This window comes from Bacillus sp. FJAT-49736, from assembly GCF_018343615.1.
Classification (GTDB): domain Bacteria; phylum Bacillota; class Bacilli; order Bacillales; family Bacillaceae_C; genus Margalitia.
The window spans coordinates 1,072,960-1,129,858 of record NZ_JAGYPI010000001.1; the positions used below are offsets into that span (position 1 = coordinate 1,072,960).

Genomic DNA, 56,899 nt, shown 5'->3' on the forward strand with positions numbered 1-56,899 from the left:
TTTATGAAAGCTGGCTTATTGGCTGGAAAGTCATACCCGCAGAGGCTCCATGTCAAACTAGCACGATACAAACAGCTTACATCTTAATAATCACAAAGACTTAACTTTTTTGTGTCCAAGATATTGACTCAAATCCAATTGAAAATTAAAGGATCTAATGAAGTAAGTTAGGAAGGATAGTTAACCTAATAGAAACCTATTTTTGTACTAAAGGTGGCCTTAATCGTTAAATGATAAAAATGAGGTGAAATATATCCTTGATTCAAGAGTTAACCACCTTAATATTGTTCTATAGGGGTAATAAAGTTCGAGAAAAAATATTCATACAATATTAAAAGTTATGATATATTCTGAAGAAGTAAAATCCTTTATGGAGGTATTAAATATGTGCGGACATTCAAAAACTCCTCTACCACCACCACCCTATTACGCAGTGGTATTTACTTCGCAACGAACGGAGGGCGATAGAGGTTATAGCAAAATGGCAGAAAGATTGGAGGAAATGGCTTCACAACAACAAGGATTTTTAGGCATAGAAAGTGCAAGAGATAGTGGATTGGGTATTACTGTTTCATATTGGGAGTCCTTAGATGCAATAAGGAATTGGAAAGAAAATTCATCCCATAAATTTGCACAAGAAAAAGGGAAAGAAGAATGGTATAAAAACTACACTGTTAGGGTCTGTAAGGTTGAGAAGGCATACTCATTTGAAATGTGAATCATATTATGATAACGGGTGTATAACCGAAACAACGGTAATGTTTTTTCTTATTGAAGTAATGGCTGATTTAGTTGAAGAAAAATAAAATGCCCCTCTTGAAGGGGCTTTCTTCATATTTAACTAAGGGTCAGGATTGTTAAAGAAGGAACTTAATGTATTTTGTCAACAATAGTGTACAAGGCTTTTTTGAAAAGAAGTAAAATGGAAGGAGTGAAAAAGTTATGATAAAAAATCATATACCAGTTGATCAATCGGCCAAAAAGTCAAAGAAATCGTCCGTGGAACAACAAGTAGCAGAATTTATGGACAATCTTGAACACCCCCTGAAAGAAGAAATAGGGGAAGTTAGAAAAATCATTTTAAGTGCTAATAAACAAATTAATGAACACATAAAATGGAATGCTCCCAGTTTTCAAGTTGGAAACGAAGACAGGATAACATTTAATCTACATGGAAAAGGATTTTTTCGGCTTATCTTTCATTGTGGAGCAAAGAAAAAAGATGCTATTGGGCAGGGATATCTATTTGATGATACTACAGGTATATTGGAATGGGTTGCTGGTGACAGAGCTATAGTTAAATTTACGGATATGAATGATGTGAAAGCTAAGGAAAAAAAACTTACAGAAGTAATAACTAAGTGGATAGAAGTGACAATTTCCTAGAAAGTAATGCCAACCATTGCCTACGGGGGAGATTAATTCAAAAGTATAATTTTTCTTCCCTACATATTTTCTGGAGTAATGCCCGACACCCTGCTGAAATAAGACTATATGTTTCTTCAAAGTCGCCGGTGTAAAATGGATCGGGTATATCTTTCCTGTCATTGGTCAGGTCTAGCAACCTAATGATCTTTGGATGATTAGGTTTGCCAGTTATACTATAAATATTTTTGATGTTACTCTTGTCCATACCTATAATGTAGTCGAACTTCTCAAAGTCTTCTTTGATTAGTGGGCGTCCCACAAGCCCCTTTGAAGAGATATTGTATTTCTTTAGAATATCGAGTGTTCCTTTGTGAGGAGGTAAGCCGATTTGCCAAGAACTAGTTGCAGCGGAATCGACTAAGATTATGTCATTTAAATTTTCTTGCATGACCATGTCACGAAACAAAGCTTCAGCCATCGGTGAACGGCAAATATTCCCCAGGCATACAAACAAAACGCTAATCATGTTATTTACTCCTTTTTTTATCTTATTTTCACAAACACTATTCCATGTACAGAACACCTTATTCGTCATTACAAAATATGTACTACATAGAAATTTGGAACCGCGTACGTATTTTATCCATGTTTTATTAGATAATATGGACAAACTAGTAGCCGGTTTTGAGAAAGAGCCAATATCTTGGAGAATTAATTGGTGATTGAATTATGAGGTGGTATTGCTTCTATATGAATAAGACATTTTTCTTGTTGAAACTAAACAAGCAGTATATTTGTAGGAAGGTTACGATTCCACAGCTATTATTAATGGTATAATTCTCTATATAAAAAAAGCTGAATTGCAATGATTGTTGTTTTTCGAACTTTTTTTGGCTCAAGAGCATACAGAGCGCCACAAAGTTTATGAAGAGATCCTAAAAATATAAACAAAAATCATTTTAATTTACAATTGAGGTAATCCATGAAGTTATATACACTTAAAAGGAAATTTAATGGATATAAAAAAGGAACCCAATTTTACTTGATTGCTGAATCAGAATTTATAGGGGTAAAAGAGTTTGTTTTGAGAACGAAAGATTTAAAGAATAGTATATCGGTCAATGAAACGGAACTTCTTAAGAATTTTTTTCAAAAGGGAAATCTTTTTAACGAATAAATGGTGAAGTACATAGGAGGGATATCAAAGGAGTAGAAGTGGACTTAACGTACATAGTACGAACATTTTTTAAAATAAGGAAATAGATTTTTTTAAACTATAAGGAGCGATTGTTAGTCTGATTGTCTTGTTGTGTGATAAAGGGGTAGGTTTCCTCAATAGGAATACAGATACTTTCAAATTTATTTTTGAATAGTGAATGAAAGCTCTGTAAATTGTTAATCAATATGTTATACTAAGATGAACCTTTAAAGCTAGAATCATTTTACAGTACCTGTTTTTAGATTCCTACTCGATCGTTGGGTAGGTTTTTTTATTTGAGAATAATCAAGAAATAGATAAAAAAACAGGCTCTATAAATAGGGCCTGTTTTCATAAGCAATATCCAGATTAAGCTTTTTGAACGTTAGCTGCTTGCTCTCCACGAGGTCCTTGCTCAACATCAAATGTTACTTTTTGACCTTCGTCTAAAGATTTGAAACCTTCACTTTGGATAGCTGAGAAGTGTACGAATACGTCGCCTCCATTAGCACGCTCGATAAAACCAAAACCTTTTTCTGAATTAAACCATTTAACTGTACCTTGTTCCATTATTGTTTCCTCCTAGTGTGTTACCACACAATGTATTACTATCCTTGCCCAAAGTGATCATCAAGACGAAAAGTCGACACTTATACTATCCTTTACACCGAACAAAAATAATTCACTTCCTATCATAACAGAAAATCGAAAAACATGCAAACTCTTGGGGCTTGAATTGTATTTTTTTATTAATATGTACTTGTACTTAAGGGATATTTGGATAGGTTAGCGAAAATTGCGGTTGGAATTATAACATCGTAGAAGCTTGTAGGAATAGAAAAAATGGTTTACCCCTTTTAGGGAGTGTAAATAATGTTTGAAAGTATTTGAGATATTATTTACAAGGAAGTAGTCGAGTTATTTGTGCCATTGATTGTTCTTTCACAAATGAAAATAATTTAAATCAATGGAGCAGCCGGAAAATTGTTTTAGAGCTTTTAGGAGAAAAAGTAATTGGACCCTTTAAATATATTTCAGGATACTCCTTAATCATAGAAAAAATAGCGGGCATATAATCATCCAGCATTCTATAGGAGAAATTGTTAATTCAGAATTTAAGTGACAATAACCATTATTGGACTTTTTTTCACATTCGTATGGGGAGGTGTGGTAGGATATTGTTTATTGCAAGATAATTGGTTAATAACCGAGTGAAATGACTAAAACAAACTCGTTAGGTAAATCAACTTAGAATAATAATGGAGTGATTTTATGAGTAAAGCTAAAGGAAAAGGCGGTACAGGGAGAGGAACAGACAAGAAGGGGTGGAATCGTTGGCAAGCGAGTACAAACAAAAAAAAGAGTGCAAAACCATATAAAAGTAAAGGTACAAAAAAAGTTTCTACAAATGACACCACGAGCAATAGTTAAGGTCTCTTATCCAATATTTAGATGATTGTGGAATAAATACAGCATACGAGCTACCTATGAGCAGATTAACGGCTGCCTGTTTAGGGAGCTTTTTTCTTTTTGAGTTTACGGGACAGGATAGTTTAATAAGAAATCATGCCTTATTGTGATTGACCTATTTATTAAAACCATGAATTATCTCAACAGTTTTTTTTAAAACTTCAAAAGAAGAATATTCCTTTTTCATGAGTGACAGAATAAAAACAAAAAATTGGAATGAGCATTGAATATATGTTCTTATTTTTAGTGGTAACAATTCAGGCTATTGTTGCATGGTGGTGGGGGGATTGGAAAAACTGGAATAAATATCAGTCCACCATATTATATTTTATTACTTTTGACTTACTTTATAATTTTCTTTGCTATAACTTCATAATGTGGGAATACGAACCATCTTTCATCTTCCCAAACCACACTTTATTCAATATTTTTGTAATGTTTATTTCTTATCCATCTATTGTTTTAATTTATTTGGGGAATTTCCCCATGAAACGAAAATTTCAATTTTTGTGGATTTCCTTCTGGTCGTTATTTCTTTTATTGCTGGAAATTTTGAGTTTAAAAATATTTAGAGAAGTAACTAACCATCATGGTTGGAATCTTATAGTGAATTATATTTTTTATATACTAATATTTTATATGTTACGACTTCACTACAAGAAACCATTGTTGACATATGGATTGTCTAAATTAGCAACCACCGTACTGTTATTAATTTTAAGGTACCAATTTCGGTAATGAAGTGACTATGTTTTCTTATTCAACTTTAGGGGGCAAGAGTTGAAGATCCAGCTGCCAATTTGGTGGCTTTTTTTATTCGACTAAAAGGGAAGTTTAGTACAACAAGAAAATAACATTCTTTTGTCACATATGATTTCATGAACTTAAAAAAGGGGGAGTTAATATGCGTACCATAAAACAGAAATACAAATCCAACCATCAAACGTATAAGTAGTAATCCTAAGTCTGCATCATCTCACACCAAAAATAAGACTCTATTCCTTTTAATTCTCTAAAAATCTGAATTCAAGCTTATGTAGTCTAAAATTGTATTATTAAGTACGAATAGGAATTTTTATTGACTAATCAGTCCAAAAAGGTTAATATATTTTTCAGAAAGGGGGTGGGGAAGCATTTGGCAAGAAATAAAGAATTTGATCCATCTATTGTGCTACGTAAATCCATGGAAATTTTCGGACATTATGGCTATGAAGGTACTTCACTGCAAAATTTACTAGATGGTTTAGGAATAGCACGCCAAAGTTTATACGACACATATGGGACGAAAAGGGATTTGTTTATTTCTGCAGTAACACATTATATAAATGAAAAAAGTGCTACTGTTATATCGAAATTGGGGAGCTCTGGATCAGTAAAAGTAGCTATTAGTGAAATTTTTTATGAGGGAATAAACGTCTTAAAGGATGATGTAAAACGTAAAGAGTGCTTTATTATGGATAGTGCTATTGCTCAAATACCTCATGATCCGGAAATCGCAGAGTTTTTCAATAAAGATCTAAAACGTTTAGATGAAGCTTTCTATAAAGCATTGGTACGGGCTCAAGAACAAGGTGAAATTGAGATGCAAAAAGATATAGTTGCTTTGGCTAATTATCTAAATTACTCAAGATATTCATTGACTCAGATAGCTAAGTTATCATCGGATCCTAGTGAATTAGATGTTTTTGTTTCTGTTATTCTCTCGGCATTAGAATAAAGTGGAGCTTATGAAAAGGCTTCATTCTCTTTTGAATATTTTTGACTATTTAGTCCAAAAACTATTTTAGGTAGATTGTTTTTAATACTTTTTTTATTTAAATTATAGACCGTTTGGTCTAAAAAGGATGTTTTTTATTATATATTGTAGACTGTTTGGTCTGAAAAGAAGGGAAGATATATTGAATGAAAGTAAATAAATCTAAGGGGTTAGCTCTAACTCTATTAGCTGTATCTCAGTTGATATTAGCACTCGATTACACGATTGTTTTTGTTGGTTTACCATCTATTGCTGAAGGATTAGGCTTTTCTGCAAATTCGTTGCAATGGGTAGTAAGTGCATTTTCTCTAGTTTATGGGGGATTATTACTTATTGGAGGAAGATTGTCGGATTTAGTGGGAAGAAGAAAAATGTTTATAATAGCAACCGCATTATTCGGTTTAGGATCTTTACTTGGTGGTTTAGCAAATTCTGATACGATGCTTATTATAGCAAGAGGAATTCAAGGACTAGGTGGGGCATTACTATCTCCGGCAACCTTATCATTGATTATGTCAAATTTTGAGGAAGGAAAAGAACGAAACCGTGCAATGGCGGTATGGTCAGCAATGGGAGGAGTAGGTTTATCACTTGGTTTATTGCTAGGTGGAGTGTTAACAAATTATTTGGGATGGGAAGCAATTTTCTTAGTAAATGTACCCATTGCAGTTCTAGTTCTTATATTGGCTCCATTTGCTCTTCAAGAAAGTAAAGTAACGTTAACTACGCGTCATTATGATGTATCTGGAACGATTTCAGTGACAGCAGGAATGATTTTAGTAGTTTATTATCTAATTCAATCCCCAGTTCAGGGCTGGACAAATCAATCAACAATCATTCCTGGGATTATAGGATTTTGTTTACTAGTATTGTTTGTCATTATTGAAAAACGTTCGAGCAACCCATTAATTCCATCTAGTTTGATTCGCAAACGTACTTTAGTCAGCGCTACTATCAGTGCAGCATTGTTTGCTGCATCTTTTGGAACACTTTACTACTTTTTGACTCTGTACACGCAACAAGTAATGCATTTCTCTGCCGTTCAATCAGGAGTAAGCTTCCTTCCTTTAACACTTAGTGTTTTATTGGGTTCGAAGTTTATTAACAAAATGATTAATTCAATAGGGATTCCTGGTACAATGGGCACTGGAATGGGACTTGGAGCTCTAGGATTTATAATTCTTACCCAATTAACTGTGCATGGGTCTATTTGGGCAATGATAATAGGTACTATTGTTGTAGGCTTCGGTCAATCATTTGTATTTACTACAATGTATATTGCTGCTAGTTTAGGTATTGAAATGAAAGAACAAGGGGTTGCATCTGCTATTATAAATACAGGTCAACAAATTGGTTCTGCAGTAGGGTTGGCTGTTGTTATGGCAATAGTCTCAGCTGTCTTTAATACCAGTGGATCATTAGAAGAAATGGGAAGCGTTTTATTGACCGATGCTGTCAATCTGGCACTGATTATGGAAGCTGTAATTGCCTTGATGGGACTATTAGTAGCATTTACTTTAAGACAAAGGAAAGCTTCTTCAACGGTTACATATAAATCATTAGATAAATAGGCTATTAATTCTAGCTTATACACCTAACCTTAATATTAAAACCAGTTAATAGTTTGTCAACATTATCCCATAAAAACTTAAAAAAGTTCATGATGGCAGGTTAGCTTAAGAAGAAACCTTTTGTATATATGGAAATGATTTTTGCCCCAAAAGAAGCTAAATAATTCTTATTCTGCTATAATAGTTGGAAGAGTCAGAAAAGAGTTGAAATCTTATAAAGTAATAAAACAGGAGTTGTTGGAATGAGTAATATCAGGTTTTTAATGATTAAGCATAATCAAATGGAAGGGGAGCGTATCAAATTACGTCCGGTTTCACTTGATGATGTTGATGATATGTATGAGTATACATCTGATGAAGAAACTACACGTTACATTTATGACCAACATACAGATGTAAACCAAACGAAGAAAATGATAGCAAACTATTATATGAAAGAACCAATCGGTATGTATGCAATCGTGTTAAAAGAGAGCAACAAAATGATTGGGACATTTGAGTTTAGAATACATGAATGGAATAATAGTGGAGAACTAGGCTTTACATTGAATAGTCATTTTTGGGGTAAGGGCTACATGACAGAAGCAGGGAAATTAATACTCGAATTAGCCTTTCATACACTAGGTTTAGACCGAGTGTATGCGGGACATGATGTAAGGAATGGTGCTTCAGGAAAAGTATTGAGCCGTTTAGGTATGACATATGAAGGCACTCATCGTAAAGACCAAATGGTAAAAGGTGCCCTAACAGATACTGCACATTACTCTATATTAAAAGAGGAATATTTAAATTCTGAAAAAAGAAAGAATAATAGGGTCATTAATTAGCTTATTGGACGTGGAATTTAAGTGAGAGCCTATCATTATGACCAATATAAAAAAGGAAGAACATTCTTTTGCTGAATCATATATTAATGATTTCAAAGACTTCGGATTAAAATTAATGGTGTAAAAATCTGATTTCTTAGAGGCGAGTTAAAAATAAGGTTTTTTTATTTTGAAATATTATACTTAACTATCAAGGGCATTCCTTTAACATAAAGGAATGCCCTCTTCCTATTGAAGAAACGAGGCAGCATTCCTGTAATGAAAGAAAATGGAGTTTGAACATAAAAATAACCTCTTGGTAGAATGAGAGAGTCCTGACGCTGGCCAGCAAATAGGACAAATCTCTCAAAAACCAGGAGGCTTTAAAATGAATTATAACCAGAATAAGAAGATAGCTCAAATAACTTCTCAAACTCTTATTATAGGAGTTGATATTGCGAAATTCAAGCATGTGGCACGTGCCCAGGACTATAGGGGATTAGAGTTTGGTTCACCTTGTTATTTTGAAAATGCACATGAAGGATTTGAGCATTTTCTTCAGTGGATTTCCGCTATTAAAAAAGAACAAAGTATGGATAAAGTGATAGTTGGCATGGAGCCAACAGGCCACTATTGGTTCAACCTAGCACATATTTTAAAAGAAAACGGGATTAAGTTTGTCGCAGTAAACCCCTTGCACGTCAAGAAAAGTAAGGAGCTGGATGATAACTCACCTACCAAGAATGATGTGAAAGATGCCAAAGTCATAGCTCAGTTGGTCAAGGACGGAAGATACGCCGAACCTACGATACCGCAAGGTGTTTATGCGGAACTCCGTGTGGCAAAGAAAATACGCGATCTTTTAACTGAAGACCTTCAAACAGTTCAAGGTCAAGTGCACAACTGGATTGACCGGTACTTTCCTGAATTCCTAAAAGTGTTTAAAAAGTGGGAAGGCAAGGCAGCATTACAATTCTTAAAGCTTTATGCCTTTCCCCACGAGATAGCTGAATTCACCGAAGAAGAATTGCTCGTCCATTTAAGACTCTCGGTAACTCGGAGTGTAGGACTAAACAAGATCAGGGAGTTAAAACAGGCAGCAAGTAAGTCCATCGGACTTCGACAAGGTGCTGAAATGGCCAGGCTAGAGCTGAAAACCATTCTGGCTAAGTATGAATTAATCCAGTTACAATTCGAAGAATTAGATACAAAAATAGACGGCCTACTTGATGAAATACCAGGTGTTCAACAAATGTTAGCGATAAAAGGTGTGGGCAGGGATACAATTGCCGGCTTCTTCGCGGAAGTGGGGGATTTAGGCGAATACAATCATCCCCGGCAAATTATCAAGCTGGCCGGCTTAAGCTTAAAAGAAAATACATCCGGTAAGCACAAAGGAAAAACGACCATCACAAAAAGAGGGCGGAAGAAACTTAGGGCCTTGTTATTCAGGGTTTGTATGATTCTCGTCGCCAAGAATTCCGCATTTAAGGCATTGCATGCGTACTATACTCAACGTCAGGAAAATCCATTAAAGAAGATGCAGTCCTTGATCGCTTTGTGTAATAAACTGATTCGTATCTTCTTTAGCATTGGTAAAAAGCAATTTGAATTTAGTGAAGAAAAGATGTTAATAGACATCCCTCATATGGCAGTAATAGAGAAGACGGAAATAGCAGCCTAACTTTGGTTTAGTTTAGATAAGTAGTAGTTCTGTTTTTATAGATTTGGAGACATATGAAGCACGGATTAGTCGGCAAAGCAACTAAATTACGGGCTTGGACCCTGTGGGGCAGCATGGCTGACATCCACCTCATGGAAAGGTTGGACGAAGGAATTTGAGAGCGAAGACTCTGTGAGGCATGGGAGGGTTGACCTCCATGAGTAAATGTGGACATCCACCAGTGCGGCTATATTTTTACTCATCTACCATTTTCTGCTAGGAACTGGTTAGTGGGTTATAGCTCTTTTTTCTTACTCAGTCCAAAAATATCCTTTCAAGTGAAGATTCTCCAGCTATAAAGGCATTTACCGATAGGTAAACAACTATGAAATTCTAAGAAAACATGAGTAAATCGGTGTTTTCGCTTCTTTTATTGAGGGAGGTTAGTTGAATAACTAACGCGAAAAATCATACGCTACACATTCTAAAAATGAATATTAAAACAAAACTGCGAACAGATGTTAATACTGTTTGCAGTGCTTGTATAATTTCAATATTTAAGTGAGAAGCTTAATAACTCCCAGTCAAAGCATGCTGTTAATAACAGTATAGTGTCAATATTTTTTCCTTATACTCAACAAAAAAATATTATGCTAATGATTACACTAAACTAAAGGATGCATATATACAGTTTCTTATTATTTTGTACATGATAACCAAACTCGTTAAAATTAGACTGTTCGTTTTTTTGTAGTTCTTTCTCAATAAGAGTATGATAATAAAGCGTAGAAAATATATTATAGGTCAACAAAGGAGCCGGCACACATCATGAGCTATATAAAACGTGGAACCACAAGCTTTAAAAAGGCAAATTTAGCCTTGTTTGCGGGTGGTTTTAACACATTTGCTATTCTCTGGAGCACACAGCCATTGCTGCCCGAAATTGCAAAGCAATATCATATTTCTCCCGCAGTCTCCAGTTTGACCTTATCCTCAACCACTATTGCATTAGCAGTAAGTATGCTGCTAACCGGTTCATTATCGGAAGTTTATGGACGTAAGCCGGTTATGACCATCTCGCTAGTTGCATCATCCATTTTAGCAGTATTGACCGCACTTAGTCCGAGTTTCCATCTATTACTTTTATTAAGAATCCTACAGGGAATTGTATTAGGGGGGCTTCCTGCCATTGCCATGGCGTACTTAGGAGAGGAAATAGAGCCAAAAAGCTTGGGCATGGCTATGGGATTATATATTAGCGGGAATTCAATTGGTGGAATGGGTGGAAGAATTATCAGCGGGATTATGACAGATTTTTATAGCTGGCGTATTGCCCTTGTTGTGATAGGAATTATTAGTCTTTTGGCAAGTCTGTTATTCTGGTTTACTTTACCAAGATCTACCCATTTTCAACCGCGAAAATTTGAAATAGGGAAGCTTGGAAAATCACTGTTAAGCCAATTTACAGAACCCGGCTTGATTTATTTATTTGGTATTGGTTTTCTTTTAATGGGAAGCTTTGTTTCGCTTTATAATTATATAGGCTTTCAATTAATTACCCCTCCATATTCATTGAGTCAAACGTTAGTAGGCTTTATTTTTGTTGTATATTTGGTCGGAACCTTTAGCTCGACTTGGATGGGAATGCTCGCTGATAAACATGGGAGAAGGAAAATTCTTCAGGTTTCACTTGCGATTTTGCTACTGGGAGCTTGTATTACGCTTAACAATAATTTATGGTTCAAAATATTAGGTATCTCCATCTTTACATTTGGCTTTTTTGCTGGCCATTCGATTGCAAGCGGCTGGGTGGGGAAGCTAGCAACTCATGACAAAGCCCAAGCATCTGCACTTTATTTATTTTTTTACTATACTGGTTCAAGTATAGGTGGTACAGCTGGAGGAACGTTTTACAGTAGTTACGGCTGGGTTGGTGTAGTAGGAATGATTGTTATTTTTTCCTTACTGGCTGTTGTTTTATCTATACGTTTGGCAATAATTGCGAAAAAGAAGCTTGGAGTTTCTTCCTACCGAGTGTAATTATAATTGGTAAATTTTATATTTGATTTTTTCTTTTGATTTGGGTAATATAATTCTACAAGCTGCGTTGTTCGTAATCATAATAAAGTTTTAACCTTTGAGCTGTAATAGGGAGTTTTTATTGAAACCGGAATGGCAAGCCTCTGTCTATAGGACTTGGAGGACAGACAGAAACGTTTCTGCGAACACCCACTTTGAGGAGTGGTGGTTTAAAACTTTCTTATATTTACATTACGGCAAAGGCGGCTCTACATACTAAACATCTGAAACAGTCCTTTTGAAGGGCTGTTTTTTTATGTATAAATAAATATTTTAGCAACAAGAACATAAGTAAGCATTTTGTATAATATATATTAAAAAAGTTGCATTAAGCCAAAAAACTTTACCTGATATAAAAAGGGGAAAGGGGTGGTTTCCGTATGAGAGATGTACAGGTAAAGAAGATAAGTGAACAATTACCAACTGAATTTTTAAAGCAACGTTCAAAAAGATTCCTTATTACCTTATCACCGATGGTTATTTTGCTCATATAAAAAATTTCTTCTTTCTTTTATTAAAACATGTGTTAATATGTGTATATAAATGAATAATTTCACTAGGGGAGTCCGAATGGACTGAGACGGAATTGCATCCGGACCCTTTGAACTTGATCCAGTTGATGCTGGCGTAAGGAAGTGGCTGTTATGATGAAGATAATGATTCTTTGGAATGTAATAGTAACCCGTCCTTATGATAAGTGACGGGTTTTTTATTTAGGAATTTAATACTATGTTATCTGCTGGGGGAGCCAATTATGGCTGAGAGAAATCGTAAGGATAGAAACCCTTTGGACCTGATCCAGGTTGTACTGGCGTAGGGAAGCGGTGATTTGTCCATGGATTGGTTATGGATTCTTCAACCGTTTTCTATTATGAAGGCGGTTTTTTTATACAATCAAAAAGGAGGAATGAACAGATGAGTAAAGTGAAAAAAATGACATTAACCAGCGTGATTATTGCGATCACTACACTTACAAGTAATATGGTGTATATTCCCGTAGAGTTTGCGAGGATATTTCCAATCCAGCATCTTGCAAACGTACTAACAGCGGTACTATTAGGACCAATATATTCCGTTGCCCAGGCATTTATTGTTTCCCTTATTCGAAACATGGCAGGGACTGGTTCTATTTTCGCCTTTCCCGGTAGCATAATTGGAGCATTCTTATCAGCCGTATTATTTATGAAAACAAAGAAACTTTTCTGGGCATTTACTGGGGAGGTAGTAGGTACAGGGATCATTGGTGCAATTTGCTGTTATCCTATTGCAACATTATTACTTGGGCAAAAGGCGGCGGTTTTTGGGTTTATTCCGATGTTTATCATTAGTTCATGCGGGGGAGCACTTATTGGATTGCTTGTATTGAAGCTTTTGCTTAAAAATCAGGCGATGCAAGCAATGATTAGTAAGAACAGTATCTATAAAGGGTAGGTGGAAAAATGACTTTTAGCAAACGTTTATTTAATAATGTGGAGCCAATTTGGAAAAGAAATCACGAGCACCCGTTTGTACAGGGAATTGGAATTGGAACCCTTCCGAAAAGCTTGTTTAAAGAATATATGAAACAAGATTATATCTATTTAATAGAATACGCAAAGCTATATGCCATTGGCGTTCATAAAGCGAACACCCTGGAAGCAATGACCCATTTCTCCAAGCTGTTACATAATATTCTTCATTTTGAAATGAATGTTCATCGTGAATATGCCAGTCAATTCGGCGTGAACGAAAGTGACTTAGAACAAACAGAACCAACACCAAATAATCTTGCTTATACAAGCTATATGCTTCATGTAGCTCAAAATGGAACGCTTGCAGAGATTATCACTTGCATACTTCCATGTGCTTGGGACTACTGGGAAATTGGTAAGCTCCTTAAAAATCAGTATGGACATATGCTAGAGGGGAATCCATATAAAATTTGGATAGAGACGTATTCTTCAGATGAATTTGGTTCTATCGCACAATCGCTTATTAAAATGTTGGATGAGCTGACAGAGGGGAAGCCAGAAGCGGAATTAGCCAATTTAGAAAAGCATTTTCAAATTACTTCAAAATTTGAATACTTATTCTGGGAAATGCTATATAAAGGTCTGGATTGGCCGTTGTAGAAAGGGTAAATTGACAATAATGGCCAAGATGTATTTCATTTGGGGTATGAAGGACAAAATAAGGTAGTGTTATGGTGGTAAAGATGTCCTTCATCAAGTGTATGAAGGACAAAATAAGGTAGAATTATAGCCAAAATGTCTTTCATAAGGGGTATGAAAGACAAAATAAGGTAGGAATATAGTCAAAATGTCTTTCATAAGGGTATGAAGGACAAAAAAAGGTAGAATTATATTCAAAATGTCCTTCATAAGGGGTATGGAGGACAAAATAAGGTGGAATTTTAGTCAAAATGTCTTTCATAAGGGGAATGAAGGACAAAATAAGGTAGAATAATAGTCAAAATGTCTTTCATAAGGGGAATGAAGGACAAAATAAAGTAGATCTATAGCCAAAATGTCTTTCATAAAGGGTATGAAGGACAAAATAAGGTAGAATAATAGTCAAAATGTCTTTCATAAGGGGTATGAAGGACAAAAAAAGGTAGAATTCTAGCCAAAATGTCCTTCATTAGTGGGATGAAAGACAAAATAAGTCACGTTTATAGTCAAAATGTCTTTCATAAGGGGAATGAAGGACAAAATAAGGTAGAATAATAGTCAAAATGTCTTTCATAAGGGGTATGAAGGACAAAAAAAGGTAGAATTATAGCCAAAATGTCTTTCATAAGGGGTATGAAGGACAAAAAAGGTAGAATTATAGCCAAAATGTCTTTCATAAGGGGAATGAAGGACACAATAAGGTAGGAATATAGTCAAAATGTCTTTCATAAGGGGTATGAAGGACAAAAAAAGGTGGAATTATAGCCAAAATGTCTTTCATTAGTGAAATGAAAGACAAAATATAATAAAAATGTATTCAACATGTCTGTCATCGATTTATGAACCAGGTTATTTCCCTCATAATAAAGCTACTTTTATTCACGGACCTTCAACCAATATAAAATAAAGCTTCCTTTAATTCCGGCCTTGCCTTGAGCACACCGAACACTTTAACGGAATTAATTGTTTTTTCAACGAGTTCAACATTTATATCGTCTTCAAAAACTAGCATCCCAATGACTTTAATATTTAATTTTTTGTTCTCATTTAGTAATTTGGTGAGAGATCTTTTGTCGTAGCGGGTTATTCCCAGTACATATGATTTGCTTGTAATAACTGTTTCAACTTCTTTTGCATGGGTTGATAATTGGTTTCGGATCGATGTCTTTATAAAATCGGTGCGGTTCGAATAGAATCCCTGCTCTACCAAAAAGTCAACCTTTCCTAAATCCACTACATTCATATTAATGGTTATTTTTTCTGTATCAGCCATCTTCATACCATCTTCATACCATCCTCCTACCATCCAAAATGATTTTATTCTAGTCTAACATAGATTCAAAGACAGGAAATATAATATTTAAAATTGCTTGAATATTTGATAAAATACTAGAATACATGAAAAGTGGATGCCGGAGGATGTCTAATGAAATTTATAGGAATAGGTGACAATTGCATTGATTGTTATATACAAACGGGAGAAAAATATGCGGGTGGCAATGCTGTAAACTTTACTGTTTATATAAGTGAACTGGGAGGAGAAGCAGCTTATTTAGGTGTTGTTGGAAATGATGAAAACGGGATGCTCATTATTAATGGTTTGAATAATAAAGGGATCGATACTTCCCATATTGAAATTGCTTCTGGTAAAACCGCTAAAACAGAAATCACTTTAACAAACGGTGATCGTTCCATGGCCAATTATCAAGAAGGTGTATTTGAGTTCTTTACCATTGATAGGAAAGGGCTTGAGTACATAAAGGGACATCAATTTGTACATACAGCTACATGGGGCAGATGTGACACCTATTTAAAGGATCTTCACGGAAATACTGTTATCTCTTATGATTTTGCAGATCAACATGAGTTGGAAAAAATGAAATCTATTGCAATGTATATTGATTATGCATTTATTTCTTATAAAGAAGATGACGAGTATGTACGCAACATTTTGGTGAAGCTTCATCAATATGGTTCAAAAGTTGCCGTTGCTACCTTAGGTCAAAATGGCTCGCTGGCATATGATGGATGTCAATTTTATAAGTATGGTATTGAGGATGTGAATGTAGTAGACACATTGGGGGCAGGGGACTCCTATATTGCGGGGTTTATGTTTGGCATAGCTAATAGAGCTACCATATCCGATGCTATGAAGCTTGGAGCTGTTCGAGCAAGTAAAACGATTCAATATTTTGGAGCATGGCACGCATGAATGAGGTACAAGGAGGAGCAATCATGTTGAAATTTGATGAAAATGTATATAGAGAAAATGCTAGGTTAACGTATGAAACAAGAGCGGAAATTGAAACTATTGCAAATGAAATACATACACAAGGATTTCGAAATCTTTTTTTTATTTCTGTCGGAGGTTCCATTTCGATCATGTGGCCTATTCAGGAAATGTTAAAGCAGCTATCTGATATTCCTGTTTACGCTGAACAGGCAGCGGAGATTGTATTGACAGGACACCGTCAATTAACAAAAGAATCCATTGTGATAATGGCTTCTAAATCTGGGGATACTAAGGAAACAGTTGCAGCAGCAAAGTGGTGCCAGGAGCAAGGAATCCGGGTTGTTTCCTTAATCGGAACCGCTAACAGCTCCTTGGAAAAGTATAGTAACTGGGCTATACCTAACAAGGCCAAAAATGGTGTGGAATTTGAGTACATTCAATTATTTATGCTGATTTTCAAACTTCTTCATTTAAGGGAAGAATTTACGGACTATCCACGTTTTGCGGAACAATTAGAGCTTCTGCCTGAAAATCTGTTGGGGGCAAAGCGAAAATTTGAACCCATAGCAGATGAGATTGCACAAAACTACTACAATGAACCATATAATATTTGGGTCGGCAATGGAGAAATGTGGGGAGAAGTTTACTTGTTTTCCATGTGTATATTAGAGGAGATGCAGTGGGTCCGTACAAAATCTGTAACATCCTCTGAATTCTTCCACGGGACGTTAGAGCTGGTTCAAGAGAATGTTCCTGTATTCCTTGTAAAAGGAGAAGGAAAAGGTCGGGAATTGGATGAACGAGTAGAGAAGTTTTGCCGGAAGTTTACGAACAAATTGGTGGTAATCGATACGAAAGATTATCCATTAGTAGGAATTGATGATGATTTTCGCTGGATTTTGGCACCGACTATTTCTTCAACACTCTTAGTGGATAGACTAGCTCGCTACTACGAAAAATACACTGGCCACGATTTAGATATACGTCGATATTATCGGAAATTTGAGTATTAACGAATAAGTAAGGTACAATATAGGAAAGGAAAGGAAGTGGAGAAATGGCTGCAACCCATACATTTTCTAGAGGAGAGGAAATCGCAAACTCGATTACTCACGGAATAGGTGCTGTATTGAGTATTGCCGGACTTGTTCTTCTTGTCTGGTTTTCGGCGATTTATGGGAGTGCATCGCATATCATAAGCTTTACTGTTTTCGGCATTACGATGCTTTTTCTTTATTTATCCTCTACATTAGTCCATTCTTTAAGAGATGGAAAGGCTAAGGATATATTCGCCATACTTGATCACTCTGCTATCTATTTTTTTATCGCAGGGACTTATACCCCGTTTATGCTATTGGTTGTTAAGGGCTGGGAAGGCTGGACCATGTTTGGAGTAATATGGGGATTAGCGGTTTTAGGGACAGTATTTAAATGTTTTTTTGTGAAAAAATTTCTTTTCACATCCACCATTCTTTATATTTTAATGGGATGGTCCATCGTACTTACTTGGCATCAGGTGAGTACTAATCTAAACCCTGCCGGATTGCATCTTTTAGTAGCTGGCGGCATTGTCTATACAGTTGGAACCATCTTTTATGTATGGCGCGGATTTAAGTATCATCATGCCATTTGGCATTTGTTTGTACTTGGAGGCTCCCTATGCCACTTTCTAGGAATATTATTATATGTGAAATAATGGAATCCTGCTCAATTGAGCGGGGTTTTTTATGTATCTCTAGACAAAGAAAAATCGCATTAAATGTTGTAAAAGGCATATAAATGAAAAAAACTGATTTGAATAAGAAAAGCACATGAATGTGAAACTCATGTGCAAACAGATAAGCATTACCTTGGTCAAACCCTTAACTAATCAACTTTTTACTATTAGATAAAGGCGCTTTCCCCGTTTTTGGCTTCCAATTTTTTAGACTGTCCTTTAAATAATCCTTTAAAGCAGCTCGTTTTTTTCTAATTTTCTTAGTACGATTTTTCAATGGAAAGTCACCACCTTTTCCAAAAATTTATTCATTTATATTATACCCCTTTTTGGCATATTATCCTATAAGTTAAAAGTATAACCGTAATCATTTGAAAAATTATTGAATTTTCTTGAAATATAGTGAAAGCCTTAGTGATAACGTATACAATGGAAATACATCTTGATATTTCCAGAAATGTAAGACTTTTTAAAAAAGGAGGAAAAGAGCTTTTCATAATAATCTAGGGGGAATGTGGGATGAATTCGATGTTTAAAAACAAATTCGTTACAGTAGGAATGAAATTCACTATTAGTTCAATGGCGATTATCAGTTTGTTCTTTCTCAGTGGTTCATGGAATGTACAGGCTGAAGAAAATGTAAATTCTATATTTAATAAGGCGCTGGAAAAACATCTGAAAAATAATATGAATTACTATGACCCTAATAGTGTTGTCGTAGAAGATACTATAGTAACAAATGCACATATTAAAAAAATTATTACGGCTGACGACCCTGAAACAGATGAAAACGAGGAAGTTACCGAGGAATATGATTCTCAAATTGTAGTCGCATATGCGAAAGCATCACAACGTCGGGATTCTTTTTTTCTATTTGATAACACAGATATATATTATTACGCTGTCGATAAAAAAGAATTTGTTGATAACTCACAAATTGTAGGAAATGATGAAATCAATCATTTTTATCATAAGTATGCTGAGCAAACGTATAAAAAAATCCAGCCTATATCTATTTTTATTCTTATGTTAATGCTTTCGTTGATTATTATCGTTCCGATATTGATTATGATCTTTCATAATAAAGCAAGAGGGACAGTGGGCTTCCCAAGAAACAGCATTATCGAGGAAGAGTCAAAAAGCATCAGTTTCTAATTAAGGCAGGCTTGTAAGGGAGTAGCTTTATTCCTTTACAAGCCTTTTTTCTAACTATTCCATTTATTATCTAAAGTATGTTATCATTTTCCATAACTTACGTAGGAAAGGATGATCATATTGTCTTTGGAGAGTGTACAAGCCCATTTGAAAAGATGGAATCGGGAACAGGATATCATGGAATTTGACGCTTCCAGTGCAACAGTGGAGCTAGCAGCTGCTGTAATAGGTGTCATTCCAGCCAGGATTGCCAAAACCATTTCCTTTAGAGGGGAAGCAGACGGTAAGGCGGTTCTAGTCGTTGCGGCAGGTGATGCAAAGATTGATAATAAAAAATTTCGAGAACAATTTGGCTTTAAGCCACGGATGCTTACTCCTGACGAGGTTCTTGAACAAACAGGTCATGCAGTCGGCGGAGTTTGTCCTTTTGGACTGAAAAAGGACCTGGATGTTTTCCTTGATAAATCATTGAAGAGATTCACCACAGTATTCCCCGCATGTGGAAGTTCCAACTCTTGTATTGAATTAACGAACAATGAATTATGGCAATATTCCTCTGCAAAAGATTGGATTGATGTGTGTAAGGGATGGGAAGAGGAGATGGAGAACACAGTAGCCATGTAGTAAATGTCACCTATATGGATTGTCTTTTTTAGGCAGTCCATTTTCGTTTGGAAAAATTCAGTAGATAAGTACGAGGACAATACCTTTACAAAATCTAAAATCTATGATAAATTTATCTCGAATTCGAGATATTCATATCACGAAATAAAATGGTTATATTTTGTAATCTGGATATAATAACAAGGTAGGAGGAGATTACATGAATGGTTTAAAAGGGATACATCATGTTACTGCCATTACAAGCAGTGCAGAAAAAATATATGAATTTTTCACATATGTTCTTGGGATGCGTTTAGTCAAAAAGACAGTGAATCAAGATGATATTCAGACCTATCACTTATTTTTTGCCGATGATCTAGGCGGTCCAGGAACGGATATGACCTTCTTCGATTTTCCAGGTATTCCAAAGGGGACGCACGGAACAAATGAGATTAACAAAACCTCTTTTCGAGTTCCAAGTGATGCGGCGCTAGATTATTGGGTTAAGCGCTTTGATCGGATGGAAGTGAAGCATTTTGGGATTAAGGAACAATTTGGAGAGAAAACATTATCCTTTGTGGACTTTGATGATCAGCAATATCAATTAATTTCGGATGAACATAATAAAGGGGTAGAGTCAGGAACACCATGGCAAAAAGGACCAATTCCATTAGAATATGCAATTACAGGATTAGGACCGATTTTTGTTCGAGTGGCAGATTTTGGTTACTTTAAAGAAATGATGGAGACAGTGCTGCAATTTAAAGAAATTGGCGTAGAAGGTTCCTTCCACTTATTCGAAGTAGGGGAGGGAGGAAACGGTGCACAGGTTGTCGTGGAGCATAATGTTATTTTGCCTCCGGGACGACAAGGCTTTGGAACTGTCCACCATGCAGCCTTCCGCGTAGAGGATCGTACGGTGTTGGAGGAATGGATAGAAAGAATGAGCCATTTTGGCTTCCATACTTCAGGCTATGTGGATCGCTTCTTCTTCGAATCACTGTATGCTCGTGTTGCACCGCAAATATTATTTGAGTTTGCAACGGATGGTCCTGGATTCATGGGAGACGAACCTTATGAAACTCTTGGGGAAAAATTATCCTTACCACCATTTTTAGAATCAAAACGCCAAAAAATCGAGAGCTATGTACGTCCGATTGATACAGTAAGAAGTACGATAGAATTTAAGAAGGAATAATATGAATGCCAGTGTATTCGGAGAAACCAAGAATACACTGGTTTTTTATTTTTAAAGACTGTTTTCGCATATATTGTTCACGTTCCAAATTTAGACTTGGATTCGGGGCATCTTTTCCTAAGATATTTAAATATGGTTTTCGTCACTAAAAGTAGTAGACAAAATACAAGAGACCCCGGAGGAGAAATGTCTGATAGAAGTAGTCTAGTAGACAATATGGAGAGGGAAAAAAGTAAAATGTTTAATAAAAGCAATAAATTTTAAGAAAAGAGCCTATCAAAAATTATATTAATGAATCCCTTGACTTAGAGTTAACTCTAAGTTATAAACTGATGTTAATTACAAACAAAGGGGATGAGTTATACATGTATTCCATTAGTGAAGCGGCAGAAAGGACGGGAATTAGCTCTTACACAATAAGATACTATGAGAAAATCGGTTTATTACCACCAGCCAATCGACACACTGCGGGTAGAAGGTTTTATAGTGATTTGGAAATTCAGTTTATGGTATTCCTTAAGAGCTTGAAAGAAACTGGCATGACTTTAGAGGAAATGAAGGAGTTTGTGAAAGACGGCTGTATGATGGAAAGAATTCAGTCGAATATGAATATGACCGAGCTTACACCATCCATCCATAATCGGATTGAAATATTGACAAAGCATCTAGAAAAAATGGAAAAGAAAAAGCGTGAGCTGGAAGACATTATGTCCACAACCAAACATAAACTTGAAATCTATTATTCTTTGCTGAATAAAGGGAGGAGCAAGTGATGAAGGATATAAAAATATATGTCATGCTTCTTGGGTTTTCTGTTTTTACTGGAGCCACCTTTCAACTAGCAAAATATACGGTTGACTATCTTTCGCCTTCCTCTGCGGCAGCTTGGAGATTTGGGGCGGCAGCATTGATCATGGTCATCATCTTACTTACAACAGAGGGTATAAAAAAAGAAATATTGAAAACAAATTTACTTTGGTATATTATACTTGGGATCGTCGGAATCTTTGGATTTAATGGCTTATTTTTTGCAGGATTGAAATATACTTCGCCTGTAAATGGTGCGCTGATAATGGGTTTAAACCCTTTGTTGACCACTATTATTGCTAGAATCATAATGAAAGAAGCAATTTCAAAAAAACAAGCAATTGGAATCCTATTTGCCTTTTTTGGTGTATTGCTAGTTATTACTCATGGTTCCTTTGAAATAATAAAAAACCTATCTGTTTCTGTCGGAGATTGCCTAATCCTTGGGGGGAATATTTGTTGGGCATTATACGGAGTTCTTGCAAGAAGATTCATTAAGGGTGGCACTCCGATATCCACAACTAGTTATACGATGATTATCGGAGCTTTTGCACTAATAATAGTTTCCGTCTTTTCCTCAAAGCCTGTTTCAATACAAGATATTCCGATGCAAGCATGGGGAGCACTATTATTTATGGCTGTATTTACTAGCGTATTAGGCTATCTTTGGTGGAATAAAGGAATGAAAGAACTTGGCTCTAATAAAACAGCCATATTTTTTAACATCGTTCCTGTTGTAGCGATGATCATTTCAGTCATGGGAGGAACTCCCATTACTCTATTAGAAATGATTGGAGCTGTTTGTGTTATCATAGGTGTTTTCCTTTCTACTGGGGTCATTCGAATCTCATTTGCTGAAGTTACAAAAGGGTCAACGGCAATTAGAAATCGAAAAGTTAAGGTTATGAAAAGATAGCTGGGGATTTTTCCCTAGCTATCTATTCTTGTCCTAGATGGGTCACATTACATGCAGATAATACATTTCCATCAGGATCTTTAAATCCAAAGCCTCCCTGGTTTTCCATTCCAGGGAGATAATTAATATCTGTAACTTCCACACCTAGATTTTTTAAAAATGAATGATAGCGATTTAAGTCAGGAATAAAAAAGTCTATGACACTATGAACTATCTTTGTATTTGTGTTTTCAAAGGTTAGTCTTTCCTTCGAATTGGTTTGAACTAAATATAATGTAGGAACTCCAACTCGGTTACCACCTTGTAAGTGAAGCATTGCGTCATGATCTGATTGATGAACAACTTTAGTACCTAATACATTATGATACCATTCAATTGATGCCTGGATATTGGATACAGGTATCTCAATTGTGGCGATTCTCGGTACAATTCTCCACATCGTTTCTTCATGAATCCTTTTACCAGGTGTATTATTGGATAGCTTCGTTTCCATAAATTCAAACAACTCCTTCTTTAATTTTTCTTTCGCTCTTCTGATTCTGCTTTCAACGGCACTCATGGAAATATTTAAGTATTCACTTACTTCTTTGATGGTAAATCCACTTATGAAATATAAAATGGTAACGATACGCTTAGGTTCATCTAATTGATTTATTGCATTCCAAATGGATTCCTTGAGATAATTTTCATAAAAAACCGCTTCTACATTGTTTCTTTCATCATATAGATGGGTGGCATGCTCAATCGGTTCAGTTATCTTTTTCTTTCGAATCCAGTCTACGCATTGTCTTTTTGTTATGATATACAGCCAGCTACTAAATTTATCTGCTTGTGTTAGTTTCCCTATTTGAAACCATGCTTTCACAAGAGCTTCTTGTGCCAAATCCTGTGCTATATGGGGATCCTTCACGATTCCTATGGCCGTTGCAAAGGTTGCGTTTGAATATTTTTTTACTAATAGGGAATACGCGTTTACATCACCGTTCATAGCTTCTTTTACATATTGAATTTCGATTGATTTTTCCATTTAACACCTCCATCACTATATAGACGGAAATAGTGATATTTTTCGGTCAAAATTGATGAATTTTTTTTGGGATAGAAAGTTATTATGAACGATTCAAATAGTTATTAAAGGAAGTATATTCTACTACGAACCCTAGGTTCACGATTTCCCATAAATATAAGGAAGCAATGGATTGATATGGAGCCCAATGTTTGCCTTTTTCTTCTAGAAGCTTCTTCCCATCCGTGTCTTTCGAAGCAGAATAAAGCCATTTCCCTCCTCGCTGCAGCCCGATATCCAACAGGGACAATACATCTAATCTGCCTAGGGAAAAAATAAGAAACATTTCTGCAGTCCAGCGGCCAATACCTTTTATCTCCGTCAAAATTTGAATTACTGTTTCATTTCCCATATGGAATAAGTGATCAAATATAATTTCATTTTGTTCGACTTTTTCTGATAGATCCCTTATATAAGATATTTTACGAAAAGAAATTCCGATTTCCCGTAAGTTCTCATCGGATAAAGAGAGGATATTACTAGGTGATAAATTATGATTCGCCAAGTTCTTCAATCTCTCATTAATAACGGATGCCACTTTAGCGGATAATTGCTGTCCGACAATGGATCTTAATAATGCCTGATAACAATCATCTCTTCTTACAAGTGGAAGTGGACCAATAATATCGATAAGTTTTTTCATGAGGGGATCGGCTTGTCCCAGCCTTTCCAGTATGATTTGATTCAATGGTTTCACATTCCTTACTACGGTAAAATTTTTATTTACATTATCCCATATTTTTAATATTGTTATATAGAAAAAATGAACTAATCGGAATTTTGGGATGAGGGAAAGAAATGGAAATAGGGAAGCGAATAGGAAGAGGTAATACAGCAGAGGTTTTTTTATTAAAAAACAATGAAAATATGGTGCTAAAGCTTTTTCATAAACATATTCCGCATGAGCTAATTGAAAGGGAATATGTAACGAGCAAAATGATCCGTCAATTGGGTATATCTGCTCCGAATGTAGGTGAATTAATAGAAATAGAGGATAAATGGGGAATAACCTATGAAAGAGTAAACGGAAATAGCTTCACGCAGCTTATTTCTTCGCAGCCTTTTTCTATTAGAAATAATGCACAAAAATTTGCTGAATTACAGCTATCTTTTCATGGAAAAAGCACTGACCAGCTACCATCACAACGTTCACATCTTTCTAGAAATATTAAAGGAACAGAGCTTTTATCCGAAAAGGAAAAACAAATTATATTAGATTACCTGGAACTGCTTCCGGAGGACAATAAGGTATGCCATGGTGATTATCATAGTGATAATATCATTATGGTGAATGGAGAAACAAAAATATTGGACTGGATGACGGGAGCATCAGGAAATCCTTGTGGTGACATAGCAAGAACGATTTTGATTATGAGAGATTCTTATTTGCCCCCTGACATGCCAAAAGCTACTAAATTTATTATCCAAACAGTACGAAAAGCTTTTGTAAAGTATTATATTAAAGCATATTTGAGATCTTCCAATCTTTCATTTGAAAGTATCGAGAAGTGGTTTTTGCCAGTGATGGCGGCAAGGTTAGTGGAAGGGATTCCAAAGCCGGAAAAAGAAATGCTGGTTAATAAAATTAGAGCAATGATTTAATAGAAATGGCCTGGATCAGTACCGGGCCATTTACTTTTATAATGGCCCTGTTTAACGGTGACATTACTCATGTCACTTTATTCTATTGGAGGCCAAGCTCCTAACGGCGTTAAAACAAATGGAAATCACAAATTTCCAAGGTATCGTTGAAATGGACTAGACCTATTTCCTGTACTCTGAAAATGGACAAAGAAAGATTAAAGATAGAAAGCCACGCAAACGAGGCGGTTCCGTAAAGAAACGTGGCATAAGCAAGTAGCAGGTATGTGTAATGCAGGAAGAGACCGCTACAAGGGTCTATATCACCTCCAGAACGTCAAAAACTACCACCGAAGAATGAAAGGTTAGATACAACGCTTTACGGCGTGGCGACCAAGTATCTTAACAATTATCTTGCGGGGTTTCAAGTGTTAGAGAGCATCAATCATCAGCTAAATGAGGTCACATTGACCAATATGATAATAAAGAGCAATTTAATTCCAAATATAGAAACATATGATAAACTCAGTTTATCTAAGTTTACTGTATAAAATTTATTTTTTTATTCAACTAACGGGGCAAGTTAGTTGAATAGTGCTATCTAACTTATATTCAACAATCGGGCCAGATTGTGGAGCATCTCCTTTACAGAAATTAGATCTCTTTGCAAAATTTCAAAGGAGATTGTGAAATGATTGACAACCGGTGCTCCTTTAGAAGTGATTCAAAGTCTTCTTGGGCATGAAAAGGGCGAGACTACAAGAATTATGCTTATCTTAGTGGAAAATTAAGACATGATTTTTACAGCAATATTTTTAGTGATTGTGCTTTTTGCATGCAATGTATTTTCAATATTACCTTTTATGCTAAAATTAAGTAAACAATTAGTATCTATTCATGAATTTGGCCAGATTGTTTAGGACTGTTTTCTGTACAATTAAGGAATAACAGATGTAATAAAATCAGCAATTCCGAATGAAACGAAAATGAAGATTTACATACTAATTGAGGGCTAACCTATGGGAGGAAGTAACATGAATATTCAAAAAGTTTTCGCGGGTTTTCCAGTATTGGAATCTACGAATCTGATATTAAAAAAAATCGAAGAGGTACACTTACAAGAATTATATTCGATCTACGACAATGACAAAGTATTCAAATATTGCGGAATGATTCCAAGACATAACTTACAAACGGTAAGTAAGATGATTGGTCATTTTGATAAGGATTACGATAAAAAAAGAAGAGTCAAGTGGGGTATCTTTCAGAAGAATCAAAGTAATAAATTGGTTGGAATTTTGGAATCAATGGACTTTAACCAAAAAGTGAATATGGTAACTATTGGTTATTATTTGGCGGAAGATTTTTGGGGTAAGGGCATTGCAACTGAATCCGTTCATACGTTAGTAAAATTTTTATTTGAAGAAGTTAATATTAACAGAATTCAAGCAGAGGTGATGCCTGCAAACGAGATTTCAAAGAAAGTCCTCTTGAAAAACGGATTTATGAAAGAAGGATTGTTAAGACAAGCTTCTTTATGGTCAGACAAAGGAGTTGTTGATTTAGAAATATACAGCATACTTAAAGAGGAATACACGAATAATTAAATTTTTTAATCCATCCTCTCTTGGACGGGCTTATATGTTTTAAAGAATAGAAAGTTTTTTGCATTAGTTTATTTTCATAGAACGAACGTTATTGGACCATCCCTTTTGTATCACGTTTTCAGCCTTAGCGTACAATATTTCCGTTTATATTAATCATCCATAACGGATGACTTTACAGTATTCAACAAACGGGCGCTATGATGGAATAAGCGTCTTAATATTTTTTTGGGATTATATAAATTCAAACGGAGAGGCAAGAAAACAATATAATAATTTGAAAATGGCATTTTTGAATAACAAAAATGGGCGGATAAATGAATACACCGACTATAAGGAACAATTTGTACAAGGAATTTATAACCAGAGGAAACAAATGCTAGATTAACGGAGCTGAATAATATAGATATTTCAGCTTTTTTGTTGTGCTAAAAGGGCAGGTTATTTTAACAATGATTATACTTACGGACTTAAAAAATGTCTTCAAAACAGAAATAAGGAATCGCTGTTTCGATTCCTTATTTTTGCTATTTATTTGCTTTATTTATGACACTAAGTGAATTGTTAAGAGCTGTTTTGCACTTGTTGGCATTATGGTTGGATGAGCGAACCGATGCTAATACTATGTCAATCGTTCCATCAATTTTCGTCCAAGTAGTACCATCGATTTTCCTAAGTCTTGGCTCCGATGAATCCCATTTAGTTTCTAAAACGTCTGCTTCTTGTTTTATGGAAGCAAAATCATTGGAGTTTATATTCTTTAACATATCATTTTCAATAGTGGAAAATTCCGTCAATTGTCCACTTAATGTTGTTGATGAACTAATTTTTGATCCTGATTTATTTGCACCGTTTAATACACTCAGTGAATTACTTAGTGCAGTTTTTGATTTATTGACATCAGGATTGGATGAACGAACTGATGCTAATACTATGTCAATGGTTCCATCAATTTTCGTCCAAGTAGTCCCATTGATTTTCCTTAGCTTGGCTTCCGATGAATCCCATTGAGTTTCTAAATTGTCTGCTCCTTTTTTAGCAGCGGTAAAGTTATTTGAGTTTACATTCTTTAACATATCATTTTCAATTGTAACAAAACCGGTTAATTGTCCACCTAATGTAGCTTGTGAATCAATGGTTTCCGATACAATACTATTACTGCGCCATGTATAACCTCCTATTCCAACTACCAAGAAAATACATAGGGTCACAATAGTTTGTGTCAAAACGTTTTTCTTGATTACATTTGTTTTATTTGTTTCTGTTGTTTCAATTTTTCTATTTATATCAATTTTTGTAACGGCAAGAAAAACGATTATCGCCAAGATGGCTACAAGAAAAATAACACTCGTTACGGTTGTTCCCAAACCTAAACCACCATTAACTTTTGGCTGGGATAAGTAATCTCCTAATGAAGCTCCGAGTGGACGAGTAAGAATATACGCAATCCAAAAAGATAAAATTCCATCAAGTTTCATTTTAAATGCTAAGAAGATACAACCTATGATAAGGATAACCGTTATTCCTGTTTTAAAATAGCCGAAACCTAGTTGTTCGGAAAATAAATCTCCGACTGCTGTTCCAAGGGCAAAGGTGAAAAGAATGGTTAGCCAATAGAAAAGTTCTCGTTTTCTTGTGAAAATGGAGTGTATCGAAAGTGTTTTTTCGCTAAGATACCAAAAAAGAAAAGTTAATCCTAACAAAACAGAGAAAAAAGCTGTACTAAACTCAAGAGGTATTCCCATTCCGTCTGTCACATTATCCGTTACTAATGTTCCAAATACGCTTATAAGGACAACGGTTGTCCAATAAATGGCAGGAACGTATTTAGTTGTTCTGAATTGAAAAAACAATATTATAAAAAACGCTACCCCCATAAGAATGGTAGTAAGAGTTAACCCAAACCCAAGGTTAAAATTTAGGAAATCTGCAAATGTTTCTCCGACCGTTGTACATAAAATTTTGATTATCCAGAAGAAAATAGTGACTTCTGGTACCTTATTAAGTAAAACTTTTAATTTACTTTGGTTATCTTGCATACATATTTCCTTTCTTTGTGTTGGCTTCCAACAACATTATTTTTTTGCTTCAATAAATAAGGAAAACTTTGTTCACTCTATTGTAGTCACTATAAATTTTAGAATTCAAAATAGTTTCTAGACGCATATTTAACAATTGGGGAACTATGGGATACAGATAGCCTCTTAATTTTTTATCCAAAACCACCTCGATCTTAATATAATTTTTAAAGAAAGACATTAAAATAGACTAATACATAAAAGGAAAAGTTCAAATCTATTTAAGGAGTATGAAATACTAATTTAATATCTATGAGGATCAATGCTTTTTTAGTTGAAGTTTCTATTGTACGAAAGGGGCAGGTTAGTTTAACAAGTACAGCTGATAAAATAGCAATATAAGATTCCCAAAAAGGGGTAGGTATTATGGAGAATTTTCCGTTGCTAATTGATGTTTTACCTCAACTCGCAAACAAAATTAGAGACTACTTTATTGGTAAAATGGAATTTGAATTAGCAAATCAAATTGATAATTTGCAAATAAAAGAACTTTGCGATTGCGGTGACCCAGATTGTGGTTCATTTTATCTTTCTCAGTATGTTGAAACTGAGGATAAACTTGAAGGATTTTCATTTGAAGGAATAGGAACCATCGAAGTTTATGAAGGTAAAATCGGCTTTATTGAAATTTTTCCAAGTAATTTTGGTTATCAAATACGTTCAATATTAAAGCAAACTAATTTACTTTATTAAGCTAATAGGTGCTATTGTTAAGCTAGGTGGTGCTAGTATAGTTCCGTGGACACAACTTAGTTAAGTGCTAAAATAGAACAACGAAAGGTTGTGTCCATATGGGAAACAAAAATACAGGCAAAAAATATAATGAAGATTTTAAAAAAATGGTCGTTGATTTATATAACTCTGGTAACTCAGCTAAAGATTTAAGTAGCGAATATGGCGTTTCTGAAGTAACTATTTATACATGGATTAAGAAGTTTTCACCTATGGAAACAGAGGATGGAACATCAATTACCTCTGATGAGATTGCCAAAATGAAAAAAGAAATGCTCCGTCTCCAGGAAGAAAATGAAATCTTAAAAAAGGCTATGGCCATATTTGCGAAAAAGTAAAAACAACTGAGTTGATAAAAGTAATTGTAGATCTTCAAGACCAACATGACACACAAACACTGTGTGGTGTACTTGGTATTGCCAAAAGCACCTTTTACCAGTCATTCAAAAAAACAGAGTCTAACCGTGAACGTGAGAACAAACAACTAACGAAAAGAATCAAAGAGATTTATAGAGAAAGTAAAATGCGTTACGGCGCGCCTAAAATTCACAACCTCCTAGAAAAAGAAGGATATAATGTGAGTGTGAAGCGTGTACAACGGTTAATGAAGGCCGCTGGCCTTTTCTCCATTGTAAAGAAGAAATTTCGTCCTCAATCTAGTAAAACGAAGGTGATGGAGCGTGAAAACCTGCTAGATCAAGACTTTACTACCTCTACTATCAATGAAAAATGGGTTGCTGATATCACATATATAAACACGCTGAGAGACGGTTGGTGTTATCTTGCTTCCGTCATGGATTTGCATTCTAAAAAAATCGTTGGATATTCATTTGGACGTAAAATGACGACTGATTTGGTAATAAGTGCTTTAAATAATGCTTTGGATACTCAACATACAAGAGAAGGGTTAATCCTGCATTCCGATTTAGGTTCCCAGTATACCAGTGAAGATTTTCAAAAGCTTTGCGAAACAAGAAAGATAAAACAATCCTTCAGTAAAAAGGGCTGCCCATATGATAATGCCTGTATAGAATCATTTCATGCCATTTTAAAGAAGGAAGAAGTCAATCATGTTACCTATTTAGACTACAAAACTGCGAATCTAGCAATATTTCAATTTATCGAAGGTTGGTATAACCGTAAAAGAATTCACAGTGGTTTAGACTACAAAACACCACAAGATATTGAAGATCAAACAAAAACAGCATAAAGCTTGTGCAGCTCAAACCTAGCTGGATATCCACCGCACTCATGGTTTTACATGGAGTGGAGGGCATGATAGCTTTGATGGCATTGCCAAGTTTTATGAAAGCTGGCTTATTGGCTGGAAAGTCATACCCGCAGAGGCTCCATGTCAAACTAGCACGATACAAACAGCTTACATCTTAATAATCACAAAGACTTAACTTTTTTGTGTCCAAGATATTGACTCAAATCCAAGGGGTGTTTAATTGAAACAATTCGATGCAGTTAAAATTACAAAAGATAATCCTATTGAAGGTATTTATAAAGGGCAAATTGGTTCAATTTTAGAAGTTTACGATGATAATCACTTCGAAGTAGAGATAAGTGATAGTAATGGAATAACGATATTCTTAGGTGCATTATCACGAGATTTTCTTGAGGTTGTTGTTTAACAAACGGGGGCAAGAGTTGAAGATTCAATGTTGATCAGCAACTCTTTTTTCTTATTCGACTAACGGGGCAGTTTAGTTTAACAATAAATTATTGAATACTGAAACTTTTTTAAAAATATTCCGTATAATCGAGAGGGATCTTTTCTGGCAATTTAAAATAGTTGATACAGTTAATTACTTTATTGCCATAGACAATTTATGTGTCTTCATATACTAAAAAGCAGTTTGATAGAATCAGGTGAAAACAATAATGTATAACAATATTATGACAAAAGTTAAAAAATTATTAGCCTTTTTATTTATTGCAAGCATCCTTGTTGGTGTTTCATATCTTATTGTGTTCAAAGTTTCATTTTTACCAAATGGATATGAAATTGAAGCAAAACAAAAAGATAGTGTATCGCTAATATCATTCAATTTGTTAGGGAACGAGAAAGAAATAATCACTCAATCCTTTTCTGAAAATGACGCTTGGAAGATTGATTATATTGAATATGAAGTGAATAGACAGAAGGACTCATTATGGATGTTGTTTTCTTTTGTAACTATATCAATAGTTTTATTCGTTTATAAGGTTCGTAACGGATTGAAATTATGGAAAGCAATCTTAGAAAGTCACATTATTTTTTCTGCTTTGTTACCGTTACCTCAACTTATTAACTCATTGAATAGGATATTTGATTTAATTTCCTGATTATTCAACTAAACCAGCTAATAGTTTGTCAACATTTTTCTATAAAAAGCTTAATAACCTCATGATATACTAAAAATGTCCATGCCAAATAACCTTCCTCATGTCTTTCATTGGAAGGTTTTGTTGTATTTAGTTAGATATAGGTTCTAAGCTATATCTTGGAAAGTGGTTCTGCTTTTTAGTAAGGCATAAATCCAATGTAAGAGTTTGTTTACGCATGCAATAATCGCTACTCTAAAGGGTTTTCCTTCTTCTCGTTTCTTATCATAAAACTCTCGTAGTCTTTTATTGCGTGCTATGATCTCGTCTGTTGTTTTCTTCTTACGGGAATCACGAATACCACTTTGAACAGCCATATACAGGGCATGACGAAGTCTACAAGAGCCTCGTTTGGTAATTCGATTTACTGATGCAGTAAACTTACCAGAAGAAAAAACACTTGAATCCACTCCAGTGAATGCAACGAGCTTTTTGGCATTATTGAACCGATCTATCTCACCAATCTCGGAAATAATCGTGGCGGCGATTTTCTCCCCAATTCCAGGGATAGACTGGAGTATATGATATTCTTCAATTTCTTTAGCGAGGGCATCTATTTCATCTGCAATTTTAGATAGATGCTCTTGGTATTGAAGAACAATCTTAACTAATAACTCAAGATTAAAAATATTACTCTCGTACAGGTTGTTTTGAAACGGGTTACGAAGGGCTGCTTCCCTTAATTTTTTAGCCTTTTCGTTTGCCCATGTATCTGAACGACTCATACATAGCGAAGCTATTTTCTCTGTAATTTCTTTTTCACTCACGCTTAACACTGCTTCTGAAGTAGGAAATGCTAATAATGTAAGCAATGAGACCTTTGAATATAAGCTTTCAAAGACTCCTCTATATTCAGGAAATACTTGATCCAAAAGGGTATGCAGCTGTATTTTAGTCTGTGCTGATACTTCGGCAATACTTTCTTGTTGTCTTGTTAGATTACGAAGGTTTAATAGTTGAATTCCTCTTTTTTTATAAGGCTCTAACTCTTCTTTATAAAACAGTTCGCAAAGGTGATAAGCATCAACTGCATCTGTTTTTACCTTCCGTAAACTTGAACTTTTGGCTCGATGTGAGATAAGAGGATTGACAACAATATAAACATAATTTTGCTCCTCAAGAAATTGAATTACAGGAAAATGATAGTGTCCTGTTGATTCTAAAACGACCGAAGGTTGATGACCTCCAGCTGAACTCTCTACTTCATGAAGGAACTCTAATAAACTACCTAAACCATCAGTATTGTGTTTGATACTAAAGCTCTTACGATATGGTTTGCCTTTATCTAAAAATGCTTGAACCTGACTTTCACCTTTTGAAACATCCAGACCAATGACTGGATTCATAATCAAATCTCCTCCTCTGTAAAACAACAATTGTCGGTATCCCCTAAGGCTTCTTGTAATGTCATAGGTTCGCTTGTTAAACGGGATCCTTGTCCCAACCAGCCTGAAACATGTATATACAAGTAGGGGGTGAACAGTTTAGTTGACGGGATCGAGTCCCACGGGTGCGACATTCTACCCCGACTACCGTTATAATAAGACCATATAGAAAAAGGTCAACCAGAAATATCTGGCTAACCTTATATTACGATCGGGTGCAAGAGTTAAAGATCCACCTGCCAAATTGGTGGCTTCTTCTTATTCGACTAACGGGGCAGTTTTGTGGAAAAAGGAATTTTGAATTTTGTATAGAAAATATTACCTATTATGGAGGATAATTAGTCGAGAATTACGAAAATGCATTATTCACTCTCTTGATTACATATCATTAGTTTTGTAGATATTCTGTAAAGGGGGGGAGATTAAATGGATGCAGTGGATGCTGTTTCGGGTCTTATACTTCTCGCGGTCATAGTTTTTTTAATATCGAGAGTAGCAAACTTTTTTAAGAATACAACAAATCAATTAGCAGAGATAAATAAGAAATTGGACGAGATAAATAGTAAGAAAGAGTAAATTTGTGAACTAATGCACTTCAACTATAGGGTGCGTTAGTTCACTAAGACAATAAAATCAAACAGAACTTCCAGTTTTATAGAAATTCTGTTTTTACTTAAATAATCAACATTAAACTTTGACAGAGCCTTTATATTAAGAAGGGATGAGCTCTCTCACTTTATCAGCAAAATCCTTGCCAAATTTCCAGCAGCGATCTTCATCTTCACCATCGGGTACTAAATCTATTTTCAAGCCATCCAATACAACCTTTGCCCCAAGCTCATGTAATTTCTCGGTGATCAAATCAACCGCTACACAAAAGGTATCCTCATAGAATGTATCCCCGGAGCCAAATACTGCTGTAATTTTCCCAGCAAGATTCACCCGTTCCATATCTTCATAGAATAACATGAAATCATCGCCAATTTCTCCACCTTCATATGTATAAGATCCTAAGAGAACCGCATCATATTTCAGCATTTCTTTCGGTTTCGTACGAAGAGCTTCTTTTACGGTTACTTTGAAGCCTTCTTCTTTTAAGGCTTGTTCCAGTATTTCCGCAATAACCTCTGTATGACCTGTCATAGAAGCATAAATAATTAAGATTTTTTTCATGGAAAACCCTCTTTTTCAATGAAATAAGACGTTATTATTTTATCATTTCTTCAGAGGGATTCATGCTTTCTAGAAAAATGTTCAAGATATTGTAGAAAGTAAAGGCTCTTTTCTTAATCCCTGTAGCTTTTTCAAACGAAAATCTTAATAAATACTTAAACATTGGTGATGAATGAATAACTATTTTAAAAGGCATAATTTTATAAATTCTGGTGCATGAACTAAAAAAAGTTTTTCAGGAAGGGTAAGTCTCTTCCCGAAAAACTTTTTCTTTTTATCGACGATTCATATCTGCAGGATTTGAACCTTTACGTTCATTGCGGTTTAGTTTGTTAATGTCAGCCATTTCATCCGCCGTTAATTCAAAATCAAATACATTGAAGTTTTCTTCGATTCTGGAAGGTGTAACGGATTTCGGAATAACAATGGAATTGTTTTGCAAGTGCCAGCGTAATACTACTTGTGCAGGTGTTTTCCCATGTGCTTGTGCAATTTTCTGAATGGTTTCATCCTTTAATACTTCTCCACCTTGCTGTAGCGGGCTCCAAGCTTCAAGGAAAATATCATGCTTAGCGCAGAATTCTTTTAATTCTGTTTGTGAAAGATATGGATGGCATTCTACTTGGTTAAGGACAGGTGTTACTTCGCATTCAGATAAGAGACGTTCCAGATGCTCTATATTAAAGTTACAAACACCAATCGCTTTTACACGGCCATCATGATAAAGTTTTTCTAATGCTTTATATGTATCAACATATTCATCATATTGAGGAGTTGGCCAATGAATTAAGTATAAATCTACATAATCAAGACCTAATCTTTCCAAGCTTTCATCGAATGCACGGAGTGTATTTTCATAGCCTTGATCACTATTCCAAACCTTTGTTGTGATGAATAGCTCTTCACGAGGTACAGTTGATTGCTTTAGTGCTCCTCCAACACCTTTTTCGTTTTGGTAAATCATAGCGGTGTCGATGGAACGATAACCAACCTCAAGTGCTTTAGCCACTGCATCGGTTGCTTCGTCGTCCTTCACTTGCCAAACGCCAAAGCCAAGCTGCGGCATTTTAACGCCATTGTTCAATGTAACAAAATTCATCCAACATCTCTCCTTATATACAATGTGGTCCTGCAAGGCTCTTCTCATAAAAATGGTTGTTGCTTATGCAGAGGAACATCTTAATGAATGATACTCATTTTATATAGATGCACCTTTATAGTGGATTGCTAAAAACAACAAACCATACGGAAACGCTTCTTGCAAAATCTGTATTTAGGATATCAATTTTTAAGAGTTCTTTCAATTAATCAGACTTACGTAATAGGGAATACAAAGAGAATATGCCATTAGATTCTTGGATTTCCCTTAGCATTGTAAACAAAGAAATTTTCTTTACCCATTTATTTAATTTGTTCTATACATTCTAGAACAAATTTGTTATATTATATGTAGAACAAAAGAGGTGAATAACCATGTTTATACAAATTGAACCTCAATCCGATATCCCTATTTATACACAATTATCGAATCAGATAATAGAAGGAATTGCAAAAGGGGATATAAATCCTGGGGATTCCTTGCCTTCTGTAAGATCATTGGCCGCGGACCTGGGAGTGAATATGCATACGGTGAACAAAAGCTACCATGAACTGGAGAAAAAGGGGATCATCCGTATTGTACCAAAATCAGGTGCAGTCATTCAGTTTCCCATGTCCATTACGGAGGGGGATTCATTATACGGACAACTCTTGGCGGAATTAAAACCGAGGATTGCAGAGGCATTGGTAATGGGGTTGGATCAGAAGCAGGTTCACACTCTAATTGAAAACATCATAAAGGATTTGAAAGGCTAAAATGTACACATGAAAGAGGGGAAGAGAAATGGCACTGATCATTCCTTTAGTCGTTACGCTTGTTATCATAATTATTCAAACACTGCTTCCATATATTGTGAAACGGACAGTGGTATTCGGAGTTTCGATCCCAGATCCATTTGTGAAGGATGAAAAGCTATTATCGTTTAAAAAGTGGTATTCATTTCTTGTAGTTTTGATTTCCATTATTGGATTAGCTTTTTATCTTATCTGGTATTTGAATGGAAATCCACCGGAAGAAACCATTGTGTTGACAGGATTGGCATTAACATTCGGAATAATGTTGGTTAGCATGTCTTTATATTTTTATTTTCACGCAAAAACAATGCAACGGAAAAAAGAACAAAAATGGGTTGAAAATGTTAAACAAGTAAAAGTAACGGATATAAGTATCCGAACAAAGGACGAAATGCTCCCTTGGTATGTATTCCTGTTACCAGTAATTATAACGCTTGGAATGTTAATTTACACAGCACTACAATATCAACATTTGCCGGAGCAAATTCCAACTCATTGGGGACCTAATGGAAAACCTGATGCTTTTACAGACAAGACACCGTTTTCTTCTGTATCCTTGCTTCTTATGTTATTAGTAATGCAGCTAATGTTCTTAGGAATTATGGAATCAACCAAGAGGTCAGGTATTAAGATTAATGCAACTAATCCAAGTGCGTCAAAAATTCGCCAGCTTGCTTTACGTAAATATTCAAGCTGGATGATGTTTGTTATCAGTTTTCTAATTACGGCGTTATTTTCCTATTTTCAAATAACCACTATTCATACGTTTTTAATGGATGATGCCTATGTGATGGCAATTCCGCTTATTTTCTTAATATTAGTATTAATAGGGACTATCATTTTTGCCATCAAAGTTGGTAAGACAGATAAAAGTCCGGAATTTCAATCCGTTGCTGGAGTAGCAGATTTAGAAGAGGATGAGGAATATTGGAAGGGCGGACTCTTTTATTTTAATAAAAATGATCCATCCATTTTCGTGGAAAAACGATTCGGAGTGGGCTGGAGTATCAACTTCGCTCATCCAATCGGCTATGTTATCATATTTGCACCAATCATCATCATACTGTTAATAGCGATCCTATCTTAAAAAAAGTGCCAGGCACACAGATATTTATCTGTTGCCTGGCACTTTTGGTATAAGGAAGGTGATGAGACCGATGATGATGGCAACGATGCTTACAGTCATGCCGATTAGGAGGCCGAAACCGCGCATAAAGGTATCTTCACCAGGATAAAGCGGCGTTAAATTCATTTTTTGATAGTAAAAATAGATAAATAATAGGACATAAATCGATTGTCCAATTAATATAGCATACAAGCGTTTTAATAATGGCTGTTGAAAGCTTTTCCGAATATAAACCCAAGCAAACACACTTATCACTGGTGATAGGACGGTAAATATGCTTGTTGAAAATGGGATGAAAAGTACACCTAATGCAGTAATGGTTATAAGAATAATATTAATAACCAAAATAGTGCCACCTGCTGTTAATGGTGATCGAAAACACCATTTGGATTTAAAGTGAATTCCTATAGTATTAATACTAAAGAAGGATAAAATGAGTGCTATTAATAATAATAAAGTAAATGACATTAATTAGTACCTCCAATTACATAGAATATCTATGTAGTGTAATAAAAAAATTAGAGACCATGAACGATCCCAATTTTAAATGCAAACTTACTAAGCGGATAAAAAAGAATGGTTACCAGAACACAAAGAGAAATAAACAATGGATTAAGCATAGGTGAAAAGACATCTGCAGGAATTACCTTACTTATGACACCTGTCATTAGTAAAATATTTGGAATGGACGCTTTCATTAAAGATGTATTAACAACCTTTTTTCCGTTCGGACCATAATGTTTTCCAATCGAGTATCCTAAGTAAAGCCAATATAATGAATACAAAAGGAGAATAGGGAATGACCAGTTAACCATGAAATCCCAAATATTCCGGAATAATATCAAGTTTGATTCATGACTTACAATGGTTACGACTACACCACCTATAAAGAATAACCAATTTAACAGTATGAAATTTCGGATCCTTACTGGCTGCTTAGGAACAACGAAGCTTTTAGCAAAGATAAAAGGATCACCCAATTGCTGAAGCATTTCCTTCGTTGCAAATTTTTCGGATATTCCCACTAACATTTTTTCTCTAATTCCATCCTCGATATGTGCCGCAATTTCATTACAGATGTCATTTGCATCCGGATGATCATGTAGCGCGGTTCTTAGATTTCTCAAATATTCGAGTTTAACATCTTCCATATTTAATCACCTAACACTTTTGTCATAACTCCAACAAATTGGTTCCATTCCTTCGCTTTTTGATAGAGAGCATCTTTACCGGCTTTGGTTATCCGGTAATATTTACGGGAAGGACCTTTTTCTTGTTCTAACCAATAAGCATCTATGTAACCTTTTTCCTCTAATTTCTTTAGTGCAGGATATAGTGTGCCTTCCTTCACATGAAATGCGTCATCACTGCGACGCTCCATTTCCTTCGCCAGCTGATACCCGTACATATCTTGCTCATCCAATAAGTGAAGTAAAAGAAGAGAAGTACTGCCTTTCACTAATTCCCGATTGAACAAACAAATCACCTACCTAGAAATAAGATGTATATAAATAGTATTACCATAATCATGCACGAATGGCAATCTATGAAATAAATTTTTTGAAGAAAAATCAACCAATAGTGTATAATATTCAAAAGCTTTCGGTAATTAGAAAGGAAAGATGATGGGGGATAAAATGGAGAAAATAAAAACGAAGTTCAAAATAGAGGAAGAAGCATTAAGGAACTGGGAGGCAATTGCCGTACCGGACGTAGAATTGTTTTTCTTTGAAACGATAAAACAAATACAAGAGTTAATGCCACTAGGTACTCTTATTATTCCGAGGCATGAATTTAATAATCATAGAAGCTATCAAGCAATGGATATAAATAATAGCTACCAGTTATGGGGTGTATCGAACAGCGGAAATTATGTTTGTGTTCTTCCTCCGGTTTTATTTCCGACCATTGGCAATGAGAAGAAAAAAGCCATATTAAAAATCCAGAAAAAATTAAACAGAGGATTGATTTATCCATGGACTTTAGTGGAGGAAGTACTAAAGGAGTTACCACTTTCTAAAGAAGATAAAACGAGGAATCTGATGAAGCCTTACATTTTCGATGTAGATGGGGAGACATGTGTAGCATTTCAAAAGGAAATGTGGTGCCAGGCACCACAAATTCTCAGATGGAAAATGTTAATGAAGATTGCAGAGTCTTATATAGATGAAATACCGGAAGTAGAGGAAGCATTTTTGAGTCCGTTTTTAAGAAAATATTCGAATCGTTTTCCGGCCATAAATGGTCCAAATTGCTTTGCTGCCGCTTTAGCTGCTGCAACCGAAGACGTGCAGGCAAGCGAATGGATTATCAACCAATGGATACATCCCGATACATTTCTGTTGGGTTTGGAAATGAGAGGGTATAAGGAATTGGAATGTGAATTGGACCAACTGGAACCAAAGGATATATTAGTCTGGAAAAATCAAAATGCAGCGTTCATCCATGCGTCCTTTCATTTGGGAAAGGGTCTATTTTTCAATAAGGATGGACAAACATTTTTCAATAGATGGCAGATTATTAGTGAAGCGGACTTATATAGGAGCTGGGGAAGCAAAAATCTTAGTGTTTTCAGATGTAATTAGAGATTGCAAGAGTAGAAATAATGGAGGGAGCAGTTTTGTAAAAGCTACCCCTTCAGAAAATCGAGGAAATCAATATGAATATCACTTTAATAAAAGCAACGGAAATAGATGCACAAGCAATATTTGATCTCCAGGTGAAGGCTTTTATGCCCCTATTAGAAAAATATAAAGATTATGGCACAAACCCTGCGAATGAAACCGTAGAAAGAGTGCTAAGCAGAATAAACGATCCAAATGGTAGCTATTACAAAATTATTGGAGACGAGCAGTTGGTAGGAGCTATTCGTGTCCATTGGAAGGTTCAACAAACACAATTATGGATAAGTCCTATTTTCATAGACCCAGATTTTCAAGGAAAGGGAATCGCTCAAAAGACGATCCTCTTAATGGAAAAAATGAACCCAGAAGCGATAACTTGGGAACTATCCACTATTCTGGAAGAGAAACGAAATTGTCATGTATATGAAAAGCTTGGTTTCGAGCTAACGGGAATTTCCAAGAAAATTAATTCCTTGATGACTCTAGTAGATTATAAAAAAAGCATGGAGAAAGGTAATACAGATGATCATTAAAAAAATGCATGAAACGGATATTAGTGTGGTTGCTCATTTTATTGCACAAATCAATCAAGAGCCTAACAGCCATATTGGTTATTGTGGTACAGACAAGGAAGAGATTGAAAAGTACTTAATGGAAGAATTAACGGATGTTTCAGCTTGGGATAGTTTTATTACTGCATGGGAAAATAATAGCTTACTAGGCATAATTGGTTTTGATGCAGACATCGAAAGCAAAAGCATAGAGGTTTGGGGACCATTCATAAAGGAAACACACTGGAATATTGCATCTTTAATGTGGAATGAATTGCTAATTCTGCTTCCAGATGAAATCGATAAAGTAAATCTTTTTCCAAATAAAAAGAACCATCACTGTCTTCAATTTGCAAGTGAACAAAACTTTCAATTCCTAAGCGAGCAAACTATTTTGAAGATAAATAGGCAGGAAAATAATAAGTCTCCAGTTCTACCAGAATTAACACTGGAATATGATAAAGAATTTTCAACCCTGCATCAGGAAGCATTCCCATCTACCTATTATACTAGCGAGCAAATTTTGGCACGAAGGAACGAGCATAGAAAAGTATTTATCACAACAGAACAGGGTGAGCTATCAGGTTATATTTATGTGGAGGCGGAACCCGAATTCGGAGAGGCAAGTATTGAATTTTTTGCCGTGAAAGAGCAATTTAGGGGAAAGGGAATTGGAGGTAAATTATTAACTACCGCATTACAGTGGTTATTCCGATTCGAAACAATTAACTCTGTTACGCTATGTGTCAATTCTAAGAATGAAAAAGCGATCCGTTTATATGAAAAGGTTGGTTTTGAGGTAATGCATGAATTATGTTTTTTTAGTAAAAAAATGAATTAGGAATTAACCATATTTCAATCGGAAAATTGCTTGAAGCTTCAAATTCCTATAATATTAGAACTATTAAATTGGAGAATGGAGAACTGAACATGATCAATAAAATTGGACAAATAATGCTATATGTAAATGATCAAGAGGAGTCAGTGAAGTTTTGGACAGAGAAAGCTGGATTTACACTAATTGCGGAACAAGATAATGGGCAAGGATTCAAATGGTTTGAAATTGCCCCCACGAAAGATTCGCAGACAACTATCATCCTTCATAATAAGCAGTTGGTAGCGGAAATGTCTCCGGAATTAAATTTAGGAACACCGTCCTTGATGTTTTTCTCAGAAGATTTGGAGGCATTGTATAAAGATTTCACAGATAAGAATATTACGGTTGGAGAAATGGTTCAAATGCCATCCGGAAAAGTGTTCAACTTTGCGGACAATGAAGGAAATTATTTTGCGGTTTTGGAAAACAAATAAAAAAGCTAAGCCTCGCATTTTGGATCAGCGGGGTTTTTATTATGAAGGGGTGTAAGCTTTGTATCCGCGGGCAAATACATTAGGAATATTGATACATAACAATCAAATTCTTTTAGAAGAACAATATGGAATACATTCGAGGGGAACAGGTACCTTTTATCGCCCGATTGGCGGGACCATCGAACTTGGCGAAAGGTCAGAAGAAGCACTGGTTAGGGAATATAAAGAAGAGATACAAGCAGATATTTTCGTTATCCAATATTTAACATGCATTGAAAATATCTATAAAATAGAGGAGAATATTGGGCACGAAATAACGCAAATACATTTAGTCGAATTTAAGGATAAAGGTTTGTATGAAAGAGATTCCTTCCTGGTAACGGAAGGAGATAAAATAACGAAAGCCGTTTGGATTTCAATAAAGGATGTTCTGAATAGCGATATGATAGTATACCCAAATGGATTGCAGGAATTGTTAGAGGAAGTAATTTTTTGACCTATTCAGGACCATTTACTTGAATATGTTTTTGTTATAGACCTAAAATAATGTAGTTGAGACTACATAATAAGGAGTTGTTTTCGTTGGCACAATCATTAAATGGGAAAGTGGCATTTGTTACAGGTGCTGGTAAAGGTATTGGCCGGGCGGTCGCGGCAGCATTAGCCAAGGAAGGAGTAAATGTCGGACTGTTGGCTCGTACGGAAGAGACACTGAAAGAAGTTGCAGCTGAGCTGACGACATTAGGTGTAAAAACTGCCTATTCAACAGTAGATGTATCCTCCAAAGAACAAGTGGATAAAGCAATCAAGGCGCTAACAGATGAGCTTGGCACAGCAGATATTTTAATTAATAATGCTGGAATTGGAAGTTTTGCATCGTTACTAGATATGGATCCGGAAGAATGGAAGAGAATCATTGATGTGAATTTAATGGGAACATATTATGTAACACGTGCCGTGCTTCCTCAGCTTATTGAAAAAAATGGGGGAGACATTATTAATATTTCTTCCACCAACGGCTTAAATGGAGCAGCTACTTCTAGCGCATACAGTGCATCAAAATTTGGAGTAATTGGTCTAACTGAATCGTTAGCTCAGGAAGTACGCCGTAACAATATTCGTGTAACAGCCTTAACACCAAGCACAGTAGTTACAGAGCTTGCCAAAGAAAGTAATTTAATTACGAAAAATGAAGAGAAGTATATTCATCCAGAGGATATTGCAGAATTCATTGTCTCTCAATTAAAGTTAAATCCGCGTGTTTATGTAAAAACAGCAAGCTTATTAGGGACAAATCCATATTAATCGAATGTAAATGAAAATGAGCGAAAATAATAATAACGGGTTCGGTTGATTGGGAGAAAACTGCTATTAACTATGTGAACCAACAAGCTAATTAACATATATTTCAACAGTAATTTGGTAATAAAAATGGAAAGTAAAAACGCTCAGATTTTTCTGAGCGTTTTTTGATACTTTTTACCGAAATAAACTAAGAGAAGCGAGAGAAAAACAGAGGAGGTCAAAAACATACAGTATGTGTTTGCATTAAAATATTGCTTGTTAACGTGTATGGACATAAAAGAAGTGATGCTATCAATATACTGCCAGTCTATAAAACCAAAATCTTTTTTGTATGTTTCTGCTAAAACATTTTTATATCTTAGAAATGAACTCCTTTGATAAAGAATTGAAATCACCAAGTGAATGAAGGTAGCTAGAATTCCAACTAATAATACAACAGGCTTAGTATTATGATAATTAAAAATTTTTGTCCATAAATATACTAGACAGCAAAACATAATAACAATAATACCCAATAATAAAAATGCTGGGTTCCCATTCCCTGATGTTTTACCAGGTTCGGGATTCATTAAATTACATAACCAAAATATCGGTATCACAATGATGATTATTCCTATTACGAAAAATATTTTTCTTTTTATAAAAAGCCACCTCCATATCCCTTTATTCGTCTAGCCTACTTCGTTTCAGAACATCATTACATATTTTATAAATATTTTAACACGAATTCTCCAATTCCATTTTAAAAATAAGGTCGCTTGATATAGGGAACTACCTTAGATAACCCAATCCACAATAGTTTTAGCATGGGTTTTAACAACACCGCATAAATTTATGCGGTGGCATCAATTTGTATGCGTATTGAAGTATTAATTATTATGTTAAATTCGTTTAATTGTTGTTATAGCAACAAAAAGGGGGACACCAATTCATATACGAATTGTGTCCCCAATTAAGTTGTTAATTAACATTCTTTCCCAATACCCGAACCCGTTAAAATAATAATCGCTCGTTTTTATTTTGGAACAATATCCATTAGCTTACTGCCAATGAATGGATCCTTTTTATTTCCTCTCCCAAGGAATCCAATGCTTCGTGCAATGAGAAATTGAGCGGAATAATAAGTTATCATGATGAGGACATCGGAATACGATATTGGATTTACAAACTTGTTCCAGGACAGAATGGAATCTGAGATCACAAATAGTATACTTCCCATTATAGCGAGTGGATTTCCAGTCATAATAGCCAACCAAGCCATGAAAGAAATGACGATAATATAAATGATGACTGGGATGATTAACGCATTATTTCCGTCTTGTATACAAGCCATAATAATTTTCCTACCTATAATGAAGGCATAGGCAGCAAGTGGTAGGATGGCTGCAAAACGCAGTGCAGAATATCTCCACTTGCGAAGGAAGGCGGCAATGTAAAAAAGATGGCCGATAAGAAAGGCAGTTAGGCCAATAATAAACCAATAAATCAAACCATCACCAAGCATACAACAAAATAAACCGAGAAGGAGAATCCAAAAAGTTTTTGTTTTTTTTGCTGGAATCTGTAGATATCCGTACCAGATAATTAACCACATAGGTATCAGCTTGAAGAGAATTTTAACAAGAAGGGGTTGCTCAGGAATAACAAAGATATACAGTAAACCTGTTATTAGGATGCAAATAGGCAATACAATTTTTTTCATCGGCAATTCCTCTTTTACTTTTAAAATTGATTGATAATTCTTGATATTATATTATCATACAGCCATGATTATGGATGTATTTTTGAAGATGTTTATTTTGTTTATAGTGGAGGAAGGAATTGTCTTCTTGAATGGAGTATTTTAAGTTGGTTCTTACAATGTATGTGTTAGTTATCATAAACCAATTGAAAATAATGCCGGACACCAGTTCCGTTTTCTGTGTCAAAATGGTTTAAATTTGTATGTTTGAGGACAAAGGTCCGTTATTTTGAAAAAACAATTATTCTTGTGTATTTTTTCCTATTTAACGGAACCTGTGGAGCTCTGTCAAGAAAGTGGACACCTAAATAGCGAAATATAGTGCTTGGCTTGTCTTAACTTTTTCAAATTATAGATGATACCGTGGAAGCGTCAAGCCCAAACCGCTTGACCCTTCCACGGTATCATCTGGCTAGTCGCTAAGTTAAGACAAGCCACCAAACTGCCTATCACTAATTAGGCAGAAATCTCCTTATAATATTTTTGCGCATATCCAACAGGAGATAAATATCCTATAGATCCATGTATTCTTTTACGGTTGTAAAAAAACTCAATATAACGGTAAATTTCAGTGTATGCTTGTTCCTTTGTTTGGAACTTTCGACTTTGAATTAATTCTTTTTTTAGAAGACTAAAAAATGCTTCTGCACAGGCATTGTCATAACAATTTCCTGTTCGACTCATACTAGCTTCCATTCGGTACTCCAGAAGTTGATCACGATAGTCTTTGGATGCATACTGAGTTCCACGATCCGAATGATGAAGCAAGCCTTCGGCTGGTTTTTTTGATTCATAAGCGTCCTTCAATGCGTCCATTACTAACTGGGTCTCCATGTGTCCGTAAAGACGCCAACCAACAATTTCACGTGTAAACAAATCAAGAATACTAGCTAAATATAAGCGACCTTCCCGACAGGGAATATAGGTAATATCGGCAACCCACACCTTGTTTGGGGCGGAAGCAGTAAAGTTCTGATTCAATTTATTTGAGGCGATAGGATAATCATGATTCGAATTAGTCGTAGTTACCTTGAATATCTTAGAGACACATGATCGTAGCCCTAATTCTTGCATGTACTTGCTAACAGTACGCTCATTGATAGTGTAATCCTCATCCTGTAGGAGCTTTGTGATTTTAGGGCTGCCATATATTTTATCTGAATCATGATAATGAAAAACAATACGATCTTTAACTTTATTCCTTCGCATTTCTTGTTGGCTCGGCTCATGATTCCTCCACTTGAAATAACCGCTCGGAGACACCTCTAAAACTTTACACATCTTCGTCACCGAAAACTCCGAACGATGGTTTTCAATGAATTCAAACCTTATGGTTTTGGACTGCTGAAGATGTGCACCGCCTTTTTTAAAATAGCTAGTTCTTCTTCGGTATTAGCTAATTTCCTATCTTTTTCTTTTAATTCACGTTCTTTATCTCGGAGCTGTTGTTCTAACTTGTTTAGACGTTCTTCAATTGCAATAGGTTCATTTTCAAATACTCTATATTTTGTCATCCAGTCATGAAGACAGCTTAGTGGAATCTTCAATTCATCAGCAATATCTGACATTGTCTTCTTTTTCTGTTGCTCTTGTGCAAACTTGACTGTTTCACGTTTAAATTCATCACTATATCTTTGACGTTGTTCACCCATGGAAACCCTCCTAATTATTATCATCATATCCAAATATGACTTTCGTTAAAGGGGTGTCCACTTTTTATTCTAGTTTCACTGTGTCCTCTTAACCTGTAAAATAGGTTGAATTTATACAAATAACGGAACCTCAGTCCTCTTAAGAGGTAAAAAATTGATGTAAGTTTGTTCCTAATTATTTCACCTTTAAAAGCTGCAAAATCATGCTTTGCTGTTGGTTTGCTTGGGCCATCATACTCATCGCCACTTGTGCAAGAATGGATTGCTTTGTAAATTCCATAATTTCTTTTGCCATATCTGCATCTCGGATTCGGGATTCCGCTGCGGTTAAATTCTCTGCGGTGTTTTCTAAGTTGTTGATGGTGTGTTCAAGTCGATTATGATAAGCACCTAGCCTTGAACGTTGGGAGGAAACTATTTTGATAGAATTATCGATTTTTTCTATTGCGTTTGAAGCACTTTCACTTGTTGATAGATCAAGTGTTCCTTTTGTCGTATAACCTGTTCCGGATCCAGTTAATCCAATTGCAGCTGCCCTCATATCCGCCATTTCAATGGTCATCGATTGCCCAGCATTTGCACCAATCTGTATAGAAAAGGATTTTTTAGAGCCGTCGAGTAGCTTCATAGTATTATAATCTGTGTCTTTGCCAATACGGGTTATTTCCTCTGTAAGCTGATCGATTTCCTGTTGGATAGCATCAAGATCTTCGGCATTATACGTTCCATTTGCTGCTTGAACAGAAAGCTCTCGCATTCGCTGAAGGATGGCATGTGTTTCATTCAATGCTCCTTCCGCTGTTTGAATCATGGAAACGGCATCTTGGGCATTTCTGGAAGCTTGATTTAATCCGCGTATTTGTGCTCGCATTTTTTCTGAAATTGCTAGTCCTGCTGGATCATCTGCGGCACGATTAATTCTCAATCCGGAGGATAATCTTTCCATCGCTCGACTTTGTCCAAGCAGAGCTCGATTATACATTCGAAATGCATTCATAGCTGCAATATTATGGTTAATGATCATCTCATGTCATTCATTGTCAGATGGTTCTTTTGTAATGAATTAATTTCGATTAAAGTAAGTTCCATCTCGACTCAGGAATTTCCCTCCTTTATCAAATATTGGTATCTCTTTTTATATCGGTTGGTAAATATGGAATATTTAACTTATTTATTTGAACTTGTGACATTTTAAATCGGTTTACGTCTATTTTTTTAAATAGTAAGAGAAGGGGGAGGCAAATGTTAACTAACAAGGCGAAATATCTACTTTTCTATTTTTTTATTTTGATATTTTTGTTGTCATTTACAGGATGTAGTGAAAATAGAGGCAATGGGATCCGAAGTGTAACATTTGAAGGACAAACGATAATTGGTGTATCTATTTCACGGGTGGGAGAAAGTATGCTGGATATTAAGAAACCTCATATTTTTTACACACAAAAAGACACAGCTGAAATTCAACTATTTGCTAATGCAATCAAACGGGCTAAAAAAATAGATGGTGTAGTGGATGTGACCACGCCTGATTATTTGCTTACGCTAACATTTGAAGATAAAACAAAATCAAATTATTGCTTGTGGATAGGAAAAGACGGTGGTTCTATTATGAAGGAAAAGGATACACATACAATGTATATTTTGCCGCATACCATTATAAAAGAAATGAGGAAATACGTAGAAAAGGAATAGGATTGAAAGTTTATGAAGGAATAATGAAACCTTTACTGAATATAAACAAACAAGGAATCAATGGGAAGGCTGTGAAGATTGATGATAGAAGAAAACAATGAGAGTTCCATTTTAGGTGAAGTCATTGCGGTTAGTTTAAGTAAACATCACACATTCAGTAAGGAAAATCAAGAAAGTATAAAATTAGTGAAGGAATTGGGAGTTGAAGGTGATGCACACTTTGGTTCAACGGTGAAACATCGGTCAAGAGTGGCGCAAAATCCAAATCAGCCGAATCTAAGACAGGTGCATTTAATTCAAAGTGAGTTATTCGAGGAGTTAGCTGACCGTTTTACTATTAAGCCTGGTCAATTGGGTGAAAATATTACAACTGTCGGAATAAATCTTCTTGAATTACCAACTAACACGATATTATCTATAGGTGAGTCTGCAATTATTAAAGTAACAGGTTTGCGAAATCCATGTGCTCAAATTGATCATTTCAAACCAGGTCTTTTAAAGGCTGTTTTAGATAAGGATTCAGATGGAAATCTAATAAGAAAAGCTGGAATAATGGGAGTTATATTAAAGAGTGGACGAGTGAAACAAGGTGATATAATCCGTGTTGAATTTCCTTCAAGACCATTTAAAAAACTGGAACGTGTTTAATATGTTGTATCGTGCTATAAATGTACATAAAATATAGAATTGTTAATCGAAATACGATTAACATTTTTTTATAAATTCGACAAAATCGATTTTTATGTACAGAGAAGGAGTGCAGGATATTATGTAAGTGAGAAACCTCCAATTCCCATTAATCAAATTGTTGTAGGAGACTAATTTAGGAAACTAATAGATAGAAAGTTGAAGTGAGAATTATTGATTTTCTTTGGAACTTATGTGAAGAAATTCAAAATACAAGTTTTAATTGGTCAATATGTAGAATGGGATATGCTAGGGGAAAAAACTCAAATTTCTAGGGGGAGAAATCTTTGATTGTTCTATTTTATAATATTGGCATTTTCTTAATACTATTCCTATTGATTATATTCTGTATCAACCTCGTTACTATAATGAAGAAAGTGAAAAATGGCGAAAAAACAGCCACTAATACATTTTGGTTGACTGTATCCTTTACATTGATAGTTTGGAGTATTGCCATTATAGCTTCTGCGGGTACATATTGAATTTGCGGGATATTCTTGAACATCTGAATAGGAACTGGGGAAGAAAATCATCTATAAAGGAGTTAAATGTATGTTAAATGAAACATTTCACATTGCTGTTCCAACTGCATTTTTGGAAGATGAATCTATTAATATTCAAGGGACTATAGATCATATATGGGATTTATATAAACAAGGAGTAAAATCTGTTCTTGTCTGTGGTTCAACTGGGGAGCAACATAGTTTAAATCTTAAGGAAAAAATAGAGATAATTAATCAGTTAGTATTAGAAAAAGATCTGATGAATAATATGGAAATTATTTTTGGTGTTTCTTCCATTAGGCAGAAAGAAGCAGAGGAACTGGCTAAAATCATTCGTAACACAAATATATCCGGTATTTTACTTGGATACCCACCTTACGTTCTGCCAACACAAGCGGAAGCATTAATATATACAAAATACATAATGGATTATAGTAATAAGCCAACTATTTTATATAATAATCCAAATAGAACAGGATTTGATTTATCACTAGAAAATATTGTTCAGTTAAGTAAGATGGAATTAGTAGTTGGCATAAAAGAAGCGGGGAAAAAAGAGAGAGTCGAACTATTAAAAAAAGAAATTAAAAGAAATGACTTCCATTATTATGCTGGTGGAGAATCGGAATTGGAAGAGAAAGTTTTACTTGGATTTGATCGTCTATCCTCGATTGCCGGAAATGTTGCACCAATAGAAATTAGCGAATGGTTTAATAAACTGCTTTCCGGACAAGAAATTACTAAACAAGAAAGATTAAAGATAGAAAACATTTTAATAGAAGTTTATCAAGGTACTCCTTTAGTAAATATTAAAAAAAGTATTAATAAAAAGGGTATACCAATGGGAATATGTAGGAGTCCTATTGGTAATATGTAATTATATTTGAAACATCCTAATTGGAACTTTAAAAACCGCCCAAAATGATGGTGAATTAACACCAGAAAAAGCACAGTGTCTGATTCCTGTGCTTTTTTAATTTTTTCACAGGATTTAATTTAACACATTTATTGGAATTTTTTGACGTTTTAATAGGAGTGTATGCTAAAATTTATATAGATATTGTAAAAGATTGTTCATAAATGGATACGGTCTTATATAAATAGCAAAGAGGGGGGAAGTGGATGAAAAGTAAATCAATTCGTTACCTTGTAATCGCCGTAATAGTAGCCGTACTTGTATTTTCATTTAAAATGTATAACGATTATAAGGAAAAAAATTTGGATGAGGTAATTAATTATAATCCAGAAAATCTTAATTATTTTGGAATTTTTCTAAGAGGTCATGAGGAATGGAATACAGATAAGAAAGAACCACCGAAAAAGTTAAAGGAATTCCTTAGCCAATATAAAGTTAAAAAGATGTTTGCTGCTAAGTGCAGTAGTGTTAATAGTTTTATGAAAGAAAACTTATTTGACATTCAATACCGCCTAAAAGGCGAGGACAGGGCTAAAATGTTTACCGTTTTTGAAAATTGTATTTACTCGTTTGACTCAGGTAAAATGTACAAAGTCATCAACGGTCCAATCGATATAGATTGGATTCGGAAATATAATGAAGAATATCAACAATAAATATGTAAGTTTGTATTGAATAAAACGGATAGAAAATATCACATGAAACAATATGATTCAACCCTCTTATTTATTGTAATGGAGTTTGTGAAAATTCTACTTAAAGTGCTATCAATTAGATACATTCTTTTAAGTCTAGCGGAAGTCTCTAGTACATGTTCTAAGACTTCCGTTATTCTTTTAAAATCGCTTATTTGATTTTGGAATCCCCCAACATTTCATTAATTGGTGAATCCCATTTTCCATTTGATCCAATGGAATACCGCCAAAGCCAAATAGAAAAGTTGGATTTTTTGATTCAATTGGACTTAAGAGATAATCACTTACCGGATAGATGGCAATATTATTTTTTTCTGCCATCTCTTTTAGCTGCCTTTCACTTTTGGACAGGGGAACAGAAATTAGTATGTGCATGCCCGCCATATCACCTGTGAAGGAGACAAGTGGATAATACATTTCAAATATTTCGGTTAATTTTTCATGTTTTTTACGATAAATTTTGCGCATACGGTTTAAATGCTTTGAAAAATAGCCATCTCTCATAAAGTTAGCTAAAATATGTTGATCAAATCTCGGTACGGTTGCCGAGTAAAAACTAAATGTTTGTTTGTATTTTGGCACCAATGTTGCAGGTAATACAAAATAAGCAACACGTAAGGAAGGCATTAAAGATTTGGTAAACGTGCTGATATATATAACTTTATTGTTTTGGTCCATACCTTGTAATGCGGGAATGGGTTTTCCTTTATACCGAAATTCACTATCGTAATCGTCTTCAATAATATAGCGATTTTCATCTTTTGCTGCCCAGTTTAAAGCTTGAGTTCTTCTTGTTGCTGATAAAACAGCACCCGTCGGGAATTGGTGAGAAGGTGTAATGTAAACAACATTGGCGTTTGTTTTTTCAAGTTCTTCCACTATTAATCCATCTTCATCCACTGGTATGGGAAGGGCACTATTTTCCAATTGTATTCTTGGGATTGCTGAATAGCCGGGATTTTCAAGGGCAAATTTCAAATCATCCCCCAGTAATTTCAGAATCATGGGAAGGAGTTGTTCCGTTCCCGAGCCGATGACAATCTGTTCTGGCTTGCAAATAATTCCCCTCGATTGATAAAGATAGTTCGAAATTTCCGCTCTTAATGTATATTCTCCTTGAGGGTCCCCAATTTGTAAAAGCTCTTTTGAATCCAGATCATATAAATTTTTGGCATATTTTCTCCATATCGAAAACGGGAATGAATCCGCATCTATTTTTCCCGGATGGAAGTCAAATTCGTAATTATTTTTCTCGGCCTTCTCAAAAGACATGGTTAATGGGCCTTTTTCAATATATGGTAATTCATCGATTTCTTCGACAAAAAATCCGACGCGGGGTTTCGATCTTATATACCCTTCCTCCATAAGCTGTTCATAGGCAATTTCAATGGTTGTTTGGCTGATATTTAAAAACTCAGCTAATTTTTTTTTGGAAGGTAATTTTGCTCCAACTTCAATTTGTTTATGGATAATCGCATCTTTGATCCCAGTATAAAGCTGTTCATACATAGGTTTTGCTGTACTTCTATCCAATTTGAACATAAGCATATCCATATGCAATTCCTCCCTCTGACCATATGGAATTTTTAAAAATTGAACCTTTTCATAAAGTCAATATCTATTATACTAGTAATCATCAAACGAATGGAGGTTTTTTTATGAAGAAAGTTGGAACGGAAAGAGTAAAACGTGGCATGGCAGAAATGCAAAAAGGCGGTGTCATTATGGATGTCGTGAATGCAGAACAAGCAAGAATTGCGGAGGCTGCAGGTGCCGTTGCGGTTATGGCGTTAGAGCGGGTGCCATCTGATATTCGAGCAGCAGGAGGAGTAGCACGTATGGCAGATCCTCGTATTGTAGAGGAAGTAATGAATGCCGTAACTATTCCTGTAATGGCAAAAGCACGTATTGGCCACATTGTCGAAGCACGGGTATTAGAATTAATGGGTGTCGATTACATAGATGAAAGTGAAGTATTAACACCTGCTGATGAAGAATTTCATTTATTAAAAAGCGACTTCACCGTACCTTTTGTTTGTGGTTGCCGTGATTTAGGGGAAGCTGCCCGCCGAATTGGGGAAGGAGCTTCTATGTTACGGACGAAAGGTGAACCGGGAACAGGAAATATTGTGGAAGCGGTTCGTCATATACGTAAAGTGAATGCGCAGGTCAGACGCGTTGTATCGATGAGTACAGATGAGCTTATGACCGAAGCGAAAAATTTAGGAGCACCATATGAATTATTACTAGAAATCAAACAATTAGGTCGTTTACCGGTTGTCAATTTTGCTGCCGGTGGAGTGGCTACACCTGCGGATGCCGCTTTAATGATGGAACTTGGGGCAGATGGTGTCTTTGTAGGATCCGGAATTTTCAAATCGGACAATCCGCAAAAATTCGCACGTGCCATTGTTGAAGCAACCACACACTATCAAGACTATAAACTGATTGCCGAAATTTCAAAAGAAATAGGGGTCCCTATGAAGGGGATAGATATTGCAACACTGAATGCAGCAGAGCGTATGCAGGAACGTGGTTGGTAACATGCTGAAAATTGGGGTGCTTGCATTACAAGGTGCTGTTCGAGAGCATATTAGACAAATTGAAGAGCTTGGCTGTGTGGCCATTCCGGTTAAATCGGTTGAACATCTAAAGGAAATAAATGGTCTTATATTACCTGGTGGAGAAAGTACAACCATGCGTAAATTACTGGACCGTTATAATTTGCTTGAGCCTATTCGTGCTTTAGCCGCCAAAGGAATTCCGATGTTTGGAACATGTGCTGGTCTGATTTTATTAGCAAAAGAAATCGTCGGCAATAAAATGCCTCATTTAGGATTAATGGATGTCATAGTGGAAAGGAATTCCTTTGGACGCCAAGTAGATAGTTTTGAAGTAGAACTATCCGCTCGAGAAATAGGGGAAGGCATTCCAGCTGTTTTTATCCGGGCACCGCATATCGTGGCAGCAGGTGAAAAGGTGGAAATTCTGGCAAAGCATGAAGAGCGAATTGTTTTAGCTCGCGAAGGCCATTTATTAGGTTGTTCCTTTCATCCAGAGTTAACGGAAGATACTCGAATTATGAAGTATTTTATTGAAATGGTCCGAGGGTACAATAAAGGGAAGACATCTTAGGATTTCTTCCTAAAAACGTCAAGTTGTAATGCGTAGATTGAATTATAAAAATGTTTTACCCCTTTAGATATCTTTGTCTGAAGGGGTGTTTTTATATGTAAATGAGATAGAACTATTGAGTGATATAAAGTTGAAGTGGTAATCTATATTTTTTATAATGCAAAAGCTGCTATCTAGACATTAAATCAATTTACATTTTGAACTAACTAATTTAGTAATAACATTATTGCTATAATTGAAATAGCAATCTGGGTGAAATCGAAAATTAGATTTCAGGAGGAAATAATAATGAAAACAATTGCCGTTTACTGTGGTTCAAGTGCAGGAAACGATCCCATCTATATGAAGGAAGCAAGGAATTTAGGGAAAACTTTGGTGGAAAATGGATTAAACCTTGTTTATGGTGGAGCGGCAGTGGGTTGCATGGGTGCAGTTGCTGATGCTGTGATGGAAGCAGGTGGTAAGGTAATTGGAGTTATACCAGAGAAGTTAAAAAATGTTGAAATAGCACATCAACAATTAACTGAACTTCATGTTGTTAACAATATGCATGAAAGAAAGGCATTAATGGCAGAGTATGCTGATGGGTTTATCGCATTGCCTGGTGGTTCTGGAACTTTAGAGGAATGGTTTGAAGTTTTTACTTGGGCTCAACTAGGATACCATAATAAACCGTGTGCATTACTTAATATCAACAATTATTACACACCATTATTATCTCTTTTTGACCATATGATCGAACAAGGATTTATAAAATCGGAGTATAAAGATTTAATAGTCATGGATAATAGTTCAAAAGAGTTAGTAAAAAAACTTAAGGATTACAAAAGTACTTATGTACATAAATGGCAATAAAACAGAAGGTCAAGTAAACTTGACCCTCTGTTTGGACAGGTATCCACCTTTCGCTTAACAGAGCCTAAATTTAAGTAGGGCTGGTTGTTGGAACATATATTCTTATAAAGTTTGAATACAGTTATATAGTTGGAAAATAACTATGTTTAAGAAAAGGCCGTTATTTTACTAAATCAGCAAATTTCCCTTTTATGACATTTAGGAGATCTGGAACCATTACTTCAATCTGAACTCCAATTTTCCCGCCGCTAACAATAATATTTTGTAAAGATTCAGCATGGGAATCTAAATAGGACGGAAATAGTTTTTTCATTCCGACAGGAGAACAACCGCCACGAATATAGCCGGTTATTTTTGTAATATCCTTTACTGGAATCATTTCTACCTTTTTATCCCCAACCGCCTTTGCTGCCTTTTTTAAATCCAGCTCTGCATCCACAGGTATAACAAATACATAATATTGCTTGCTCGTTCCTTGCGTTACTAATGTTTTATAGACTTCCTTCGTGTCTCTGCCAATTTTATCTGCAACTGATACTCCGTCAATTTTTCCATCCTCGGAATGATAAGTAATAATAGAATAGCTGATTTTCTCTTTATCTAATATTCGCATGGCATTTGTTTTCGTATTTTTCATAATAAAACCCCGATCTTTATTAATTGAAAATATCATATCATATTTTTTCCTCCTATTTAAAGAATGCAAATATCGAATAGAAGAACTTTTCAGAATAATATTTACAAATTAAGTTGGGTAGTTTAGTATTACAACAGGAAGAAAATACTTCCAATACATTGAAGGGAGCGGTATAAATGAGGCTTAATTCAAGAAGGTTATTAAAAAACACAAAGGACGACTCAACGTAGTAAGAATTATTCGTATTTACAGGGGGAGACAAGTTATATGAATTCAGTAACGGAAACCATTAAAATTATTCCATATCATGAAGGTCTGGCAAAATCGATTGCCGATATGTGGAATGAAAGCCGAGAAAGCTGGGGCGGGGATGCCAGTGTCAAAACTGAAGCCCAAGTGAAGGAGCAAGAAGCTAACTCGGAGGATTTATTCTTATACCTAGCATTAGACGGGGAAAAAGTTATCGGCTACTGCGGAATCTCAGAGTATAAGGAAGATATCAATGCGCTTTATATTCGTCTTTTAAATGTCCATCCGGATTATCATGGCAAAAAGATCGGCAAGCAGCTTGTTCTGAAAGCGGTAGAAAAAACAGTGGAGCTAGGCTTTCCTAGAATTGATCTTTATACATGGGCTGGAAATGTGAAGGCAGTACCTCTATATAAAAAATGCGGTTTCTTCTGGGAGGATAGGGACGAAACGACTCACTTAATGAACTTTATTCCGCTTGTACTGCAAAGCGAATGGACAAAGCAATACTTTGAGCATTTGGACTGGTATAAGGACAATGTCAGGGAAATCGAAGTGAAGCCGGATGGGATTAAAGCAAACGGCTTTACGTATTTTGAATATGTCTGGAAAAATGAAACTCATTTTCTCCGTGTTCAGATTGAAAAG

Annotated in this window: 63 protein-coding genes, 1 other RNA gene, 2 pseudogenes and 2 riboswitches (1 of these 68 cut by a window edge); of the genes and pseudogenes, 47 read left to right on the top strand and 19 right to left on the bottom strand. The window is 35.3% G+C overall.

What is annotated here, in order from left to right; all coding sequences use genetic code 11:
- The first annotated feature begins 385 nt into the window (after positions 1-385).
- Entirely contained in the window at positions 386-718 is a 333-nt protein-coding gene (locus KHA87_RS05725; protein WP_213094255.1) for an antibiotic biosynthesis monooxygenase family protein, read from the top strand.
- Positions 719-942: 224 nt separating this feature from the next.
- The gene (locus tag KHA87_RS05730) at positions 943-1,386 is read left to right on the top strand and encodes a DUF1801 domain-containing protein (protein WP_213093132.1); all 444 of its coding nucleotides are present in this window, start codon (positions 943-945) and stop codon (positions 1,384-1,386) included.
- Between the two features lie 37 nt (positions 1,387-1,423).
- Here KHA87_RS05730 and KHA87_RS05735 read toward each other — a convergent pair whose 3' ends face one another.
- Together KHA87_RS05735 and KHA87_RS05740 are read right to left on the bottom strand one after the other, a co-directional pair.
- Positions 1,424-1,894, bottom strand: coding sequence for a low molecular weight protein-tyrosine-phosphatase (locus KHA87_RS05735; protein WP_213093133.1), 471 nt, complete (start codon positions 1,892-1,894; stop codon positions 1,424-1,426).
- Between the two features lie 1,041 nt (positions 1,895-2,935).
- A complete protein-coding gene (locus KHA87_RS05740; protein ID WP_213093134.1) occupies positions 2,936-3,136 on the bottom strand; it encodes a cold-shock protein in 201 nt (66 codons plus the stop codon).
- Positions 3,137-3,838: 702 nt separating this feature from the next.
- On the opposite strand from KHA87_RS05740, the gene KHA87_RS05745 reads away from it, so the two are divergent.
- The 10 genes from KHA87_RS05745 (at position 3,839) to tenA (ending at position 14,022) form a co-directional block, all read left to right on the top strand.
- A complete protein-coding gene (locus KHA87_RS05745; protein ID WP_213093136.1) occupies positions 3,839-3,997 on the top strand; it encodes a DUF3934 domain-containing protein in 159 nt (52 codons plus the stop codon).
- 270 nt (positions 3,998-4,267) lie between these two features.
- Positions 4,268-4,774: a CBO0543 family protein gene (locus tag KHA87_RS22570; RefSeq protein ID WP_481748336.1), complete on the top strand. Its 507-nt coding sequence runs from the start codon at positions 4,268-4,270 to the stop codon at positions 4,772-4,774.
- A gap of 397 nt (positions 4,775-5,171) precedes the next feature.
- Positions 5,172-5,753, top strand: coding sequence for a TetR/AcrR family transcriptional regulator (locus tag KHA87_RS05750; RefSeq protein WP_213093137.1), 582 nt, complete (start codon positions 5,172-5,174; stop codon positions 5,751-5,753).
- Between the two features lie 185 nt (positions 5,754-5,938).
- The gene (locus KHA87_RS05755; RefSeq protein ID WP_213093138.1) at positions 5,939-7,363 is read left to right on the top strand and encodes an MFS transporter; all 1,425 of its coding nucleotides are present in this window, start codon (positions 5,939-5,941) and stop codon (positions 7,361-7,363) included.
- Between the two features lie 242 nt (positions 7,364-7,605).
- A complete protein-coding gene (locus KHA87_RS05760) occupies positions 7,606-8,190 on the top strand; it encodes a GNAT family N-acetyltransferase (RefSeq protein WP_213093139.1) in 585 nt (194 codons plus the stop codon).
- A 367-nt stretch (positions 8,191-8,557) separates the two neighbouring features.
- The gene (locus KHA87_RS05765) at positions 8,558-9,853 is read left to right on the top strand and encodes an IS110 family RNA-guided transposase (RefSeq protein ID WP_213092402.1); all 1,296 of its coding nucleotides are present in this window, start codon (positions 8,558-8,560) and stop codon (positions 9,851-9,853) included.
- An 807-nt stretch (positions 9,854-10,660) separates the two neighbouring features.
- Positions 10,661-11,872 (top strand): MFS transporter, encoded by a 1,212-nt coding sequence (locus KHA87_RS05770; protein WP_213093140.1) that lies wholly within the window; start codon positions 10,661-10,663, stop codon positions 11,870-11,872.
- A gap of 56 nt (positions 11,873-11,928) precedes the next feature.
- Positions 11,929-12,125: non-coding RNA, 6S RNA (gene ssrS, locus KHA87_RS05775), on the top strand.
- Positions 12,126-12,459: 334 nt separating this feature from the next.
- Positions 12,460-12,562, top strand: a riboswitch (TPP riboswitch).
- 80 nt (positions 12,563-12,642) lie between these two features.
- A riboswitch (TPP riboswitch) is annotated at positions 12,643-12,748 on the top strand.
- A gap of 78 nt (positions 12,749-12,826) precedes the next feature.
- Positions 12,827-13,342: an energy coupling factor transporter S component ThiW gene (thiW, locus tag KHA87_RS05780; protein ID WP_213093142.1), complete on the top strand. Its 516-nt coding sequence runs from the start codon at positions 12,827-12,829 to the stop codon at positions 13,340-13,342.
- An 8-nt stretch (positions 13,343-13,350) separates the two neighbouring features.
- The gene (gene tenA / locus KHA87_RS05785) at positions 13,351-14,022 is read left to right on the top strand and encodes a thiaminase II (protein WP_213093143.1); all 672 of its coding nucleotides are present in this window, start codon (positions 13,351-13,353) and stop codon (positions 14,020-14,022) included.
- A gap of 928 nt (positions 14,023-14,950) precedes the next feature.
- On the opposite strand, the gene KHA87_RS05790 is transcribed toward tenA, so the two are convergent.
- Positions 14,951-15,334 (bottom strand): CopG family transcriptional regulator, encoded by a 384-nt coding sequence (locus tag KHA87_RS05790; RefSeq protein ID WP_213093144.1) that lies wholly within the window; start codon positions 15,332-15,334, stop codon positions 14,951-14,953.
- A gap of 153 nt (positions 15,335-15,487) precedes the next feature.
- Here KHA87_RS05790 and frlD point away from each other — a divergent pair, with 153 nt between their 5' ends.
- From frlD to trhA, 3 genes are read left to right on the top strand one after another with little or no spacing between them, the layout of a single operon-like run.
- Positions 15,488-16,273, top strand: a complete 786-nt coding sequence (gene frlD, locus KHA87_RS05795; RefSeq protein WP_213093146.1) for a fructoselysine 6-kinase — start codon at positions 15,488-15,490, stop codon at positions 16,271-16,273.
- Positions 16,274-16,296: 23 nt separating this feature from the next.
- Entirely contained in the window at positions 16,297-17,307 is a 1,011-nt protein-coding gene (locus KHA87_RS05800; RefSeq protein ID WP_213093147.1) for an SIS domain-containing protein, read from the top strand.
- 44 nt (positions 17,308-17,351) lie between these two features.
- Entirely contained in the window at positions 17,352-17,990 is a 639-nt protein-coding gene (trhA, locus tag KHA87_RS05805) for a PAQR family membrane homeostasis protein TrhA (RefSeq protein WP_213093148.1), read from the top strand.
- Positions 17,991-18,156: 166 nt separating this feature from the next.
- On the opposite strand, the gene KHA87_RS22375 is transcribed toward trhA, so the two are convergent.
- The gene (locus KHA87_RS22375) at positions 18,157-18,288 is read right to left on the bottom strand and encodes a hypothetical protein (RefSeq protein WP_283249415.1); all 132 of its coding nucleotides are present in this window, start codon (positions 18,286-18,288) and stop codon (positions 18,157-18,159) included.
- Between the two features lie 242 nt (positions 18,289-18,530).
- On the opposite strand from KHA87_RS22375, the gene KHA87_RS05810 reads away from it, so the two are divergent.
- The 5 genes from KHA87_RS05810 (at position 18,531) to KHA87_RS05830 (ending at position 22,690) form a co-directional block, all read left to right on the top strand.
- Entirely contained in the window at positions 18,531-19,166 is a 636-nt protein-coding gene (locus tag KHA87_RS05810) for a hypothetical protein (protein ID WP_213093149.1), read from the top strand.
- 120 nt (positions 19,167-19,286) lie between these two features.
- On the top strand, positions 19,287-19,790 hold the full coding sequence (locus KHA87_RS05815) for a YbaK/EbsC family protein (protein ID WP_213093150.1): 504 nt from the start codon (positions 19,287-19,289) through the stop codon (positions 19,788-19,790).
- A 199-nt stretch (positions 19,791-19,989) separates the two neighbouring features.
- Positions 19,990-20,967 (top strand): ring-cleaving dioxygenase, encoded by a 978-nt coding sequence (locus tag KHA87_RS05820; protein ID WP_213093151.1) that lies wholly within the window; start codon positions 19,990-19,992, stop codon positions 20,965-20,967.
- A 365-nt stretch (positions 20,968-21,332) separates the two neighbouring features.
- Positions 21,333-21,740, top strand: coding sequence for a MerR family transcriptional regulator (locus KHA87_RS05825; RefSeq protein ID WP_213093152.1), 408 nt, complete (start codon positions 21,333-21,335; stop codon positions 21,738-21,740).
- Positions 21,740-22,690 (top strand): DMT family transporter, encoded by a 951-nt coding sequence (locus KHA87_RS05830; protein WP_213093153.1) that lies wholly within the window; start codon positions 21,740-21,742, stop codon positions 22,688-22,690. The genes KHA87_RS05825 and KHA87_RS05830 overlap by 1 nt, the downstream gene beginning before the upstream one ends.
- Positions 22,691-22,712: 22 nt before the next feature.
- On the opposite strand, the gene KHA87_RS05835 is transcribed toward KHA87_RS05830, so the two are convergent.
- Together KHA87_RS05835 and KHA87_RS05840 are read right to left on the bottom strand one after the other, a co-directional pair.
- Positions 22,713-23,717, bottom strand: a complete 1,005-nt coding sequence (locus KHA87_RS05835) for a sigma-70 family RNA polymerase sigma factor (protein ID WP_213093154.1) — start codon at positions 23,715-23,717, stop codon at positions 22,713-22,715.
- 82 nt (positions 23,718-23,799) lie between these two features.
- The gene (locus KHA87_RS05840) at positions 23,800-24,444 is read right to left on the bottom strand and encodes a DNA-3-methyladenine glycosylase family protein (protein ID WP_213093155.1); all 645 of its coding nucleotides are present in this window, start codon (positions 24,442-24,444) and stop codon (positions 23,800-23,802) included.
- A gap of 110 nt (positions 24,445-24,554) precedes the next feature.
- Between KHA87_RS05840 and KHA87_RS05845 the strand changes: the two genes are divergently transcribed.
- The 5 genes and pseudogenes from KHA87_RS05845 (at position 24,555) to KHA87_RS22575 (ending at position 27,329) form a co-directional block, all read left to right on the top strand.
- Positions 24,555-25,358: a phosphotransferase family protein gene (locus KHA87_RS05845; RefSeq protein ID WP_213093156.1), complete on the top strand. Its 804-nt coding sequence runs from the start codon at positions 24,555-24,557 to the stop codon at positions 25,356-25,358.
- Positions 25,359-25,414: 56 nt separating this feature from the next.
- Positions 25,415-25,888, top strand: a pseudogene (locus KHA87_RS05850) (IS1595 family transposase); the annotation flags it as partial.
- Between the two features lie 144 nt (positions 25,889-26,032).
- Positions 26,033-26,154: pseudogene (locus KHA87_RS22120) on the top strand (integrase); the annotation flags it as partial.
- Between the two features lie 217 nt (positions 26,155-26,371).
- Positions 26,372-26,944, top strand: a complete 573-nt coding sequence (locus KHA87_RS05855; RefSeq protein WP_213093157.1) for a GNAT family N-acetyltransferase — start codon at positions 26,372-26,374, stop codon at positions 26,942-26,944.
- Between the two features lie 166 nt (positions 26,945-27,110).
- Positions 27,111-27,329: a GrpB family protein gene (locus KHA87_RS22575; protein WP_213093158.1), complete on the top strand. Its 219-nt coding sequence runs from the start codon at positions 27,111-27,113 to the stop codon at positions 27,327-27,329.
- A gap of 139 nt (positions 27,330-27,468) precedes the next feature.
- On the opposite strand, the gene KHA87_RS05865 is transcribed toward KHA87_RS22575, so the two are convergent.
- Positions 27,469-28,980, bottom strand: a complete 1,512-nt coding sequence (locus tag KHA87_RS05865) for a COG4705 family protein (protein WP_213093159.1) — start codon at positions 28,978-28,980, stop codon at positions 27,469-27,471.
- Between the two features lie 405 nt (positions 28,981-29,385).
- Here KHA87_RS05865 and KHA87_RS05870 point away from each other — a divergent pair, with 405 nt between their 5' ends.
- The 4 genes from KHA87_RS05870 (at position 29,386) to KHA87_RS05885 (ending at position 32,082) form a co-directional block, all read left to right on the top strand.
- The gene (locus KHA87_RS05870) at positions 29,386-29,712 is read left to right on the top strand and encodes a hypothetical protein (protein ID WP_213093160.1); all 327 of its coding nucleotides are present in this window, start codon (positions 29,386-29,388) and stop codon (positions 29,710-29,712) included.
- A gap of 98 nt (positions 29,713-29,810) precedes the next feature.
- A protein-coding gene (locus KHA87_RS05875) for an IS3 family transposase (protein WP_213093131.1) occupies positions 29,811-30,961 on the top strand; the annotation gives its coding sequence in 2 pieces (ribosomal slippage) (positions 29,811-30,051 and positions 30,051-30,961; 1,152 coding nt in all).
- A 241-nt stretch (positions 30,962-31,202) separates the two neighbouring features.
- Positions 31,203-31,388, top strand: a complete 186-nt coding sequence (locus KHA87_RS05880) for a DUF4926 domain-containing protein (protein WP_213093161.1) — start codon at positions 31,203-31,205, stop codon at positions 31,386-31,388.
- A gap of 250 nt (positions 31,389-31,638) precedes the next feature.
- Positions 31,639-32,082 carry a hypothetical protein gene (locus tag KHA87_RS05885; RefSeq protein ID WP_213093162.1) on the top strand — a complete coding sequence of 148 codons (444 nt, stop codon included), beginning with the start codon at positions 31,639-31,641 and terminating at the stop codon, positions 32,080-32,082.
- A 146-nt stretch (positions 32,083-32,228) separates the two neighbouring features.
- Here the strand turns inward: KHA87_RS05885 and KHA87_RS05890 are convergent, their stop codons facing one another.
- Entirely contained in the window at positions 32,229-33,467 is a 1,239-nt protein-coding gene (locus tag KHA87_RS05890) for an IS110 family RNA-guided transposase (protein WP_213093163.1), read from the bottom strand.
- Positions 33,468-33,932: 465 nt separating this feature from the next.
- Between KHA87_RS05890 and KHA87_RS05895 the strand changes: the two genes are divergently transcribed.
- Entirely contained in the window at positions 33,933-34,082 is a 150-nt protein-coding gene (locus KHA87_RS05895; RefSeq protein ID WP_213093164.1) for a hypothetical protein, read from the top strand.
- Between the two features lie 135 nt (positions 34,083-34,217).
- On the opposite strand, the gene KHA87_RS05900 is transcribed toward KHA87_RS05895, so the two are convergent.
- On the bottom strand, positions 34,218-34,679 hold the full coding sequence (locus KHA87_RS05900) for a flavodoxin (protein ID WP_213093165.1): 462 nt from the start codon (positions 34,677-34,679) through the stop codon (positions 34,218-34,220).
- A 274-nt stretch (positions 34,680-34,953) separates the two neighbouring features.
- Positions 34,954-35,778, bottom strand: a complete 825-nt coding sequence (locus tag KHA87_RS05905) for an aldo/keto reductase (protein ID WP_213093166.1) — start codon at positions 35,776-35,778, stop codon at positions 34,954-34,956.
- 374 nt (positions 35,779-36,152) lie between these two features.
- Here KHA87_RS05905 and KHA87_RS05910 point away from each other — a divergent pair, with 374 nt between their 5' ends.
- Entirely contained in the window at positions 36,153-36,533 is a 381-nt protein-coding gene (locus KHA87_RS05910; protein ID WP_213093167.1) for a GntR family transcriptional regulator, read from the top strand.
- A gap of 28 nt (positions 36,534-36,561) precedes the next feature.
- Positions 36,562-37,659: a DUF1648 domain-containing protein gene (locus tag KHA87_RS05915; RefSeq protein WP_213093168.1), complete on the top strand. Its 1,098-nt coding sequence runs from the start codon at positions 36,562-36,564 to the stop codon at positions 37,657-37,659.
- Between the two features lie 24 nt (positions 37,660-37,683).
- Here KHA87_RS05915 and KHA87_RS05920 read toward each other — a convergent pair whose 3' ends face one another.
- From KHA87_RS05920 to KHA87_RS05930, 3 genes are read right to left on the bottom strand one after another with little or no spacing between them, the layout of a single operon-like run.
- Complete coding sequence (locus KHA87_RS05920; protein ID WP_213093169.1) at positions 37,684-38,166, bottom strand: hypothetical protein; 483 nt, start codon at positions 38,164-38,166, stop codon at positions 37,684-37,686.
- A 50-nt stretch (positions 38,167-38,216) separates the two neighbouring features.
- The gene (locus KHA87_RS05925) at positions 38,217-38,849 is read right to left on the bottom strand and encodes a hypothetical protein (protein ID WP_213093170.1); all 633 of its coding nucleotides are present in this window, start codon (positions 38,847-38,849) and stop codon (positions 38,217-38,219) included.
- 2 nt (positions 38,850-38,851) lie between these two features.
- On the bottom strand, positions 38,852-39,175 hold the full coding sequence (locus KHA87_RS05930; protein ID WP_213093171.1) for a PadR family transcriptional regulator: 324 nt from the start codon (positions 39,173-39,175) through the stop codon (positions 38,852-38,854).
- 160 nt (positions 39,176-39,335) lie between these two features.
- On the opposite strand from KHA87_RS05930, the gene KHA87_RS05935 reads away from it, so the two are divergent.
- From KHA87_RS05935 to KHA87_RS05960, 6 genes are all read left to right on the top strand, one after another.
- A complete protein-coding gene (locus KHA87_RS05935; RefSeq protein ID WP_213093172.1) occupies positions 39,336-40,283 on the top strand; it encodes a hypothetical protein in 948 nt (315 codons plus the stop codon).
- Positions 40,284-40,357: 74 nt separating this feature from the next.
- Positions 40,358-40,855 carry a GNAT family N-acetyltransferase gene (locus KHA87_RS05940; protein WP_213093173.1) on the top strand — a complete coding sequence of 166 codons (498 nt, stop codon included), beginning with the start codon at positions 40,358-40,360 and terminating at the stop codon, positions 40,853-40,855.
- Entirely contained in the window at positions 40,845-41,714 is an 870-nt protein-coding gene (locus KHA87_RS05945; protein WP_213093174.1) for a GNAT family N-acetyltransferase, read from the top strand. Before KHA87_RS05940 ends, KHA87_RS05945 begins: the two co-directional genes overlap by 11 nt.
- Before the next feature lie 89 nt (positions 41,715-41,803).
- Positions 41,804-42,184 carry a VOC family protein gene (locus tag KHA87_RS05950; RefSeq protein ID WP_213093175.1) on the top strand — a complete coding sequence of 127 codons (381 nt, stop codon included), beginning with the start codon at positions 41,804-41,806 and terminating at the stop codon, positions 42,182-42,184.
- 58 nt (positions 42,185-42,242) lie between these two features.
- Positions 42,243-42,680 carry an NUDIX hydrolase gene (locus KHA87_RS05955; RefSeq protein WP_213093176.1) on the top strand — a complete coding sequence of 146 codons (438 nt, stop codon included), beginning with the start codon at positions 42,243-42,245 and terminating at the stop codon, positions 42,678-42,680.
- A gap of 86 nt (positions 42,681-42,766) precedes the next feature.
- Positions 42,767-43,489, top strand: coding sequence for a 3-ketoacyl-ACP reductase (locus tag KHA87_RS05960; RefSeq protein ID WP_213093177.1), 723 nt, complete (start codon positions 42,767-42,769; stop codon positions 43,487-43,489).
- Positions 43,490-44,504: 1,015 nt separating this feature from the next.
- Here the strand turns inward: KHA87_RS05960 and KHA87_RS05965 are convergent.
- From KHA87_RS05965 to KHA87_RS05980, 4 genes are all read right to left on the bottom strand, one after another.
- Entirely contained in the window at positions 44,505-45,191 is a 687-nt protein-coding gene (locus tag KHA87_RS05965; RefSeq protein WP_213093178.1) for a lysoplasmalogenase, read from the bottom strand.
- Positions 45,192-45,686: 495 nt separating this feature from the next.
- Positions 45,687-46,562, bottom strand: a complete 876-nt coding sequence (locus KHA87_RS05970; protein WP_349305575.1) for an IS3 family transposase — start codon at positions 46,560-46,562, stop codon at positions 45,687-45,689.
- Positions 46,559-46,882, bottom strand: coding sequence for a transposase (locus KHA87_RS05975; RefSeq protein WP_213092305.1), 324 nt, complete (start codon positions 46,880-46,882; stop codon positions 46,559-46,561). Before KHA87_RS05975 ends, KHA87_RS05970 begins: the two co-directional genes overlap by 4 nt.
- Positions 46,883-47,057: 175 nt before the next feature.
- Positions 47,058-47,906, bottom strand: a complete 849-nt coding sequence (locus KHA87_RS05980) for a flagellin N-terminal helical domain-containing protein (RefSeq protein ID WP_213093179.1) — start codon at positions 47,904-47,906, stop codon at positions 47,058-47,060.
- Between the two features lie 218 nt (positions 47,907-48,124).
- On the opposite strand from KHA87_RS05980, the gene KHA87_RS05985 reads away from it, so the two are divergent.
- The 5 genes from KHA87_RS05985 to KHA87_RS06005 all read left to right on the top strand — a co-directional run bounded on the left by KHA87_RS05985 (position 48,125) and on the right by KHA87_RS06005 (position 51,336).
- Entirely contained in the window at positions 48,125-48,574 is a 450-nt protein-coding gene (locus KHA87_RS05985; protein ID WP_213093180.1) for a YhfM domain-containing protein, read from the top strand.
- Positions 48,575-48,655: 81 nt separating this feature from the next.
- Positions 48,656-49,222, top strand: a complete 567-nt coding sequence (locus tag KHA87_RS05990; protein ID WP_213094256.1) for an MOSC domain-containing protein — start codon at positions 48,656-48,658, stop codon at positions 49,220-49,222.
- A 326-nt stretch (positions 49,223-49,548) separates the two neighbouring features.
- Entirely contained in the window at positions 49,549-49,743 is a 195-nt protein-coding gene (locus KHA87_RS05995) for a hypothetical protein (RefSeq protein WP_213093181.1), read from the top strand.
- 70 nt (positions 49,744-49,813) lie between these two features.
- A complete protein-coding gene (locus tag KHA87_RS06000; protein WP_213093182.1) occupies positions 49,814-50,641 on the top strand; it encodes a dihydrodipicolinate synthase family protein in 828 nt (275 codons plus the stop codon).
- A 245-nt stretch (positions 50,642-50,886) separates the two neighbouring features.
- Entirely contained in the window at positions 50,887-51,336 is a 450-nt protein-coding gene (locus KHA87_RS06005) for a hypothetical protein (RefSeq protein ID WP_213093183.1), read from the top strand.
- Positions 51,337-51,516: 180 nt separating this feature from the next.
- On the opposite strand, the gene pdxR is transcribed toward KHA87_RS06005, so the two are convergent.
- Complete coding sequence (gene pdxR / locus KHA87_RS06010; protein WP_213093184.1) at positions 51,517-52,929, bottom strand: MocR-like pyridoxine biosynthesis transcription factor PdxR; 1,413 nt, start codon at positions 52,927-52,929, stop codon at positions 51,517-51,519.
- 104 nt (positions 52,930-53,033) lie between these two features.
- On the opposite strand from pdxR, the gene pdxS reads away from it, so the two are divergent.
- From pdxS to KHA87_RS06025, 3 genes are all read left to right on the top strand, one after another.
- Complete coding sequence (gene pdxS, locus KHA87_RS06015) at positions 53,034-53,918, top strand: pyridoxal 5'-phosphate synthase lyase subunit PdxS (RefSeq protein ID WP_213093185.1); 885 nt, start codon at positions 53,034-53,036, stop codon at positions 53,916-53,918.
- A gap of 4 nt (positions 53,919-53,922) precedes the next feature.
- Positions 53,923-54,510, top strand: coding sequence for a pyridoxal 5'-phosphate synthase glutaminase subunit PdxT (gene pdxT, locus KHA87_RS06020; protein WP_283249438.1), 588 nt, complete (start codon positions 53,923-53,925; stop codon positions 54,508-54,510).
- A gap of 288 nt (positions 54,511-54,798) precedes the next feature.
- Positions 54,799-55,365 (top strand): LOG family protein, encoded by a 567-nt coding sequence (locus KHA87_RS06025; RefSeq protein WP_213093187.1) that lies wholly within the window; start codon positions 54,799-54,801, stop codon positions 55,363-55,365.
- Between the two features lie 160 nt (positions 55,366-55,525).
- Here the strand turns inward: KHA87_RS06025 and ybaK are convergent, their stop codons facing one another.
- Positions 55,526-56,002, bottom strand: coding sequence for a Cys-tRNA(Pro) deacylase (ybaK, locus tag KHA87_RS06030; RefSeq protein WP_213094257.1), 477 nt, complete (start codon positions 56,000-56,002; stop codon positions 55,526-55,528).
- Positions 56,003-56,269: 267 nt separating this feature from the next.
- Here ybaK and KHA87_RS06035 point away from each other — a divergent pair, with 267 nt between their 5' ends.
- On the top strand, positions 56,270-56,899 hold the 5' portion of the coding sequence (locus KHA87_RS06035; protein WP_213093188.1) for a GNAT family N-acetyltransferase. Its footprint extends 2,433 nt past the window's final position; only the first 630 of its 3,063 coding nucleotides appear in the window; its start codon is at positions 56,270-56,272; its stop codon lies beyond the right edge, outside the window.

What these genes read in the sequence shown, in the direction of transcription:
- KHA87_RS05765 (WP_213092402.1), top strand. Translation starts at nt 8,558, where the DNA reads ATGAATTATAACCAGAATAAGAAGATAGCTCAAATAACTTCTCAAACT.
- KHA87_RS05830 (WP_213093153.1), top strand. Translation starts at nt 21,740, where the DNA reads ATGAAGGATATAAAAATATATGTCATGCTTCTTGGGTTTTCTGTTTTT.
- KHA87_RS22570 (WP_481748336.1), top strand. Translation starts at nt 4,268, where the DNA reads ATGTTCTTATTTTTAGTGGTAACAATTCAGGCTATTGTTGCATGGTGG.
- KHA87_RS05870 (WP_213093160.1), top strand. Translation starts at nt 29,386, where the DNA reads ATGGAGAATTTTCCGTTGCTAATTGATGTTTTACCTCAACTCGCAAAC.
- KHA87_RS05915 (WP_213093168.1), top strand. Translation starts at nt 36,562, where the DNA reads ATGGCACTGATCATTCCTTTAGTCGTTACGCTTGTTATCATAATTATT.
- trhA (WP_213093148.1), top strand. Translation starts at nt 17,352, where the DNA reads ATGGCTGCAACCCATACATTTTCTAGAGGAGAGGAAATCGCAAACTCG.
- KHA87_RS05925 (WP_213093170.1), bottom strand. Translation starts at nt 38,849, where the DNA reads ATGGAAGATGTTAAACTCGAATATTTGAGAAATCTAAGAACCGCGCTA.
- pdxS (WP_213093185.1), top strand. Translation starts at nt 53,034, where the DNA reads ATGAAGAAAGTTGGAACGGAAAGAGTAAAACGTGGCATGGCAGAAATG.
- KHA87_RS05825 (WP_213093152.1), top strand. Translation starts at nt 21,333, where the DNA reads ATGTATTCCATTAGTGAAGCGGCAGAAAGGACGGGAATTAGCTCTTAC.
- KHA87_RS05935 (WP_213093172.1), top strand. Translation starts at nt 39,336, where the DNA reads ATGGAGAAAATAAAAACGAAGTTCAAAATAGAGGAAGAAGCATTAAGG.
- KHA87_RS22575 (WP_213093158.1), top strand. Translation starts at nt 27,111, where the DNA reads ATGACTTTACAGTATTCAACAAACGGGCGCTATGATGGAATAAGCGTC.
- KHA87_RS05965 (WP_213093178.1), bottom strand. Translation starts at nt 45,191, where the DNA reads ATGAAAAAAATTGTATTGCCTATTTGCATCCTAATAACAGGTTTACTG.
- KHA87_RS05855 (WP_213093157.1), top strand. Translation starts at nt 26,372, where the DNA reads ATGAATATTCAAAAAGTTTTCGCGGGTTTTCCAGTATTGGAATCTACG.
- KHA87_RS06025 (WP_213093187.1), top strand. Translation starts at nt 54,799, where the DNA reads ATGAAAACAATTGCCGTTTACTGTGGTTCAAGTGCAGGAAACGATCCC.
- KHA87_RS05885 (WP_213093162.1), top strand. Translation starts at nt 31,639, where the DNA reads ATGTATAACAATATTATGACAAAAGTTAAAAAATTATTAGCCTTTTTA.
- KHA87_RS05975 (WP_213092305.1), bottom strand. Translation starts at nt 46,882, where the DNA reads ATGGGTGAACAACGTCAAAGATATAGTGATGAATTTAAACGTGAAACA.
- KHA87_RS05835 (WP_213093154.1), bottom strand. Translation starts at nt 23,717, where the DNA reads ATGGAAAAATCAATCGAAATTCAATATGTAAAAGAAGCTATGAACGGT.
- KHA87_RS05905 (WP_213093166.1), bottom strand. Translation starts at nt 35,778, where the DNA reads ATGAATTTTGTTACATTGAACAATGGCGTTAAAATGCCGCAGCTTGGC.
- KHA87_RS06000 (WP_213093182.1), top strand. Translation starts at nt 49,814, where the DNA reads ATGTTAAATGAAACATTTCACATTGCTGTTCCAACTGCATTTTTGGAA.
- KHA87_RS05745 (WP_213093136.1), top strand. Translation starts at nt 3,839, where the DNA reads ATGAGTAAAGCTAAAGGAAAAGGCGGTACAGGGAGAGGAACAGACAAG.
- KHA87_RS05910 (WP_213093167.1), top strand. Translation starts at nt 36,153, where the DNA reads ATGTTTATACAAATTGAACCTCAATCCGATATCCCTATTTATACACAA.
- KHA87_RS05940 (WP_213093173.1), top strand. Translation starts at nt 40,358, where the DNA reads ATGAATATCACTTTAATAAAAGCAACGGAAATAGATGCACAAGCAATA.
- ybaK (WP_213094257.1), bottom strand. Translation starts at nt 56,002, where the DNA reads ATGAAAAATACGAAAACAAATGCCATGCGAATATTAGATAAAGAGAAA.
- KHA87_RS05770 (WP_213093140.1), top strand. Translation starts at nt 10,661, where the DNA reads ATGAGCTATATAAAACGTGGAACCACAAGCTTTAAAAAGGCAAATTTA.
- KHA87_RS05985 (WP_213093180.1), top strand. Translation starts at nt 48,125, where the DNA reads ATGTTAACTAACAAGGCGAAATATCTACTTTTCTATTTTTTTATTTTG.
- KHA87_RS05820 (WP_213093151.1), top strand. Translation starts at nt 19,990, where the DNA reads ATGAATGGTTTAAAAGGGATACATCATGTTACTGCCATTACAAGCAGT.
- KHA87_RS05800 (WP_213093147.1), top strand. Translation starts at nt 16,297, where the DNA reads ATGTTGAAATTTGATGAAAATGTATATAGAGAAAATGCTAGGTTAACG.
- KHA87_RS05790 (WP_213093144.1), bottom strand. Translation starts at nt 15,334, where the DNA reads ATGGCTGATACAGAAAAAATAACCATTAATATGAATGTAGTGGATTTA.
- frlD (WP_213093146.1), top strand. Translation starts at nt 15,488, where the DNA reads ATGAAATTTATAGGAATAGGTGACAATTGCATTGATTGTTATATACAA.
- KHA87_RS05740 (WP_213093134.1), bottom strand. Translation starts at nt 3,136, where the DNA reads ATGGAACAAGGTACAGTTAAATGGTTTAATTCAGAAAAAGGTTTTGGT.
- pdxR (WP_213093184.1), bottom strand. Translation starts at nt 52,929, where the DNA reads ATGGATATGCTTATGTTCAAATTGGATAGAAGTACAGCAAAACCTATG.
- KHA87_RS05865 (WP_213093159.1), bottom strand. Translation starts at nt 28,980, where the DNA reads ATGCAAGATAACCAAAGTAAATTAAAAGTTTTACTTAATAAGGTACCA.
- KHA87_RS05990 (WP_213094256.1), top strand. Translation starts at nt 48,656, where the DNA reads ATGATAGAAGAAAACAATGAGAGTTCCATTTTAGGTGAAGTCATTGCG.
- thiW (WP_213093142.1), top strand. Translation starts at nt 12,827, where the DNA reads ATGAGTAAAGTGAAAAAAATGACATTAACCAGCGTGATTATTGCGATC.
- tenA (WP_213093143.1), top strand. Translation starts at nt 13,351, where the DNA reads ATGACTTTTAGCAAACGTTTATTTAATAATGTGGAGCCAATTTGGAAA.
- KHA87_RS05760 (WP_213093139.1), top strand. Translation starts at nt 7,606, where the DNA reads ATGAGTAATATCAGGTTTTTAATGATTAAGCATAATCAAATGGAAGGG.
- KHA87_RS05900 (WP_213093165.1), bottom strand. Translation starts at nt 34,679, where the DNA reads ATGAAAAAAATCTTAATTATTTATGCTTCTATGACAGGTCATACAGAG.
- KHA87_RS05730 (WP_213093132.1), top strand. Translation starts at nt 943, where the DNA reads ATGATAAAAAATCATATACCAGTTGATCAATCGGCCAAAAAGTCAAAG.
- KHA87_RS05895 (WP_213093164.1), top strand. Translation starts at nt 33,933, where the DNA reads ATGGATGCAGTGGATGCTGTTTCGGGTCTTATACTTCTCGCGGTCATA.
- KHA87_RS05810 (WP_213093149.1), top strand. Translation starts at nt 18,531, where the DNA reads ATGAATTCGATGTTTAAAAACAAATTCGTTACAGTAGGAATGAAATTC.
- KHA87_RS05920 (WP_213093169.1), bottom strand. Translation starts at nt 38,166, where the DNA reads ATGTCATTTACTTTATTATTATTAATAGCACTCATTTTATCCTTCTTT.
- KHA87_RS05950 (WP_213093175.1), top strand. Translation starts at nt 41,804, where the DNA reads ATGATCAATAAAATTGGACAAATAATGCTATATGTAAATGATCAAGAG.
- KHA87_RS05755 (WP_213093138.1), top strand. Translation starts at nt 5,939, where the DNA reads ATGAAAGTAAATAAATCTAAGGGGTTAGCTCTAACTCTATTAGCTGTA.
- KHA87_RS05980 (WP_213093179.1), bottom strand. Translation starts at nt 47,906, where the DNA reads ATGATCATTAACCATAATATTGCAGCTATGAATGCATTTCGAATGTAT.
- KHA87_RS05845 (WP_213093156.1), top strand. Translation starts at nt 24,555, where the DNA reads ATGGAAATAGGGAAGCGAATAGGAAGAGGTAATACAGCAGAGGTTTTT.
- KHA87_RS05735 (WP_213093133.1), bottom strand. Translation starts at nt 1,894, where the DNA reads ATGATTAGCGTTTTGTTTGTATGCCTGGGGAATATTTGCCGTTCACCG.
- KHA87_RS05945 (WP_213093174.1), top strand. Translation starts at nt 40,845, where the DNA reads ATGATCATTAAAAAAATGCATGAAACGGATATTAGTGTGGTTGCTCAT.
- KHA87_RS06005 (WP_213093183.1), top strand. Translation starts at nt 50,887, where the DNA reads ATGAAAAGTAAATCAATTCGTTACCTTGTAATCGCCGTAATAGTAGCC.
- KHA87_RS05890 (WP_213093163.1), bottom strand. Translation starts at nt 33,467, where the DNA reads ATGAATCCAGTCATTGGTCTGGATGTTTCAAAAGGTGAAAGTCAGGTT.
- KHA87_RS05725 (WP_213094255.1), top strand. Translation starts at nt 386, where the DNA reads ATGTGCGGACATTCAAAAACTCCTCTACCACCACCACCCTATTACGCA.